The sequence below is a fragment of the Edaphobacter sp. HDX4 genome, from assembly GCF_036877565.1.
GTDB lineage: Bacteria > Acidobacteriota > Terriglobia > Terriglobales > Acidobacteriaceae > Edaphobacter.
This window is the reverse complement of sequence record NZ_JAEDXW010000017.1, coordinates 1-57,671: the sequence shown is the minus strand read 5'-3', so window position 1 is coordinate 57,671 and position 57,671 is coordinate 1. Positions and strand designations below refer to the sequence as shown.

The window sequence follows — 57,671 nt, the reverse complement described above, 5'->3', positions numbered from 1 at the left end:
CTTCAATCTACTCATAACTCAGCCATCACCTCGCGCAGCGAATCGTGCCAATCAATCATCTTCCAGCCAAAGGTCTTCGCTAGGCGATCGCAACTCAGCCGCGAATTCAGGGGGCGTCTTGCGGGTGTGGGGTACTCGGCAGTCGTGATCGCGTCTACCTCCGCGAGCCGAGCCTCAGGGTGTCGCTCGCGCAATCTGTTGATCGCTTCCACTGCGAAGCCATGCCACGTCGTCTCTCCTGCACCTGCGGCATGATAGATTCCTTGCCGACTGGCAAGAGCTTCGGCCAACTCTCCGGGCCTCGCTGAGCTCTCGATCTGTCGGATCACCTCGCTGGTCATCCGCGCGAGATCCCGGCTCCATGTAGGAGCTCCGTTCTGATCGGCAACAACACGCAGCCTCTCCCGTTCTCGAGCAGCCTTAAGGATGGTTTTCAGGAAGTTCTTCCCTGTTGCGCCATAGACCCAACTGGTCCGAAAGATAAGACAGGCAGCACCGCTCCTTTGTAATGCTCCCTCCCCAGCGAGCTTGCTTGCGCCATAGACACTCACCGGCCCTGTCTCATCTTCCTCGCGAAATGGGGCCGATCCTGTACCTGCGAAGACATAATCGGTTGAGAAGTGAATTACGCCCGCCGCAATTCTGTAAGCCTCTTCGCCGATCGCACCTACCGCCTCTGCATTAATGGCATAAGCCAACTCGGGTTCACTTTCAGCCTTATCCACCGCTGTGTAAGCAGCCGGATTGACAATCCATCTTGGCCGGATCGACTGGATAGTTTTCCGAACGGAGGTGACATCCGCAAGATTCATCTCGCTCCTTGTGGGAGCGATCACCTCTCCATACGACTTCAGAACCTGGGCAAGCTCACCTCCCACCTGCCCAGTCACACCTGTCAGAAGAATCGGTCCGCTCATCCCCAGAGCACCGGCTCTTCAAGCAGCCTCACAAGATACTGCCCGTAGCTGCTCTTCCCCATCCTGCTAGCTAGATCGCGAAGCTGATCCTCTTGGATGTATCCCAGCCGATACGCAATCTCTTCCAGACAGGCGACCTTCAGACCCTGCCGCTTCTCGATGGTCTGAATGAATGAGGAAGCCTCGATCAGTGAGTCGTGCGTTCCCGTATCCAGCCACGCAATTCCTCGTCCCAGAACCTCAGTCCGAAGCTGGCCCCGCTCCAGATACCAGCGGTTTACATCGGTGATCTCCAACTCTCCGCGCGGAGACGGCTTAAGTCCCTCCGCAACTCCGACAACCTGCGCGTCATAGAAATAGATCCCGGTGACGGCATAACGCGACTTGGGCTTTGCAGGCTTCTCCTCGATGGACACTGCCTTCCGGTCCGCGTCGAACTCCACCACGCCATAGCGCTCCGGGTCCAGTACCGGATAGGCGAATACGGTCGCGCCCTCGCGATTGCTCGCAGCCACGCGAAGTGTCTTCACCATGTCATGGCCATAGAAGATGTTGTCACCCAGGGCGAGACAGCACGGTGAGCCGTTGAGGAATTTCTTACCTATCAGGAAAGCCTGTGCCAAGCCGTCCGGAGATGGCTGCACCGCGTACTCCAGCCGAATCCCCCACTGTTCTCCCGATCCCAGCAACTGCTCAAATCGGGGAGTGTCCTGTGGCGTGGAGATAATCAGGATCTCGCGGATCCCCGCCAGCAGAAGCACCGACAAGGGATAGTAGATCATCGGCTTGTCGTAGACCGGCAGTAGCTGTTTGCTGACCGCCTGGGTAACCGGATGCAGGCGGGTGCCTGATCCTCCGGCAAGGATGATTCCCTTCATCGAGAACTCCCTGTTGCGCCCGCAGTCGTTTCACGCGAGCCATAGTTTTGCTCGACCCAGTGCTGATAGGCTCCACTCGTTACGCTCTCAACCCAGCCGGCATGTGACAAATACCACTCGACGGTCTTATGCAGCCCGGTCTCAAAGCTCTCCTGCGCACGCCAGCCCAATTCGCCCTCGAGCTTCCTGGCATCGATAGCATAGCGCCGATCATGGCCGGGGCGATCCTCCACATAAGTAATCAGCTGTGCATGCGGACGGAACTGGGATTGTGGGAGCAGTTCGTCAAGCAAGGCACATAGAGTCGTTACGACCTCGAGATTGCTGCGTTGGTTGCCGCCGCCAACATTATAGGTTTCGCCAATGCGGCCATTCTCAAGAACCGTTATCAACGCCCTGCAATGGTCTACGACGTAGAGCCAGTCACGCACTTGCTGACCATCGCCATAGACCGGCAACGGCTTACCCTGCCGCGCGTTCGCGATCATCAAAGGAATCAACTTTTCGGGAAACTGGTACGGACCGTAGTTGTTCGAGCAGTTTGTAACGATCGCCGGCAGCTTGTACGTATGCACCCACGCGCGAACCAGATGATCGCTTGCGGCCTTTGAAGCGGCATAGGGAGAGTTTGGCGCATAAGGGGTACCCTCGTGGAACGCCGGATCCTCTGGTGCGAGAGTGCCGTACACCTCGTCCGTGGAGACATGCAGGAAGCGGAAATCTGCACGCCCGGCCACATCCAGGGATTCCATGTATGCCTTTGCAGCACGCAGAAGGGTAAAGGTACCGTCGATGTTCGTCTTTAGAAACGCCTCCGGACCCAGAATCGAGCGATCGACATGGCTCTCGGCCGCGAAGTGGACTACGGCACGTGGTTTGAAGCGGTCCAGTAACTGCTTAACCAACTCCCGATCGCAGATATCACCACGAACGAAACTGTAATCCGGATGCTCTTCGACAGCGGCTAGATTTTCCGGGTTTCCCGCATAAGTCAGCTTGTCGAGATTTACGACCGGGCCTCTGCCTTCTGCAAGCCACTCCAGTATGAAATTGGAGCCGATAAACCCTGCGCCTCCAGTCACAAGAATGGGCTTGGGGTTGCACTCGGCAACTCCGTTCAGACTCTGGTTTGCGTCCATGCTCTTCTGAAGACTCCTCCCCTAACCGGGTGGTACCTAACCGGATATCTTTCCGAAACCGGGCCATTACCTCACATCAGGGTACAGCACGGGCCTTTTCGTCTTCCACTCGGAGGCAACGGCGGACAGAATCCTGCTCTCCTATTTGGAAGCGAAAGGATTTGATCATGGCTACGAACACCCAACCCGCAGGAAAACCCGTGGATACGCGTTCCGCGAATACTCAGAAGCATGGGGTAGAACCTTCTGGCCCTCGCGGCGATAACCCGGCAACCGCAGGGCCCGGGCCGACCGGCGTCCGTTCCAACACGCCTGAGAACGCCGGAGGTCACATCAACCCGTCGCCCGAAGACAGCAACGCTACACCCGGAACCTCGCCTGAGAAATAGATCGTAACGCCGTCTTCAGTCCGGCAATCTCCTCGAAGAGTCGCATAATTGGTCTCCGTGTCAGGGTTCCTTCGAGTAGCAATCGAAACAAGAAGGAGCCGTCCTCAGACGGCTCCTTCCATGCTTCTGTAGTCGTCAGCGCAGACGATATCTAACAGCTATGCTCGTGAACGAGATGCGGATAAGGATGGGCAAGCGCATTCATCTTGCCATCCGGCATCTTTTCCACCTCCAGCAACGCAGTCTGGAAGCTCTGCATGTCACTGGGACTGCCCACCGTAACACGCGGCCAGTTCGGCATGATGGGCCAGGTGCGGCCAATCATCACAGACTGATGCGCAAGCGCATTGATAACCGGCCCACCCGGACGCTTCACATCGAGCATGAAGTGGTTGGTTTGCGATGGAGTAAACGAGTAGCTATTCTTCGCCATCCAGTCGAAGGTGCGGTTCCGCGTGTCCGCCATAGCCTGCTTCCGTAATGGGATCAACTGCTTATCTCCGAGCTGTGCCTTGGCACACTGGATCGCAGTCGTCGCCATCGAATTGACCCCGAAGTGATGCAGCTTCTCTGCCAGATCTGGCCGCGCTGAAGCATATCCGAACCGCAGTCCGCCCATGGAATAGATCTTCGAGAACGTACGGGAGACGATCAGGTCTTTGTCCTTTGCCACTAGATCGATAACCGACTCTGCATCAGAAAAATGAATATAAGCCTCGTCTACAAGTACGACCGATCCCGCCGGTTTATTGGCAAGCAGCCACTCAATATCCGATCGTTTGACCGGAGTTCCCGTGGGATTGTTCGGGTTGCAGACATAGAACAGCCCGGCGTTGGGGTCGGCCGCCACCATGGCCTTCATGTCGTAGCTGTAGTCCGGCTTCAGGGGAACCTTATGGACCTGGGCTCCATTGGAGGCCGCGACTCGCCACGTCTGTTCGAAAGTCGGGTCTGCTGTAACGAGAGACTTCGTAGGCGAGGTAAATGCCAGCGCAGAAAAGTTGAGGATCTCCGTCGACCCGGCATAGAGCGTCACATAATCCGGCTTGAGATCATGGTAAGCGGCAACCTGCTCACCAAACTTCTTCGTCTCGCCCATGTAATAGCGATTCCCATTCATGGCCATCTGGTGCATCACTGCGACAGCCGCTGGCGTTGGCCCGGCTGGATATTCGTTAATGTTGAGCAGCGCGACATTGGCCGGTGTGTCGATGTAGCCAACGGCGGGAACTCCCCCCGCGGCGGCGGCAAATGCCGGCCGCGCAAGCGATGGAAGCAGGGAAGAGGCAACCGGCAAGGCTGCGCTGATACGGAGAAAATTGCGGCGGTTCAGGCGTGGCATCATCTCGTACTCCTTTGCGGGTAAAGGACTGCGGATACAAACGAGGCTGCGCGCAGGCCACTGCACGCACCGTGAGAATGGAAACTTGTCTGGAGGGCCCCGGAAGAGGTCGAGTCATCACGGACTCAGACCGAAGCGGCGGGATGCCGCTATTGTGCCCCGACGCGAATGAAATGTCTACACCGGTCTCGCGCACCCACTGCGTGCGCGAATACCCCCGCTATGCGAAACTGAAAAGACCGAGCTTTGGTGTGCCCAGCCTCCGCTTCAGCACAACCATATAGAGCGGGCCTGTAGCTCAACGGTTAGAGCAGGGGACTCATAATCCCTTGGTTGGGGGTTCAAATCCCTCCGGGCCCACCAGTACTCGAAACCCCTCCAGATACGAAAACGTATTACGTCGAAAGCGGGTACGCGTATGCTTGCCAGCCAAAACTGGGCATCAGGTATCTCAGGCAGTAGCGCTTACTTATGGAACGAACAGCTGCGCGAGAGTTCCGCCGTCTCAAAGATTTGGTCCTGTGGGGCGCCGGCACCTCAGCTTACTTCCAACGCATCGCCTTCAGTAGGTCTGCCGAGGGCTCCCACTCACCGATCGCAGGGTAGAGCAGCATCGCCTTGCGTAGATCGCGTGGCGAGCCACTGATGGCAGCCTCGATCGCCACGCGTTCATAAGCCTTCACCGCCAGCACTAGGCCGCGTACAACCTCGGGCAGAGGGCCTACGGGCAAAGGTTCAATCTCTCCCGCCTGGATGCGGCATGCGGTCTCGATCACATCATCTGCGGCGATCTCCGGGATCGTCGAACCGTTGCGCACGTTGACGATGACGCAATTGGCTTCGCTGTCGCACAGCGCGTTCATTACATCGAGCGCGATACGGTGATAGCCGCTCGCGGCGCGGAAAGGGTCTTCCGCAATAATCTCCTGCTCAAAGGCCGACTGGCCTTCACCTTCGAGCTTCATATAGGAACCAGAGCGCAGGTTGAGATAGTCGATATAGGTCTGCAGCGCGCCGGCCTCGTCGTCGCGCGCGAACTGCTCCATCAGACGCTCTGCCAGGTCTTCGTTCATCTGGGCGATCTGCTCACCGCGCGTGGTTCCCTGTTTACGCTGATTCTCAAGCGCACGATGTCGCGAGTAGTAGAAGAAAAGGTACTCCGTAGGAATCAGCCCTAGAGCCCGAATAAGATCGTGCTCGAAGAGCGGCGCGGAGTAGAGCTGCGAGAGAATGGAATCGTCATTGAGCACACGTTCCGTTACATCTTCGCCACGAAGAACAATCCTCCGCACCCATCCCAGATGGTTCAGCCCTACATACTCGCATTCAACTTCTGCGGCTGTTGCTCCAAGCGCAGACTGGATGCGATGCAGCATCTCCGTGGGCGTGTCGCAGATGCCGACCACGCGGACGTTCGAGTTGTGCATCACGGCCTGCGTGATAAGACCGGCAGGATTTGTGAAGTTGATGATCCGCGCGCTTGGTGCGATGCGCTCCACCATGCGCGCCTGCTCAATCGCAACCGGAATCGTTCGCTGTCCCATTGCGATTCCCCCGGGACCGGTCGTCTCCTGCCCGGGATAACCGCAGCGGATGGAGGCGCACTCGTCCTGCGCACGCGTCGCGATACCTCCGACGCGAACACTGTTAAGCACGAAGGTCGCGCCGTCGACAGCTTCCTCCGGCGTGTTTGCCACAACCACGCGAAGCGAGCCGCCATCGCGGCGCACAACCTCGCGGCCCAGCCGGGCGATCATCCCCACACGCTCGCAGTCAACGTCGTACAGCACAAGCTCTTCGGCATCGAGCCGCTTGGCCGACTCGTTGATTCCAAAGACAACCAGCGGAGTGCGTACGCCTCCTCCGCCGAGAAACGCAATCTTACGCGACATAGTTCTCCTCACATACCGTCGCGGCCTCGGCGCGTGTCGGCAACGCCTGCAGAGCGCCGGCGGCACGTGTCGAGAGAGCGCCGCAGACGCATCCATGCTCGATGCACTGCTTTGGCGAGAGGCCTGAAAGTACGGCATCGATGAATCCGGCGTCGAAGGCATCGCCCGCACCGGTCGTATCCACAGTATCCACATCGGGTGGAGCAGCCTTGTACTCGACGCCGCCCGAAAGCATGATCGCCCCCGCCGAACCAAGCTTCACCAGTGCGTGACGCACGCCAAGTGAGCGGCAAAGGTCAAGATAACGCTGCGGCGTTCCAGCCATAATGACAGCCTCTTTTTCATTCGGCATCGCGTAGTCAATCGCTCGCACGATCTCAAGACTACGCGCATCTTCAAGCCACTTCACGTGGTGGCCAACATCGATCGAGATCGTAGCGTCCCTGCGCTTCAGTACAGGAAGGATTGTGTCGCCATCCTCGGCCGCAAGCGGCATCGCCAGATGCACGTGCTTCGCCAGGGCTGCGATATCCAGCAACGAGTCGTTGCTGCGCAGCAATCCAGATAGCTGCCGGTTTGCGCCGCGATACGTGAAGAACGAGCGGTCTTTCGTGGTCGAGATGCTGACCGTCACGCCGCTACGTTCCCTCGTGCGCGTCAGGTTCGCGGCCGAAACGCCGAAGGTCGCGAGCCGCGCCTCGATCATCGGAAACTGGTCTTCGCCCACCACTCCGATCAACTGCACACTTCTTCCCAGCCTAGCCAATGCGCATGCCGTGGTCACGGCTCCGCCGCCCAGTTCCCACGCATACTGATCGGTGAAGATCTCTTCACCCGGCCCGGGCCAGTCTGCAAATCCGCTGAAGACATGGTCGAGATAAATCTCGCCGATCACTGTCACGTCATACATCATGCCTGCCTGAAAGGCCACTCCCTCTGCTTGACTGCGGTGATGAGATAAAAACCAACGCCGGCCGTGGCAAGAACGAGACCGGCAGCGACGTGCTTCGCTTCGCTTGTAACGATAATGAAGATCCATCCCGCGAGCGCCGCCAGAGCCGGCAACGGGAAGAACGGCATGCGGAAGACACCGGGTGGCGAGCTGCGACGCAACAGAATGACCGCAATGCACTGGCCGATCGTCTGCAGTAGCGTCTGGATAATAATCAGCGCGGAGATAAGGTCGGCCAGCGAGAAAACACACATCAACGCCGAGGCGATGCCCATGTACAGCAGCGACACCGTGGGAAAGTGCTGCGTCGGGTGCACACGCGCAAAGATCTTCGGAAAACGCCCATCAACGGCCGCGGCGTAAGGGATACGCGAGTAACCCAGAAGAATCGCATACGCTGATCCCCAGCTCGCAATCAGGATCAGAACCGAGACGGCCTTCGCGGCAAATGGCCCAAGCGCCAGCCGCATGAAGTCGGCGACGATGGCCTTCGAGTTCATGGCCTCGCGCCACGGCAACAGTCCCAAGATTGCGAGGTTCATCGCCAGGTACAGTGAGGCCACGATCACGATCGACAGCAGCACGGCCCGCGGAACGTTGCGTTCCGGGTTCTTGATCTCACCGCCGATCAGGCAGACGTTGTTGTACCCGCCATAGTCATACGTCGCGATCAAAATCGCCGAGCCGAGACCCACCCAGAAGCCATGCGAGAGTTGAAAAGCATGCGGCGGCAGATCGAATGCAATTGAGGGATGGAAGTGCGTTGCGCCGGTGACGATAATCCATCCGCAGGTCGCGACCACGGCAACCATCACAATGATGGAGAGCGTGCTGATCGACTGGATGGAGCGGTAGAGCACTGCGAGATTGACCAAACACAAGGCAACAGCGATCAGCTTCATCTGCACAGGCGTGAACGGATGGAAGACGCTGGAGTACTCCGCGAATCCCACCGCTCCCGAAGCGATCGAGATCGGGCCGATCAACAAAGCCTGCCAGAGGAAGAGAAAAGAGAAGAGACGTCCCGCACCGTTTGGCCCATAGGCCTCGAGCAGATAGCGGTACGACCCTCCCGAGTCCGGCATACGCGAGCCAAGCTCCGCCCACACCAGGCCATCACACAGCGCCAGCCCTGCGCCAAGTATCCAGCCAAGCATCGCCTGCGGTCCTCCCATGGCCGCGATGGCTAGCGGAATGGTGAGAAACGGCCCTACTCCAACCATGTTCAGCAGGTTGGTGGAGATCGCTCCCCACAGACCCATTCCACGGTCCAGATGCCCGGCTTGTACTGCTTGGTTTGCCATAAAGCTCAGCTAGCGGATCTCGGGGTTCTTGGGGAGGCTCAACATATTGGCGAAGAGCCGGAATGCTCCGGGCACTCCAAGTGGAAGCTGACGATAAAAAGCATACGCATTGTAGATATACACACCCTTGCCATACCGCGCGTAAACAAGGCCGCCCTTCTGCTCCGGCTGTCCGCTGTCGTGCGTCTCCAGTAGAGGCGTGTACTTGGCATCCCATGACTGCAGAAACTTTGAGCCACGCTCTTCGACCCACCCTTTGAAGTCGTCCTCGGTGATCTTGTTCGGCCAGTTGAAGACCGGGTTCGAAGCATCGAGAATCTTCACCGCAGACGCTTCGTCCGTGACCTCTTCGGGATCGCCGCTCATCACATACGGATACGGTCCGTAGTTGTGGTCGTACTCCGGCGTGTTGTATTGCACGATCACCACGCCGCCATTCTCCACATACTGCATGAGACGCGCGTTGTTCGCGATCAGATCGGGCCGCACGGCATACGCACGCACACCCAGAACGACGGCGTCGTACTTCTTCAGATCGCTGCTTGCGAGGTCCTGCGCCGACAGGTAGCTGACGTGTACGCCGATCTGTTCAAGCGCCGCAGGAACATCGTCGCCGCTGCCTTCAACATAAGCGATCGATTCGCCGGGAGCCATCTTCACATCGGTGCCCACCGTCGTATAACGCGCCGGCGAGTAGAGGAAGTAAGGACGCAGGCCGATGTAGCCGGTCGTCACATAACCCTCCTTGTATTCCTTGCCATCGAGCGATGCCACCGCCGTCACCGTATACTGCTTGCCCTTCTCGACCTTCGGCGTCACCGTAAACGACACCGTCTGGTCCTCTCCGCTCTGCGTAAACTTTACCGGGATCGACTTTGGCTCCGCGCTCCAGCCCGTAGGCAACGCAAGACTCACAGAGGGTGACGCGGCTCCGCTGGTGTTGTTGTGGACGCGCACGCTCACACTGGTCGACTTGCTCTCCAGCGGCACCACACCGGCAGCAGGCGAGAGCGCAACCGACAGCGCCGGACCTACCGGCATCGGATAACGCAGCAGCCCAGGTCCGTTGACCTTACTCACCACCTGCACCACGCTCGCCAGCTGTACCGATGCACCTTCGTAGGTGAGGTCGGCGACTGCCTCCAGCGGATACGGACTGAATGGCTTGTTCTTCGGAGCACCGGGAGCGACCTCGTAGAAGGCATCCTGCAATCCCTCACGCGTGAAATATGGTCGAGTGAACGGCTCGTCCGCAGGCACTCTCACCGAATACACAAGATCGACCGCCTCTTGCCCCTCGAGCTGTGCGGGAACCTTGGCCGCAGTCACGCTCCAGTCCTTGCCCGACGTTCCCTTGATCGCAAGCGTCTTGATCGCAAGCGAGGGCACCGCCGGCTCGTAGAGATGCACCTTCACCGGAAACGCAAGCCCCGGCGTCGCCATCTGGAACGTCGGCTGCGCTCCGCGAAACATCGCCATCATCGGATCGTCTTTTCCTGCGGGCGTTACATCTGCATTCAACGAGAGCTGCAGCGACGCGACGAGCGCATCGTTGAACTGCCGGTCCTTCACATGCAGCTCATGCAGCACGTTGTACTTCGCCTCTGCACCCAGACTGCTCTTCTCCACTTCGGCGATCAACGCCTCGGTCCGCAGCTTGCCCTTTGCGAGATGCGGCGCGATCGCTTCAGGCTTGTCCGCGGAAAACTCCGCCATTGCCTTCTCGATGTAGCCGTTAATCTCGTTCAACCCCGCCGCTAGCGTCGCCGGGGCCTTGCCCTCGGCGAGCTCCGCGATGCTTGTAAGCGATGTATCGATGCCGTCGAAGAATCCGTCTTCTTTCTCCTTCGGCGTAAGACGCGTACCGAAGCGGTGATAGTCGCTATTCATCTGCGCGCCTGCAAGCGGCACGCTCGGGCCGCCGTTCTGCGATCTCTGGAAGCCAAGCCCTTCGCGCGAGATCTGCGAGTAGGTCTGCCCCATCACCGTATCGAACGAGCCCGAAGGGATACTCACGGTCACCGAGGGCTTGCCCTCCTCCCACTTGCCGGTGATGTGGTTCGTCACCCCCACAGGTCCCCACGTGTGATTCGCATAGTCATACATTCCCTTCGCGGACGTGCGAAAGAACGGTGCCCGGCCGTAGGTCTTCATCGGCGACCACGGCAGCAGGCCTTCTTTGATCTGCTCCGGAAACATCTTCGGATCGCCCGCAGCCGTGAACACCTCCTGCGTCATCAAGCCTGCCGTCGCATGTTGACCGTGTCCGTCCGTCGGTCCACCCACAAACACCGAGCAGACGATCAGTGGCCGCACCGTGCGAACCACGCGCACAGCCTGCTCAAGAACGCGATCATGCCCCCATTGGCCGAGCGCTTCCTTGAGCGACTTCGAAAAGCCGTAATCCGCCATCGACGTGAAGTACTGTGCATCCAGCCCGTAGTAGCGCCCCGCCTGCAGCAGCTCTTCGCTGCGAACCAGGCCCAGCGCGTCCCAGAAATCCGGCGACATCACGTTTGCTCCACCTTCGCCGCGGTCCAGTGTCAGCAAACTCACGCGAGCGCCGAGGCCCCGGCTCTCATACGCCAGCATCGCGCCGTCCTCGTCATCAGGATGCGCGACAATCATCAGCACGCTGGCGCGGGTATGCAGCCGCTTCAATGCCTGCCACGTCGCTGCTGCTCCCATGTCCGGCGGAATCGGCCGCGCATCCACGCTGGGCTTCAAGTCTGCCGCCGTCATTTGCGTTGCAAAGAATAGCGTTGGAATAAGCGCAGCGCAGGTCAGACTTCTTAGAAGATTCATGCAGACCTTTCCTGTCAGGTTAGGTGTCGCCCATACATCAGGACACTCAGAAGTAAAACTTCGCCGCCATCTGGATCTGGCGAGCGTTGTTCACCACGCTGCCGATCTTGCCAAAGGTTCCTGGCGTTGCGATGCTTGCCGATGGGTTAGCTAGGTTGGGATGGTTGAAGGCGTTGAAGAACTCAAACCGGAACTCCAGCTTGCGCACTTCCGTGAACTCAAACTGTTTGAAGAAGCTCAGGTCTTCGTTATGACGGCCGGGACCAGCGTAGGCGCGCGGACGGCAGGAGCCGAAGGTTCCGTTCACCGGCTGCGAGAACGCCGTGGGCACAATGTAGCGTCCATTCGACGCCTGTGTCGTGATTGAATTCCGATCGCTCGTCGCTCCCGCGAATGCGTCGCTGTTGCAGTTGGCATACATCGCATGGTTGCCGCCGGTCTGCGTCAAGTCGTTCGCCGTCACGCTGAACGGGTTGCCGGACTCGACCGTGACGATGGCATTCAACTGCCAGCCGCCAATCAGCTTCGATGCGGTCGAGTCGCTATTGAGCACCATGCCGCCTCGTCCAATTGGCAGCCTGTACTGTCCGCTGGCGACAAAGCGATGACGCTGATCGAACGGGGAGTTTGAATACTCGTGTGAGTAGTCATAAGCGTTCTGCGGCGTTGAGCCGGCCGTGAGGTTATCGGCATAGTCGGAGAAGTTGTGGGCATAGGTGTAGCTGAGCTGATATGCCAGTCCGTGGCTCATGGACTTCCGCAGGCTCGTCACCAGCCCGTTATAGTTGGTGTTTCCGTCGTTGGTTGCATACTCCAGAAACGCATGTGTGCCGCCGGAGTTCAGGTTCGCATACGGAAAGTTCACAACCGGAGTCGTCCCGTTGAACCCGGTGATCAGGCCCTGGTTGGCGTTCCTCAGACGGTTCATCTTGTGCCCGAAGTTGCCCACCCACACCGTCTCCAGAACCGTCGTCGGCGTGATCTGGAATTGCGGTCCCACGCTCATCTGCTGCACATAACTGGCGCGCTGGTTCGGGTCCTGCCAGTTCGTCTTCTGGATAGAAAGCGGAGGTGTCGAGTTCGCATAGGCCGCTCCCGGAAAGCCGTTCTGCAGGAAGAAGACCGGCGTGCTGGTCGCGGTCGTACGCGCGTCGTTGACCGCCTTCAGAAACGGCTGGTTCTGGCCAAGCTGCGACTCCGAACCGATACGGTTCACGTACTGATAGAAGACGCCGTAGCCTCCGCGTATCACCATGCGGTCCGTCGCCTGGTAGCTGAAGCCGACCCGCGGCGCAAAGTTGTTCTTGTCCGGATGCACCAGCGAGCGCTGATACCAGTCCCCCGCACTCGCCACCGTAAGCGAGCCGCCATTGGCGGTGTTGAAGTTTGCCAGCGCGTTGGTACGGTTCAGCGTCGGCGAGTACAACTCATACCGCAGGCCGTAGTTCACGGTCAGCTGCTTGCCCAGCCGCCACGTATCCTGCGCGTAGAACGAGTTGCCGAAGATGTAGTTGTGCACCACGATCGCGCTGTTGTACAGCGTCTGGTTCACATTGCCCAACAGGAAGTCCGCGAACCCAAATCCATTCGTATTGGTGAAGATTCCCGAGAAGCCCATGTACCCTTGTGGCGCCGCCAGATCAAGAAAGTTGACCGTGTTGCTGTGGTACTCGTAGCCAACCGTCAGGCTGTGCGTTCCGACCAGCTTGGTGAAGTTGTCCAGAAACTGCCAGACCTGCGCCGCCTGCAATTGAGGGCGGTAGAGGTCTACACCGATGCGACGGAAGCCTCCGGAGATATTCACCGGGGGTAGTCCGGCCGCATACGGCGACGCCGGAACTCCCGTCAGGCCAACGTCGCCCGCCGCAGACTCGCCAAGCGTTACGCCGATCGGATTCGAATGCGCGCTGTCGCGGCTCCATCCAAAGCGAAACTGGTTGACTGCAGTCGACGACAGCACCGTGGTCAGGCCAAACGCCAGCCCCTGGTTGCGTATGTTGTAATCCGTTGCAAAGCCGCCGTTGCCTATGGTGAAGTTCGAGGTCCAGGGCGGATCCTGCCGATGCTGATTGAGGAAACTGTAACGACCGAAGATGGTGTTCTTCTCGCTCACTTTGTTATCAACTCTTACATCAAACGAGTTGTTTTGCTGCGGAAGCTGATACGGAAAGACGTAGTTGTTTGAGCCATCCCAGTTGCCCTTCGCCGACTGGATATTATTAGGATCCGGCAGCAGCGCCGCGATCTTCGCCGCAACCGGGTCGATGCAGCTCGGCTTGACGATCTTGTTGACGATGCAGCCCGACTGGTTTGCCAGCAGGGCCACGGGATTATAGCTCGTGACCTCCGATAGATTGCCGCTCCTCATCGCTGCCGAAGGCACAACCGAGTTCACTGTAGTCTGCTGCGTACTGCGCAGCCCCTGGTAGTCGCTGAAGAAGAAGAGCTTGTCATGCAGGATTGGTCCGCCGACCGTTCCGCCAAACTGGTTCTGACTGAAGTTGCCCTTGGGCAACTTTGGCGTCACATGGTTGTTCGCCCAACTGTTGGCGTCGAAGACGCTGTTACGCGCATACTCCCACGCGCTGCCGTGGAACTGGTTGGTGCCGCTCTTGGTCGAGGCGTTCACAACCGCGCCGGCCGAGGTTCCCCACTCCGTCGAGTAGGTGCGCGTCTGCAGGCGGAACTCCTGGATCGCGTCCGGGGGAGGCTGCACGTTCTGCACCGAACCCTCCTGCAGGTTCGTCGAGCCGGAGTTGTTGTCCACGCCATCCAGCGCAAAGTAATTCTGCGTCTCGAGATTTCCGTTTGAGCTGAATCGGTCAGGAGCGTTGTTCGCAACCGAGGGGTTTTTGAAGATGCCCGGCTCCAGCAGTGCGAGGTCCGCGTAGCGACGTGCATTCAAAGGGAGATCGTTGATCTGCGTCGTCCCGATGACGTTGCCTACATCGGCCGACTGCGTCTGCAACGCGACCGCAGCGGTATTGACCTCGATCGTGTCTGTCGTTCCGGCCCGCATCTCAAAGTCCACCTGCGCGCGCGTTTTGACGTGAACGTCGACGGAAGGATTCTTGCTGCTGCCGAACCCTTTTGCTGACGCTTCGACAGAGTAGGTTCCCGGGATGAGCGCAAGCGCCTGGTACGTGCCGTCCTGGTTAGTTGTGAGCTTCGTTGTTACACCGGTAGCGATATTGCGGATCGTCACCGTGGCGCCAGGCACGACCGCACCGCTTGCATCGCGCAGCGTTCCGGTGATGGATCCGTTATCGAACTGGGCGTATGCAATCCCGCAGGAGAGAAGCACCATCAGTGCCACAACAATCCGCACATACGGAAGAATGCCAAAGATCTTCTTCTCGAAAGAGGGTGGAACAACAGCGACGTGATCAACCATCTGCCTGCCTCCTGAACATTCCGCCTTCCGCATCTTTCGCCCGAAGGGACCGGCGCACCGGGAGATCTGCGCCAAACATGAAAGATATCGGTATCGTTATCGGTAACGTGTAAGAGGAAAACTATTCCTGGAGTGCGCGAGTGTCAAGATTTAATTAAATATTCATCTCGTGCCAGTTAACTTTTCGTACGCCGTTTCGAAGCTGAGGACTTCATCGTCGCCAGATAATGGCGATACTCCTTCGGTCCAGGAAGCCCCTGGGAACCGGGCTGCGAGGCCCGCAGACTGCCGCAGATATTGCCCGCAATCAGGCATCCCGCCCAGTCTGCACCATGCAGAAACGCATGCAGAAAGCCCCCGTCAAACGCATCTCCCGCACCCGTCGCATCGACGATGGCAATCGGCAGGGCAGCTTCGCGATACAGCTTGCCTTCGGCCATCAGCATCGCTCCACGCTTGCCAAGCTTTACCACCGGCACACGAACCCAGTCCTGCAGCTTCTCGATCGCGCGCATCGCATCGCTGGCGCCGGTGATGGCCTTCGCCTCGTGCTCATTGGGAAAGATGAACTCGCAGTGACGCACAATCGAGTGAAGTTGCGCGGGCGAAAGATCCGGGTTCCATCCAAAGTCCGCGGAAACAGTAATGCCGTCCTCGCGAAGCTCCTTCATCACCGGAATCCAGCGCCGCGGATGCCGTAATGCACAGGCAAAGTGAACGTGCCGCGCGCGATGCAGCTTGTCCAGCACAGGCTTATGCGTCAGCAGATCTTCCAGATGCTGGTTGATAGGCTCATGCGTCACCATCATGCGATTTGACTGGTGCGCGATCGAAACCGTCAGTGCCGTCGCCTGGTCGCGCCGGACCTCGCAGGCCGTCGCGTCCAGACCTTCGTTGAGGATCTCATTCCAGGTCGGCAGCACGCTCGCATCCGCTCCCACGCGTGTGATAATCCCCGTCTCGCTGCCCAGCCGGCTAGCCGCAATTGCCGCCGTCGCAAGTCCACCTCCCGGAGCAATCAGAAAGCTGTCCGTCTTTACCTCTTCGCCAAACCGCGGCTGGTTTCTAAGCCCATAAAAGATCATGTCGGAGAAGAACTCTCCGAAGACCACCAGGTCGAACTGTCTCTTGCTGGCCCGCTTTGTCTTTGCCATTCCTAGCTCCTGCCTGTGGTCAAATGATTCAGCTTGCGCGCGTTGACTCGCGCTGCACTACCCGGGGAGAGAGCGTCGCGCTGCGCTGCGAGGTCTCTCCCTTCTCCTCAATTCGCTTCAGCGCCATACGCGCCACCCGGCGCCCAAGTTCTTCTCGCGCAAGGTCTACGCTGGTCAGCGACACCTGCGTCTCGCAGACTTCGATGACATTGCCGCAACCAATCACCTGCAGGGTGCGTGGGATCTCCATCCGGCCAGACAGCGCGGCGTCCCGCGCTCCCGCGGCCAGCAGATCCGTATAAGCCACCACGCCATCCGGCCGCATCTTGCCGGCCTGCAGACGCTTCATCGCTGCAAAGCCGCTGCGATACTCCGCCTCGCTTGACTGTGTTTCGGCGATCCACTCCTGCCGCACCGTGACTCCTGCATTGCGTAGCGCCTCCAGAAATCCAGCGAAGCGCTTGTCAGCGACCGCCGTTCTTGGCCCGCGCAGGTACGCGATGCGTTTACATCGCCGTTCCAGCAGGTGTTCTGCGGCAAGCTGTCCAACCTCCGCTTCGCGCAGCCCAACGCTCAATCCGGCAAAACGCGGAGGAGTTGATCCCGCATAGATCACCGGAACCGTCGTCGTCTTTAAGACCTGCGGCGCGTCGGAGGCGTCGCTCCTCGGGCACACGATGAGTGCGTCCACCTGTCGCGAAAGATGCAGCTCCGCCTCCCGTTCTTCCAACTCCGCGTCGCCATCTACCGAAGAGATCACCAGACTGTAGCTGGCCGGCCGAAAGACCTCGTTCATGCCGCGAACCATCTGCGCGATCGCCGGATCGGCGAGCGTAGGAACCACCATGCCCACGCTGTAGGTCTGCCCCGTCCGCAATCCCCGTGCAGAGATGTTGGGCCGGTAGTTCAGCTCCTTCATGCGCTTCAGAACGCGCGCCTTGGTCTCCGCGCTCACATCCGTCTGTCCGCGCAGAACCTTCGAAATCGTCATCTTGGAGAGGTTCAGGTCATCCGCAATGTCCTGAAGACGAATTGCCATTGTGCCTTACCGATGCCGTCGCTGATACCTCGGGCTCGCGCCTCTCCGGGGGAACTTCCCCAACCAGTGCAGATTGTTGAATTTATAAACGATCGGAGCCGTCACCTCAAACCAAAGACAGCGCCTCAGCTCTCTCTGGGTTTGCACCTGCCCTCTTACTTGGCCTCGAAACATCTTTTCTTCGTTCTCACTGGTTTGCCCTACTCAGGATGACGATGGCTGCGACTAGTATCCCAATCCCTGAAAGCATCCAGCCCATCGCCCTGCGCGGAACACCCTTCCACTCACCCAGCAGCAGACCCACAATGTTCGCTACCAGTAGGCCCGTCGCCAGGCTCAGTGGCCAACCAATCGAGGCTCCGAGCGATCCCAGCTTCGGCGTTGCCAGACCATAGACGAAGATGCTCCCGCCCCACAAGGCCGCCATAAGCAATCCCAATCCATACAGTCGTGCGCCGCCGGGCTGCAGGAACTTCCGCCCACTGACATTTTTCAGGAGAAGGAAGACGCAGAATCCCAGGTTCGAGATCGCACCTCCACCCAGCATCAGCACCCAGATCAGGTTTGTACTCGCAAACTCGCTCAGACCCTGCACCTGGCCAAACCTTGCGATCGGTTGTGCCAGGGCAAATCCGATATTGAAGACAGCCGACAGCAGCCCTGAGCCGATCACCAGTAGAAACGCCGCCGCCAACGGCCTGGCCTCTCCCACCAGGTCTCCTCGTTGATCGCTCTTACCGCCAGCAGCGCGTTCCCGCAGCAGACCAGCCCTCCCACACAAGGCAATTCCGCAGATCTCGACCGCGATGCCGGCAAGCACAACGTGTCCAGCTCTCTCGTGAATCTTGTTCGGCGTCAGCAACAACATCGGAATCAGCGATCCGAATGCTGAGCTGATCGCAAGAACAAACGTATTGGCCAGCGCAATCCCGATCGCACTTACGCTCTGCCCGAACATAATTGCGCCGAAGCCCCACGCAAAACCCGTTCCCACCGCGATCGCTTCAGCGCGCCCCGGCGCCTCCAGCAGCAGAGACCAGCTTCCCGGCGCACTCACTGCCACCACTACAGCCGGCAGAAGAAGACACGCGCCAACGATAAATACGCTCCAGACGTTCTCCCATGACCAGCGCCCGAGGAAGCGCATCGGAAGCGTAAACAGCCCGTTCATCACTCCCGACAGAACCGCCAGCAGCGCTCCTGCAACCAGCACGTCATGCATGCAATTCCTCTATATCTCCCTTGGTGCCGCAGCTGGAATCCTCCAACTGCTCAATCAGAATTTCGCGGGAACCCAGCTACGCCAGTAGACTATACAGCCATACGGCTCACGGCCGACTACCATCTGTCAGACTTCCCCTCAGGAACACCGCCACATGAACTCAATCTTGACGTCTCTGCGATACAAGCTCATCGTCTCCTGCCAGGCCGCACCCGGCGACCCCATGGAAGACACTGAAACGCTGCGTCGCGTCGCCCGGTCCGCCGTCATGGGAGGGGCCAGTGGAATCCGTCTCAACAGCCCTGAAGATGTTCGCGCCGTTCGCTTCGACACCTCGCTGCCCATCATTGCGATTCAGAAGAGCTATGCCGGAGGTGAGCTCCGCATCACGCCCGATTTCGCCTCTGCCCAGGCGCTCGCCGATGCCGGAGCCAGCATCATCGCGCTCGACTGCACCGATAGGGTGCACCCTTATGGAGAGCCCTGGCGCGATATCGTTCGCCGTATTCACGAGGAGCTCGGTCTGCTCGTCATGGCCGATATCGCTACCTTGCGAGACGGCGTGCTTGCGGCCGAGGGCGGAGCGGACATCGTCGCTCCTACCCTTCACGGCTACACCGAAGAGACAAAGGGCACCTTCGGCTTCCATCCCGAGTTGGTCACCGCACTTGCGCGTGAGACCGGCAAACCGATCATCGCCGAAGGCAACGTCTCTACCCCGCAACTCGCCCGCATCGCTCTTGAAGCTGGTGCATGGTGTGTGGTCGTAGGCTCTGCCATCACCCGCCCCGGCAGCATCACCGCTGGTTTCGTCGAGGCCATCAGGTCCTTCGCCGGTCCCGCACCCGCGCCACCTCATCACGTCGTCGGCATCGATATCGGTGGAACGGCCATCAAGTCCGGGATAGTCGGCATGGATGGCACCGTGCGCCTGCCGCAAGAGGTTCCCACCCGCGCCTCGGAGGGCCGCGACAGCATCGCCAGAGGCCTGACGGTCGCACTCCAGAACACACTCGATGCCGCAACACAGGCTGGAGTCGAACTTGCAGGAATCGGCGTTGCCAGCGCAGGCGCAATCGATTCCGGTAACGGCAGCGTCTTTGCGGCAACAGAAAATCTGCCCGGCTGGGTTGGCTTCGACATTCGGCAGCACCTTCGCTCGATCAGCCAACTCCCTGTCTACGTCGAGAATGACGCGCAGTCTGCGGCCCTCGCAGAGCTACGCTTCGGAACCGCCCGTGGCCTCTCGAACTTCGTTGCCCTGACCATCGGCACCGGCATCGGTGGAGGGATCGTCATCGATGGCCGCCTCGTCCGTGGCACTCACGGATTCGCCGGAACCCTCGGGCATCAGACCATCCGTTTCGATGGCAGACCCTGCAACTGCGGTCGCCGCGGTTGTCTTGAAGCCTACGTCTCGACCGCTGCGCTCATCGAAGAGTATCGGCAGCTCGAGCCTTCCGCATCCGCGGATCAACCCGCCGACCTCGTCCGCACCATCGCCGATCGCTCCATCGCTGGCGACTCCAATGCGCGACACGCCTACAGCCAGCTCGCGATGTATCTCGCCGAAGGCGTTGCCAACATCTGCAACCTGCTCGACCCAGAGGCTATCGTCCTCTCCGGCGGTCTCATCAAAGGCCAGCCCGCGTTCCTTCAGGAAGTGCAGCAACACGCCCAGTCCCTCCTGCACTCCGGAGCCAGGCGACCACCTCGCCTCATCCACGCTGCTGCCGGACGCTACGCAGGCGTACAGGGAGCAGCAGCAACCGTCTTCGATCAGCTCACCACTACAAAAAGTTAGAGGGCCGCCAAAGGCCCTCTAGTTTTTCTGCGTCATTCCCTCCGATCCGTCATCCTGAACGCAGTGAAGGATCCCTGTATTCCGCCCGGAGCACCATAGACGCTACAGGCAAATGCAGGGCTCCTTCGCGCCGCTCAAAATAACGACCTCTTAACCCTCTACAACTGAGCGAGGGACTGCTCGGGACTACTTCGAGATTCCCTTCGCCATAAGCGCCTTGATGAAGACTCCTCCCACGACCGACCGCGCCTGGAAGCCTATCCGCTTTCCGCTGATCGTGTCGTACCAGTCCGTCGTCGGCACCCGCGAAGGCGTCTCGTCCGCCCATACGACTAGCCGGTGTATCAGGTCCTGGTACTGTTCCGGAGTGCTCGCCAGGCTCGCCGTCCAGACCTGCCAGTCCAGCTTGGTTATCGTCTTGCGATCGTCCAGCGGCAGACCGTACTTTTCCATATGCTTGCTATAGAAGGCCCACTCGGTCTGCATCACGCGCTTCGGAAACAGGTGCAGCCCAAGCAGATCGTCCCAGACCAGGTTGTACTTTTGGCTCCACGTTCCGGGCTGGTCGAACGCCAGTTTGTAGTGATCGCCGTCGAGCGCCATCTTCTCCCACTGCGCAGGCATCGTCTTTACCGCCGCAGCATACTTATCGGCGAGCTTCGTATCGCCCACACCGCGAGCAATCTCTACAAACGCACCCAAAGCCTCGATTGCTTTGATCGAAAGGTTGGTGTTGTGCGCGAGGTGACCGGCGAAGTCATCGGTACTTAGCTGGTTCTCCGGATCCATACCTTTCTCCTGCAGGTACTCGGCCCACTGGGTCAGCTGCGGCATAAAGCGCTTTGCGAAGTCCCAGTTCCCTTCGCTGCGTTCCATCGCGGCGACCATGATGATCAGGTTTCCACTCTCCTCAACCGGCATCTGGTCTTCTTCGTTCTCTTCGCCTCCACCGTAGACCTGCCCATTGGCCATCGGATACGTTCCAAGATCATGCGGCGCAAAAGGAAACCGCCATCGTGGCAGAGCCGTGTAACGCATCAAGGGCTCCAGCTGTGCCTCCAGCAGCTTGGGATTGAAGAGCAGAAAAAACGGAGACGATGGGTACGTCACATCGACCGTATCAATGCAGCCATTGCTGTCATTCTCCTTCGAGAAGAACATCGGTGTGCCATCGATATCCGCAACAAGCTTGTGGGCTGCGATCGTCTGCCGAAACAGCAGCGACGTCAGGTACTTGTAATCCGCTCCGCCAGCCTTCTCCATCGCGGCCATGGTCTCTTCATCGAACTTTGCTCCCCGAGCCTCGATCTGCGCATACTCCTTCTCGGCGGTTGCGAGCAGCGTACCCTCGCTCATCCCATTGCGCTGCCAGTAGGGCCGCAGCTTCCGCCCGAGATACTCAATCGCGTATGTCTGCGTATACGCAACCTCGACGTGACGCTCGACAGGCGTGCTTCCAACCGTGCCCAGCGACAGCTTTGCCGACAGGTGTGCTGCACCGCCTCGTCGCGCGGGCAGCGGCATCGAAGAGTCATCGGCCTCCGGAAGATCTCCCGACGCCACAAACTTCGGTATCCCATCCTTCGCCATCGAGGTCGCCGCCTTCGCGGCATCCGGAATCGCCAGATGGAAGTAGCCCCAGTCGATGCGTACCCGATCACCCGACTGATGCAGCGCCTGCTGATCCCGCGTGCCTACGTTGAGTACCGTCAGCCCCTCCGCGCGCGTGCGAGCCCATGTGACTGGTTGGCTCGGCTGATCGACTGCAATCAGAGGATCCACATCCAGCAGCAGGTCTGCCTGGTGCTCTTTTCCGTCGACCGATCGCGCGCTCCAGCTCACATACGTCACAGGACGCGACATCACGTCGAGCTCTTTCGGCAGCAGCGGACTGAAGAAGGTCACCACCAGTTCCATACCCGCTGCTCTGAAGTGATACTTCGTATGCAGCGGACTCAGCTCGACCGAGGTCTGCTCCATCGCCTCTACCGCCGGCATGCCGAAGTATCGCGGCATCGACCCCATCCACCGATACGTCTTGCCATCGATCCGCATCAGTCCGACCATCGGCTGGGCCACCTCGGTCCAGTGCTTCACCGGAACATCGGTCAGCTTGTCTCCCATCGACCACAGGCTGAAGAAAGGATCATGTGTGATCAACGGTACTGCCGGTGGGCGGTGTTGTTGCCCGGCAGCAGAAACACACATCGCCGCCAGTGCAGCACAGGCTACTAATCTCATTCGCATCAATTCACATCCTCGGCAAAGATAAGGTTGGTCTACCAGGCAGTATGCCGCACCGGCAGTGGATCGGTCGTCTCAATCATGCGCCCCACAAGGGTATGCATCATCATCTCCTGGGCGTCCCGTGCATGCGGATCACCCCACAGGTTGTTGAACTCTCCCGGATCCTTCTCCATATCATAAAGCTCACCTGTTCTCGGCTTGTCGCAGTAGTTCAGCTTCCAGTTCTTCGTTCGAACGCTCGTCAGCATCGGAGGAATCTCATACGTCGCATTCGCGTCGAAGTACTCCATGTACACAGAGTCGCGATGCTCCGTCGTCGGTCCCGTCAACAAGGGCATCAGCGACCGTCCCTGTACTCCCGCTGAGACCGGAATCCCGGCAGCCTCCAGCAGCGTCGGCGCCAGGTCCACCAGCTCGACCAGCGCATCCACCTTCAGCCCCTTCTTAAATCTTCCCGGCCATCGAATCATCAGCGGCACACGCGACAGACAATCGTAAAAATACGGACCCTTCAGGTACATTCCATGGTCACCCAGCATCTCTCCGTGGTCGCTCATGAAGATCACGATGGTGTTGTCTGCCTGTCCGCTCTCTTCAAGAGCCAGCATCATGTGTCCCATCTCTGTGTCGACTTGCTCGATCATCGCGTAGTACGCCGCAATCACCTCCTGGTGAACCTCAGGCGAGGTCTTCGCAAACGAGATGTCCTTCCCTCCATACGCGCCGTTATGGTCGACCGTCTGGAAGATCGGCTTGTTCTTCAGCTCCCCTTCGCGATAAGCGGGCTTCGGCATCTTCTTCGGGTCATAGTGGCTCAGATACTCCTCCGTCGGGAAGAACGGATGATGCGGCTGAAAGATGTTCACCGACATCAGCCACGGATTGAACTCCTTCTGCTGGCGCATAAACTGGATCGCCATATCCGCGCACCACGCCGTCTGCGAGTACTTCGGATCGATCGGCATCCCCCAAACTGGCCCGCCCGGAGCCTTCGGAATCTTTACACCCTGCCGGTCCAGCCACACGTACCACTCGTTCTTCAGCGGCCAGTTGTCGCTGATGTCGTGGCTCCACTTGAAGACTTCATAACCATCATCGATGCGCTCTTCCACTCTTCCACCCAGGCAGGGTGAAAGATGCAGCTTGCCCGCCAGGCCGCACGTGTATTCGTAATCCGCAAGCGTTCTCGTAACCAGCCGTTCCGTGGGACGGATCCTCTGCCCGTTCGCGCGCAGCGCTGTCACGTGCGGATAACGCCCCGTCAGAAAGCTCGCTCGCGAAGGCGAGCAGATCGGCGTCTGGCAGAACGCATTCGTAAAGGTCACCGACTCCGCCATGAACTTCTCAAGGTTCGGCGTCTTGATGACGGAGTTGCTCAATCCCGAGATCGTGTCGAACCGCTGCTGGTCTGTACAAACCCACAGAATGTTAGGCATGCGCTCGCCGTTCTTCTTCCGCGGGGCAGCCGGAAAACTCTCGTGCGGAGCCGGCTTCTCCCCTCCTGCCCGGCTCTCAACCTCCTGCGCCATCGCGCTTCCCGCTGAAATTGCTCCCGCAGAGAGCAGTGCTCCCTTAATCACATCGCGGCGATTCATCCCCATGGCTCTCCTCTGACCCAAACATCGAGCTCAACACACCTGCGTTAGAAACGCACTCCACTCGCCCGTGCCAAAGGCGCAGCCCGCCCAACCACGACACCACAGCTCCATAGCCGTTTTCAGCCACGGCAAAGTGTCATCCTCAGCGAAGCGACAAAGCCGCGCAGTCGAAGGATCTGCGGTTCGCACATACAGCTGGGCACGATTCGCTTCAGCGCAGGTATCGGCAACAAACCCAACGATGCTAAGGAATTACAGCAACGGCGGTCAAACCTCCACCCCGCAGGTGACCACCCGGCCCATCCCTTCAACTCACGCTCTGGGTAGCCCTCCCGGATGCGTGCATCCTGTCATGACGCCTTCTCAGCACGTACCCTGTGCCTTGAAGAACACACGTAGCAGAGATGCACAGAGCCACCGTGACCACGAAGCCTGTCTTCTGCTTCTCCATCACCTGATAACCCACCGCATGAGCGGCTGATAGTGCAAAGCAGACGTAGTTCGTCCGCTGCAGCTGCTTCCAGCCCGGAGTTCCCAGCCGCCGCAGCGACCAGTCGTTCGAAGTCACAAACAGCAGAAGCAGGATCAGGACACCGATTAGCCCTGTGAAATTGTTGAAGCCGAAGAGATCGTGCCGCAGCCCGTGCGGCCCCCTCGCATGGCTGTCATACACGTAGTAGAGCCACGGCCTTCCTCGCAGATGGACATTCTGCCCCACTACGACATGGAGGACGGTTAGACTCCCCGCCCATATCCCCACATCGCGACGCCAGTCATCGGATACCAGCACCCGCCGACCCATCATCAGGTTCCAGGGTCCGATTAGAAGCGTCAGCGACAGCAGCAGCAGCGCCGGATAAGCCGTTGCGAAGCTGGCCCTCGTCAGAACGTCTTTATAGGGCCTCGTGACGTACAGCACCGCCACGCTCATGACGGATGCAAGGAATAAGTGAAGATGATGCGTAACGATGCGGTTACGTGTTCGCCGTGTCCACCCACTCATCGAAGCCAGCCCGTCCGTCCTCGCCCTTCGTCATAACCGATCTAGGAATCTGAGTGAACCGTCGTCACTGGTACTGCAGCTCATGCGGCGCAGGATACGTCAGCGTGCCGTCCTTCTTCTCGTACCACATAAACAGCTTCTGATCTCCATTTACCCGCACGGCCACGATAATCCCGGTTCCAAACGTTCCCGACCCATCCGTCTTTGAGATGTCGACATGATGCGACTTGATCGGTCCCACCGGACTCGCCGTCGTCCAGTCCTCCGTAAATCGCTTGAGGGTATAGTCGTACTTCTGCGGATGCTGCTTCCAATCAGGATCGTTCATCCACAGCGCATAGGCCTTGTCATAATCCTTGGCCTCCAGCGCATTGAAAAACTTGTCGACCTTGTGCTCCGCCGGAAGATTCGTATAGAACCAGCCGTGCCCCATCAGGTACCCCAGCACGCCGATCGCTGCAGCCAGTAAAACCAGTGCAATCCCACCGTAGATCAGTACCGCTCTCCTTCGTTCACGGCCCGCATCGAACGTCGGCGCATTCAGCAGAGTCATCCGTCCCCCTTACTTCTTCACTCGCCTATATTAGACGTCCGCGCAGGGTCGAAATGTTCCCGCCTCCATTCACTTTGGATCTTTGCTCTCTGTTCTCGCGGCCTCCTGCCATTACGCGCTCATCGCCGAACCCATCTTCGCCACCGGCTGAGCCGTCAAAGGCTCCAGCGGCAGAATCCGCAACGAATCCAGCAGCGCCGGCTGGTGCCTTCCCACAAAGGCATTCCGCTGCGTCAGCAGAATCTCAAGAAACTCCTGTTTCCGCACCTTCAGCTTGTCGATCGTCCAGTTCGTCGCACCTTCTGGAAGCTGTTCCGCCTCCGCATCAGCGCTTCGAGCCGCCGCCAGTAGCTGATCCATCACCTCAAACAAAACGGCATTACTCGCCTGCATGATCGAGCGGACTGTCTGCTTGTGCTCCTCCATCCCCTCAAGCCCCGGGGTCATCTTCTCCATAATCGCAATCTCGTTCGCAACCCAGTTCAGCTGCGGCGAGAGCGCCTCAAATCCATGGATCCATCCCCACACATCCACCAGGCTCGCCGGCGACCGGTACAGCGCATTCACCCTCGGCTCCAAAAAGTCGTACTCCGGCTTGCACACATCTCCCTTCAGCCTTCCCGCCTTCTCCAGCTCATCCTTGATTGGCGTGCCATCGTAGGGCAGCATCCGGCAGAACACCGCCGCCGCACATCCATCCGCCAGAATCGTTCGCAGGAAATTCAGGTTCTGCTGTACCGAATCCAGCGTGCTTCCCGGATCGAACATCATGAATCCGAACTCGAACAGCAATCCCGCCTGTTCTCCCTGTCCCTCCTTGTCAAGGCGCCTCGTCCCCTCTCGTCACTTTTCGCCGTCCGGACTCAGCATCCCCGTGCGAACTCGCCCGGGACGCACTATGCTGGATCGCATGGCCCTCCCCGCCACAGCTCCCTTAGTCTCCAGGCTGCCCGCACGCCTCTGGATCGACACCCAGGCCTGGGCCATTCGCCGTCTCCACTTCCTGCACCGCTCTCGTGTCGCCCATCACCTCGAGACGGGCTCGCTCGGAGAGCGCGAGGCTCTCTTCCATCTGCGCCGCAACGGCTACATCGTCGTAGCTCGGCGTTGGAAGTCGGCAAAGGTGCCCGGCGACCTCGACCTCATCGCCTGGCACGGCTCTGTGCTCTGCTTCATCGAAGTCAAAACCCGCAGCCGCCGCGACGCCTTCGCTGCCGAGCTCGCAGTCGACTCCCACAAGCAGACGATCCTCCGCCGTCTCGCCCGCGTCTACCTCCATCGCCTTCCCCCGCCGGTTCGTCCCTCCTCAGCGCGCTTCGATGTCGTCTCCGTCTATCTCGCCTCCGACTCCGGCCGTCAACCTTCCACTCACCCCGACTTCGAACTCAATCAGGGAGCATTTGGATGGGAATAACCTACACACAGCCGACTGCGATCCACCTCCTCGACCCTGAGGAGCTGAGCCAGCGCCTCGCAGCTACCATTCGCTCCGCCGTCCCCTGGCTCGTCACTCTATCGAACGAAGACGCCGCCCGCCCCGAGCGCGAAGGAAAGTGGTCCGCCAAACAGGTCATCGGCCACCTCACCGACTCTGCCGTCAACAATCTCAGTCGCATCGTTCGCCTTGAGATCGCCTCCGAACGCATGCCGGGATACGCCCAGGAGGCATGGGTCAGACTGCAGCACTATCGCAGCCGCGAGTGGTCTGAAGTTCTCGGCCTCTGGTTCGCGCTCAACGAGCATCTGGTCTGGGTCATTCGCCACATCGACCGCGACAGTCTCGCGAACCAGGGCTCGGTCGCCGATTACACCGTCACCCTCGGCTTCCTCATCGAGGACTACATCGCCCATATGCAACACCACCTTCGCAACCTTCACTCCTGGGTTCACCCGGGAGAGTCCGTCCTCAGCGACCCGCCACCCAATCCACTGAAGTGATCCAGCAAAACACTAGCAACTCTCGCGTGCCTCCCGTGGAGCTCCTTCGTACACTCGACTCCACGCTCTCCGCAGTTGTCTCGCCGAACCGAACCCCGCCTTCTCCGCCACCTGCTCCATATCCATCTCGGTCTGGCTCAGCAGCTGGCGCGCCAGCGCCACGCGCAGATGATTTCTGTACTCCGTCACACTCATCCCCGCATACTCCTGGAACAATCGGGTAAGGTGACGGCTGCTCGCTCCTGCCACCCTCGCCAGTTCGCCCAGCTGCCATTGGTCCGCGGGGTTCTTTGTAATCACATCCTGCACCTTGTGTACCGCGGGATGCACATGGTTCCTCCCCTCCAGCCATGGTGAGATCTGTGGCTCCGCGCCGCTCCTCCGCAGATACACCACCAGATATCGCGCAATCGCCGCTGCCACCTGGTGGCCCACACGCTGACTCATGATGTGCAGCATCAGGTCGATCCCCGCCGTCACTCCCGCACTCGTCAAGCGGTTCCGGTCCTCCACAAACAACCGGTTCTCCACCACCCTCGCTCGCGGAGCCATCCTCGCCAGATCTTCGCAATCGAGATAATGCGTCGTGCACAGATAGTCGTCCAGCAATCCCGCCCGAGCCGCCAGCAACGCTCCCGCGCAGATCGAAACAACCGTATGCTCCGGCCGTACCACCCTCTTCAGCCAGGCCACGATCTCTGCGTCGCCCCGTATATCCCTTCGCGGCGCAGGCCATCCCTCGGGAGTCATCACATGCTCGACATCACCAAACAACACCACCATGGCATGGTCTGGCAGCTCCGCCGGCAGCCCTTCGATTCCTGTCAGCGCAATTCCGACCGATGTCATCACCGAGCTCAACGGCCCCACGTACCGAACCTCAAAGCGCACCGCTTCCTGGTAGAGATTCGCCAGCCGCAGCACCTCCATCGGTCCCGCCACATCCAGTAGAAGCGTCGGCTGCGTCAGTGCCGCAAAGACCTGCACCACCTCCCGCTCCTTCGCGCTCCCCTGTTCCTCAGTTCGTGTCGGCATCACAAGACTCCCTACGCCGCAACGGCCTGCTCCTCTGCCCGCGCCAGCGCCTCCTCCACCGTTACAACCGTCGCAAAGCGTCCATCGAGCACCAGCTCCGTCCTGGCTTTAATCTCATCGGCAGACCACACCCTGCCCTTCCTGTCCGTCATCTCCCACGTCAGCGTCGCCTCGGTGACATAATCCACCTCGTACCCCAGGTCCGACGCGTGCCGTGTCGTCGTCTCACAGCACTGCTCGGAACGTATGCCGCAGATGATCACTCTCCCGATCCCTCGCTGCACCAGCCACACATCCAGTCCGGAACCCACCAGCGCGCTGTGGCTCCGCTTCTCGAACTGCACATCTGCTTCGACCTTTACACCCTCCATCGTTCTCACATGCCCCGATGCTGCAGAGAAGACTCCCGTCGGTTCTACGTGAAAGATCTGCACCACCGGAACTCCCCGCTCTCTGGCTCCGTCAATCAGCGTCTGCACACGCTCCGCAAATCGCGACACCCCGGCTTCCTTCCAGTAGGGCCGGTGCCGGAACGACTCCTGAACATCCACCACCACCAGCGCTGTCTGTGTCTTGCTCATCAATAGCTCCTTTCCGGCCATTCCCTCACGCCGGTACGAACATCATCCTAGGCGCTTAAGCAAACACATAAAAGCACCATACGAGACGAAGACCGGACAGAAAAGGACATCTGATTATCCGCAGTCAAACCTCACGGACGTCGCACGCTCTGATACTCCAGAGAGCCACCTACTTTCATTTATGAAACTAAAATAATAAATAGTTAATATCCTAGACAGCGTTACGCCTAAATGACAGAATACTGTCATGGAAGAGCAGCAGCCCCTCAGCTTGCGTGACCGGCAGACAGCTGCGACCCGCGAGCAGATCCTGACCGTCGCCATGCAGCAGCTCGGCGAGGGACCCCGCGGAACCTTCTCGCATGAAAGCATCGCCGAGGCCGCGGGCATGGGAGCGCGCACCGTCTATCGCTACTTCCCCGACCGCGCCAGCCTCCTCCAGGCGCTCTGGCTCCGTCTGCGCGAGGCCACCAAGACCCGCTTCCCCGACTCCGAGGACGAGATCCTTACCATGACTCGCACTGTCTTTAGGGAGTTCGAGGCCAATCAACTCCTCGTCCGCGCCGTCATCACCTCTCCCGCCGGAACTGAAGTTCGCGAGCGCGGAGGCGCCGAAGGCCGCGCCGCATTTGCAAAGAGCCTGGCCAATGCACTCGAAGGCCTGTCGGAGAAGGAGCAAGCCCGCCTCGTCGCTGTCTTCGTATCCATCTACAGCGCTCCCTTCTGGCAGCTGCTGCGTGATCGCGGTCTGCTCTCCGGAACCGAGGCGGAAGAAGCCGTCGCCTGGACCCTCGAGACCCTCATCAAGGCAGCTAAAGAGATTCCTAGAACAGAGCAACACACAACACAAGAGAAAGTGAACCACCATGAATAAATCCGAGAAGATAGAACTCCTGGGCGTCGAGATGGAATGGATGCTCACCGATGCCGAAACCAACAACCAGTACTGCGTCCTCGTTGCCACCGTTCCTCCGGGCGTGATGATCCCACCCCATCGTCACCCCGACCAGGAGGCATTCTTTGTCCTCGAAGGCGCCCCGGAGTTCGCGATCGAGTCCCCATCTGGCCTCGACTGGTGCTTTGCCGTTCCCGGCGAGATGGTCAACATCCCGTCGATGAAGCTGCACGGCTTCCGCAATCCAACCACCTCTGACGTCCGCGTCCTCATCACCTGCACCCCCAACCTCGGGCGCTTCTTCGCGGATGCTGGACTTCCCTTCGACCGTGAGAGCCCCTACCGCCACAAGATCCCTTCGCCCGAGCAGATCCGACGGGTCGTGGAGATCAGCGCCCGGTACGGCCACCTCTACTCCGACGAGCAACCCGGAACCTGCAAGCGCGGAGCCGGCCAGTTCGCCGTCGAAAAGCTGCTGGCTTACCCCGGCACGTCGAACATCAACAAGGCGTATCTCTTCTAGTCGCAAATAGGTGCCGATCAGTTTGCTGCGGCTTTCTATAATAGAAGTAGGACAAACCAACGAGGCAGACCCCGCCATCCGGCCAGGTCTGCCTCGTTTTGTTAGCCAGAAGCTCTCCCGTAGGTCACCGGAACACGAAGTCCTCGACTAACATCTTTTGTTGGAAGACTTTGCGCAAAAGGTACGGGGAGTGGGTCTCTTAAATGGTCCATCCCGGGGAGGACCCGGGATGGAACCAGAACGGCAATCGTACGGCGAATCTACTTGGAATGGCCCGTATAGCTGATACGCCAGATCGAGTTCGACCCGTCGTCGGTCACCAGCAGCGAACCGTCCGTCGCCGTCGTAACCCCCACAGGACGACCCCAGACGTCTCCGCTCGGAAGAACGAAGCCGGTCATGAAGTCCTCGTACCCGCCGGTCGCGTGACCCGTCTGGTGCAGCGGAACCCGGATCACCTCGTACCCGACCCGGGCCGAGCGGTTCCACGATCCATGCTCGGCGGCGAAGATGTCGCCCGCATACTCTGACGGAAACTGCTTGCCGCTATAGAACGTGAATCCCAGCGAAGCGTTATGCGGGTTCAGCAGAACGTCCGGAACAATTGCCTTCTCCTTCAGCTCCGGATGCTTGCCCTCATGCCGCGGATCCTGATGGTCGCCCATGTACCACCACGGCCAGCCATAGAAGCCGCCCGGCTTCACGCTGGTGATGTAGTCCGGGACCAGGTTGTCGCCCAGTGCATCGCGCTCATTCACGGAGCACCACAACTGACCCGTCTTCGGATTCACCTCTTCGCCCACGCAGTTGCGGATCCCGTAGGCATACACCTTCATCCCGCTGCCATCCGGATTGAACTCCAGAACGTCGGCCCGGTTCTTCTCCTCCGGATGAGTATCCGGATCGTCGACGTTCGAACCCGAACCGACCGAGACGAACATCTTCTTGCCATCCAGCGAGAACCTGACATCGCGCGTCGTGTGACCGCGGCCGCCGGGAATATCGGCGATGTGCTGCGGTTCTGCACTCGCCTTCAGGTCGCCGTTCTTGTAAGGAAAGCGAACGACCGAGTCGAGATTACCGATATAAACCCACTGCGGATTCGGTCCCTGAGGATAGAACGCGATTCCGAACGGCTTGTTCAATCCGGTCGCGAACACGCTCGTCAACTCCGGCTTTCCATCAGGCGTAATGCCACGAAAGACGCGAACCTGTCCCTTCGCGGTCTCGGCCACAAAGTAATCGCCGTTCGGTGCCGTGCGAATCATGCGCGGATTCTCAAGCCCTTCCGCATATTGCTCCACCTTGAAGCCCGGCAGAACCTTCGGCCAGACACCCTCTGGCCGCGGAACCAGGTGCGCCGAATTTCCTGCCGACTCCGTCGCGTACGGCTTCGGAAGATCGGCCACGGTGATCTTGCGAACCTTGCCCGGCTCCTCGTATCGGAAGTCTGTAAATGGAGGCGTCGGTGCAGGAGCATCGAACTTTGCAGTGCTTTCGCCCTCGCTCTTCGCTACAGGAGTCAGAGCCTTGGCATCCGGCCCTCCCAGGTACTTGAGATAGCTCACCACCTGCCAGCGCTGCTCCTCGGGAAGCGAAGCCCAGGACGGCATGCCATTGGGCAGATCGCCCTTCGTGATGTACCAGAACACCTCGCCCGGCTTGGCCGACTGCGTCGGTCCGCTGGCCAGGGCCGGAACATTCCCCGCCCCCTTTGCCGTGGGTCCATGGCAGGCGGCGCATCTCTGCTGGTAGGTGGTTCCACCAGCCTCAACATCCGCATGCGTGGCATGTGGATTCTGGGCTGCAGCCGACGAGGCAGGAGCGTTATGGAAGTTCGCATCCTGAGCTGACAACGAGGTCGCCGCCCAGAAGACAGCGAGCGCTACTGCGGAGATGGATTTTCGTGAGTTCAAAGCTACCCTCTTTAGCTGAAGAATCTGTAAAGCTGCCCGACCTGGAGAACCGATCGAAACCTGTCTTAATGTCAGACCATTAAACCTTAGCATTTCCTGCGCCAGGATCCCTGTGATCCTTACTTTACCAATAAGACGATTCAACTGGCATTCGGGCCGATAAAACGATTAACTCTTCACAAAAATTCCTGTCGATACCCGGCAATGCGGCCTCTCCTTGATTCAAGACCAAGACCCTGCGATACTTAATCGTGCACACCACGCACAAACTTCCAATCAATTTCAAGAGGTCGCGGAAATGTCTGCCAAGTACATCTTCGTAACGGGCGGTGTTGTGTCTTCGTTAGGAAAAGGTCTCGCAGCGGCCTCGATTGGCTGCCTGCTCGAGGCGCGCGGACTCCGCGTCAACCTGATGAAGTTCGATCCTTATCTGAACGTCGATCCCGGAACCATGTCGCCGTTTCAGCATGGCGAGGTCTTCGTTACCGACGATGGGGCCGAAACCGATCTCGATCTGGGACACTACGAACGCTTCACCCACGCCCGTCTGACGCGCGATAACAACCTCACGACCGGGCGCATCTACGAGCAGATCATCACCAAGGAACGTCGCGGCGACTATCTCGGCAAAACCGTGCAGGTGATTCCTCACGTCACCAACGAGATCAAGAACGCGATGCGCAAGGTCGGCTCCGACTGCGACGTCGCCATCGTCGAGATCGGCGGAACCGTCGGCGACATCGAATCGCTTCCCTTTCTCGAAGCCATTCGCCAGATGCGCCAGGATCTCGGACGCGAGAACACGGTCTTCGTCCACGTCACGCTGATCCCCTGGATCGCCGCCGCGCAGGAGCTGAAGACCAAGCCCACGCAGCACTCCGTCAAGGAGATGCTCTCCATCGGAATCCAGCCCGACATCCTGCTCTGCCGCACTGAGCGCGCTGTCCCGCGCGAGATGCGCCAGAAGATCGCTCTCTTCTGCAACGTCGAAGAGGCCGCCGTAATCGCTGCCCGTGACGTCCCCAGCATCTACGAGGTTCCCCTGAACTTCGCGCAGGAGGGAGTCGACGCCCTCGCGCTCCGCTACCTCCGCATTGAGGCCCGCGAGCCGGACCTCTCGCGCTGGAAGGACATCGTCCACCGCGCCTACAACCCCAAAGACGAGGTCTCCATCGCCATCGTCGGCAAATATGTCGAGTACGAGGACTCCTATAAATCCCTCAAGGAAGCCCTGGTCCATGGCGCGCTTTCGCAGAACCTGAAGCTCCGCGTCACGTGGATTGAAGCGGAGGGCCTGGAGACCCGCGACGACGACGGCAAGACGACCCCGGCCTACCGCCAGCAGCTCGAAGGCTTCGACGGCATCCTCGTCCCCGGAGGATTCGGCAAGCGCGGCATCGAAGGCATGCTGAACGCCATCCGCTACGCCCGCGAGACTGGCACGCCTTACTTCGGAATCTGCCTCGGCATGCAGACCGCCTGCATCGAGTACGCCCGCAACGTCTGCGGGCTCAAGGAGGCCAACTCCGGCGAATTCGACCCCGCAACCCCGCACCGCATCATCTACAAGCTGCGCGAGCTGACCGGCGTCGAAGAGATGGGTGGAACCATGCGTCTCGGCGCCTGGCCATGCGTGCTCGAACCCGGCTCACTCGCCGCCAAGGCCTACGGAACCACTGAGATCTCAGAACGCCATCGTCATCGCTATGAGTTCAACCGCGAGTACGAGGCCGTCCTCACCGGAGCCGGTCTTCGACTGACCGGAACCACGCCCGACGCCACCTATGTCGAGATCGTGGAGATTCCCAGCCATCCGTTCTTCCTGGCCTGCCAGTTCCATCCGGAGTTCAAGTCCAAACCACTCGAGCCGCACCCTCTGTTCCGCGACTTCATCGCAGCCAGCTATCGCAACCGCACATCCCACGAGCAGACGGCCGTCGCGGTGGAAACGCCGATCACGGCTTAATCGCTGCAACACTCAAAATGGAAAGCCCGGCTGAGGCCGGGCTTTTGTCTTTTTGTGTTGGACCCGAGCGGAGGCAAGGTTCTGGTGGGGCGGAGACCAGGCAGAGCGCCCAGGGTCACTGCTCACGCTTAGCCCGTGCTCATGGAAACAACGGGCAGCCAGCGACCGCAACCATCGAACCTCTCCACCAAAGCAACGTCTATCAAGCAGTCGTGCCATTCAAAGCTGACACAAACAGCGTTTTTCCCATTTTGGGAAAAATAATTAAGTGGCACTTCTTTTCACACTGGATTTGGTCGAAATGCAGCCTTTCAGCTGCGATTCGATACAGATGGATTCCCTGTGGGGATCTGTAGCCCTTACTTAGGTAAGCCAGACCGGTGATTACCGCAAATTTTTGCATACTCCGCAGAAGCATCTTTCCCGTTGACCTCTCCGTAAGTCACGTAGCACCTTACAGATACTCCGAAGTATACGGACTCTGAAAGGGCCCTTTCGATGCGCAAAATTTTCGCTGTACTTGCACTTGTCCTTGGTTTGGTTGGCGCTCCTGCTGCAGCGCACGCCTCGTCGGTAACGTACGACCTCACCCTCGTAAACGTTCTCGGAAATGTCTCCGGTGGTACCGGATCCTTCACGATCGACGACACTCCTAACTTCCCGTTCGATGCGTTCTTCCAGAACGGACCTGCAGGCAGCGCGCTCACCGACCTTTCGCTGAGCCTCGGCGGCCATACCTTTACCCTTGCCGACTCCGACTCGCCGGCTTCGATCTTCTTCCTCCTTGGCGGCGTCAGCAGCATCAACTACGACGGCAGCCTCGGCAATGGCCTTCTCAAGATCACACTGGATTCCGGCGGTTTGGGATATGTCTTCCAGAACTTTCGCGGCGGACAGTTTTCCAGCGGCCTGATCCTGGCCTCACCCGCTATGGCGGCCACACCGGAGCCGTCCAGCCTGTTTCTTCTCAGCACCGGAGCTCTCGGTTTCGCCGCCTTCGGCGCACGCAAGTTTGTAGCCTAACAAATAACCCGCTACACCGTAGGGGATTCAGTTTTCGAATTCCCTACGGCTTTTTTTTGCGCGATATAGCTCTTCAGCAGCAGCATGAGCCAATCGAACGCCGGTGCGATACCATCCAAACCAGGATGACGTCTCAATACGCTTCGGGCCGGAGTTCCTCGGGCCTCTTCTTCGCCTTTATCTTCGCCTTGTTGCTGGGTGCTGCGGCCCTGGCCTTGTTTCTCCGTCACGCCACAACCGGAGTCATGTCCCGCATCGCAGACCGCATTGCGGGTCGCACGACGACCTACGACACGTCCGTTCCTGCTGTGGTTCAACGTATCCAGCGTCTAAGCCGCCTGGAGACCGTCGTCTATTCCCTGGATACGATCGTAGAGGGCTCGAAGTCGAGCACCGTGCTCCCCGATCTTCTTGCGGGAGATCGTATCCTCCTGGTGGTCCACGGGCAGGCGATCGCCGGAATCGACCTCTCTAAGTTGAAACCCGAAGACATCCGCATCACAGAAAACAACGGGGTGCGCGACATTCACGTCACCCTTCCGGCCTCGCAGCTCTTTGCGACCACGCTCGATAACCAGCACACCCGCGTCTATGCCCGCTCCACGGGAATCCTGGTGCCAGTCGACCAGAATCTTGAGTCTGAGACCCGGGTTCGTGCGGAGCAGCAGCTCCAGCAGACGGCCCTCTCCGACGGAATTCTTGACGCAGCCCGCAAGAATGCCCAGGCTACTGTGACCACGCTCCTGTACAGCCTTGGATTCCAGAAGGTGGATGTAACCTAACCTCAGCCGGAAGTAATCCACCGCGGCTCGGGCCGGCAGCCTGCCAGCGACCCGCAACCTGCGCTATCATCCTTGCATGAAGTCCGCTGGCATCGAGGATTCTGTGGCATCTGCCTTGAACGATCTACCCTTCCCCGAAGACGAGAAGGAGTCGGCTCTTATCAAGACGGTCGGCTGGATATCGGCCGGCCTCGGCGCTGTTGCGCTTGGTCTCTTTATCGGCCGCGAACTCCGCCTGCGGTATAAGTTCAATCGCCGCACCCCGTACGATTTTTACTCCCACTCGGGAGACGAGCAGGATATTGACTTCGGTTTGGGAGTTTAGATCGAAGGCCGAAGAAGCGAACTGAATCTATTTCCATCGACGGACCTCTAGCTGACTTGCACAACCAGACAGTTACCGCTTCGAGACGAGATCTTCTGCCGTAATTGCTCCATCCATTCTTCTAATGTAAGGAGACACCGGGCTTTCAAACCCTTTCGGGCGGGATGTGTTCGAAGAGTTTCGGTTAGACCCCAGGTGTTGCGCAGGTGACTCCCGTTGAGCTGGCAGCCTGAACGCAAACCTATCTTCCTGCTCCCCTTCTCCCTATCACGGGGTAGAAGCTTGGCCGTGCGTCTCGCGCTGGTGCTGTGTCTCTCTGCCTTCTTTTTTGAGGCGGGTCAGGCGCAGCAGTTCAGCTTTACCAACTATGGCCAGGATGAGGGCCTTCGTAATCTGGACGTCTTCGGCCTGGTCGAAGACGATTCGGGCATGCTTTGGCTGGCTACAGAAAACGGCCTGTTCCGCTACGACGGGTCGGAGTTTCAGCACTTTGGCCCCAAAGACGGCATCGGCGAACCTCTCGTCCTCGGACTCTATAAAGATGGCTCCGGAAGAATCTGGGTCGCGACCAATGACCATCTCTACGCCTTAAACGGAACCCGCTTCGTTCCCGCGCCGCTTGAAGCCTCGAACATGCGGTTCGGTGCAGGCCAGCTGATCGGATCCATCGATCCGGCCCACATCCTGTTTCTGGTCCGCGGCTCGCTGATGCTGCTGACTGAAAACCGGCAGCCGGGAGACAACACCCTCGGATGGACCGTGAAGCCGTTCTTCAGCGACGACAATATCAAAGCGAATCCCGCTCTGGGGAAGATTCAGAGCGTCCTCGCCCTGGCGGATGGCACTTCAAAGCCTGCCCTATGGTTCGGATGCGGCAACGCGATCTGCCGCCTTCGAGATCCGCTCAGGCCAGCCCAGGCGGCCCGCGTAGAGGTCTTTTCCGAGAGCCGAAACATTCCCGCGGATTCATGGACCTGTCTCTTCCTGGACCGTAGGGGAGAGGTCTGGGCACGGAGCCGAAGTCATATCCGCATCCTCGCTCCGGGACAGTCGGCGTTCCTCTCCAGAGATCTTCCCGTTAGAAACGGCGTGGGCGTATACAGCGGCTCCGGGATTCTCACGATGGCGGAGGACCCCCAGGGAGCGGTGCTGACCCAGACCAATCGCGGTCTGGCCCGTTGGGAAGGATCCTCCTGGCAACTCTTCGACTCCACGAATGGAATCGACTTCAAGGACGTCAGTTCCATCCTCTTCGATCGCTACGGCGTCCCATGGTTCTCGACGCGTGGCCATGGGCTGTTCCGGTGGAAGGGCTATCGCGACGTCGAGAACTGGACGATTGCCCAGGGACTGCATGATGACGTGGTCTGGTCCATATTCCGTGACAGCCGGCGTCGCCTCTGGATCGCGGACCAGTTCCAGATCAACCAGTTGAGTCCCAACAGCCGCAAGCTGGATACGCCGGAGCCCTTTCGTACGGCTCCCATTCTGCACGGCACCGGATTCGCAGAATCGCCAGATGGCTCCCTGTGGATCTTTGGCCTGGGAGGCGAGGTCTACCAGACCAACGCCTCAATGGACCACGTCCTCTTCCGCGCCAAGCTTCCCAGCCTTGCCCGGGTCTTCACCGATTCGGGTCATCGTATTTGGATTCTCTCTCGCAACGGCGTCTATGTGATCCGAGAGCCCGAGCAGCCTGTCATCGAGAAAGTCGCCGACCCCATGCTCTCGAGCGATGCCTTCGACGATGCTGCCGAGACTCCGAACCATGACCTCTGGTTCCTCTCCGATCATCAGCTGTATCGTCTGTCGCATCATTCCGGACACATCAGTCGGGTTGTGCTGGATCCCGTGCTGACGCGTGGCCAGATGCGCAACATCGCTGCCGCTCGAGACGGCAGCCTGTGGATCGGTGGCGGAATCCCGGCCCTGCTTCATCTCCACGTCCAAAAGGGCCACATAACCTCCTTGGAGTCGGTCACGGTTCCGGATCTCGCCTCCAACGATGTTCAGGTCGTCCGCTTCGACCGGCGAGGTTGGTTGTGGGTCGGTACAGATATGGGCGTCAACGTCTTTGATGGCAGGTTATGGAGACTGCTCACACGCAGGGACGGGCTCATCTCAAACGATATCGACGAAGGAGCCTTCCTGGCCGATGACGATGGCTCGGTCTGGGTCGGCGCCAATGGGGGCGTGATTCACCTGCTCCACCCCGAACATCTGTTATCGAAGACTCCGCTCGATGTGCGTCTCGTCTCCGCAACGCTGGGATCGAAGACGCTTTCTCTTGCGTCCACAAACCTGCTCCCCTGGCAGGACGCTCCGCTCAGGGTACGTTTCACCTCATTGAACTTTGCTCGGGAAGGCTCTATGCGTTTTCGTTATCGGCTCTCGGGGTTGGAGGTCGAATGGAACGAGACCGGCTCGAATCGCATCCGTTATCCCGCAGTCCCGCCAGGGGACTATCGGCTGGAGTTGCAGGCCATCGATCCCAATCAGCACGCACAATCTCCTGTCGTCTCCCTGCGGTTTACAGTGCGTCCTCCCTGGTGGCGTACGCGAGCGATGTATCTGTTGCTCGGCATAGCGTCATTCGGTGCCTCCATCCTGGTATGGCACTGGCGCGAGAACCGCCTCCTTCAACGGCAGCGAATCCTGCGAAAACTGGTGGCCCAGAGAACGAAGGAGCTGGAGGCAGAGAAAGCCGAGCTGGTTGCCACTCGCGAGGCGCTTCGACATCAGGCGACGCGCGACTCTCTCACCGGAATCTGGAATCGCTCCGCCATCGTTGAGATTCTTGCCCGCGAGATGGACCGCTCCCGTCGCACCGGAGCCACGCTCGCCGTCGTCCTCGCCGACATTGATCACTTCAAGCAGATCAACGACACGATGGGGCATCTTGCAGGAGATGCCATCCTTCGCGACGCCGCAAACCGCATGCTCCACCACATCCGTCCGTACGACTTCATCGGCCGCTACGGTGGAGAGGAGTTCCTGATCGTGATGCCCGCCCTGTCGCGGAAGGATGCTCCCGCACGCCTGAATAAGCTGCTGCAGTCGATCTCAGGCGAGGCATTCCTCTTTGAGGAGCAAGTCGTCAACGTGACCTCAAGCTTCGGAACCGCCTGGTACAGTCGAGACATGATGCACGTAGACGAGCTCATCCGCCGATCCGATGAAGCTCTCTACCGGGCCAAGGGCGACGGTCGCGATCGCGTGGTCTTCTATGAGGATCTGGACAGCGTGCCCGGAAACGTAGATCACTAAGGCTTACCGGCATGACCTACGGGCGTAGCCTCGAACTTCGTGACGGTACCTCGATCCGCATTCAGCTCGCAGGTGAAGTGAAAGTCGGTCCAGCTCCCGCCGCTTCGATACTGTCCCGATCCGGTGAGCCTTTCGTTGCTCTCTAACACCAGCGTCGACGGATCCGAAGTTCCGAGAAATACTCGATCCGTGCCGGGAGTCTTCTTCTTCCAGTATGCCGTTGCCGCAGGACGACAGAGAACCTCCGCGACCTTCTTCGAGTTCGACCAGGAGCGCGCCACATTACGATCCGCCTCGGAACGCAGCCCTTCAATCTTCTGGTCCACGATCCTTGCCTCGTCGGCTGAGAGCTCGGGTTCATGTTTCGGCCGTCGCGCGGCGAGCGGAGCGCTGATCGCAGCCAGCAGCGTCAAAACGAATGCACTCTTTCGAATGGTTCGAGCAGTCACGTTCTTTCTCTCCCGATCGTCAAAACTCATCAAATCATCACGCTCCGAAGTTCAGCTTCCATAGCGGAGACTACCATTCCGTCTCGCCGGAGGCGATCTCAACGATTCATTTACGATAGTCATCGATGATGAAACCAGTCTTTCTTTTTCCCGGCCAGGGTTCGCAGGTCGTCGGCATGGGACGCGATCTCTACGACAACTTCCCTTCCGCTCGATCTATCTTCGAAGAAGCTGACGATGCTCTCGGATTCGCTCTGTCGAAACTGATCTTTGAGGGTCCTGAAGATCAGCTCAAGCTCACCGAACACACCCAGCCAGCCATCCTTACCGTCTCGACCGCCATTACGCTGCTGCTATCAGAGCGGGGCATCGTCGCTGCGCTTGCCGCTGGCCACTCACTGGGAGAATACTCCGCGCATGTTGCCGCCGGAACTCTCAACTTCTCCGACGCCGTTCGTACCGTTCGTCTCCGCGGACGCTACATGCAGGAGGCCGTGCCTGAGGGGGAGGGAGCCATGGCGGCCATTCTCGGACTTCCCGCAGACCGCATCGCGGAGCTCTGCGCCCAGGCCTCCGACGAGAACACTGCACCACCTCCCGCCCCTGTCAATCCGGACGCGCCCAATCCCGAAGCCGCCGCCGCGAGGAACGCCGGAGCACCCTCCGCCGCTGCCGCCACCGATCCTGAAGCGACCCGCGCGGAGATGTCGCGTTCCATCGTTTCTCCGGCCAACCTCAACTCGCCCGACCAGACTGTCATCTCCGGCGCCGCCGCGGCGGTCAAGCGTGCCGCCGATCTGTGCAAAGAGGCCGGGGCCAAACGCGCCGTCATGCTCCACGTGAGCGCCCCCTTCCATTGCGCCCTGATGCAGCCGGCGCAGGACCGTCTGGCAATCGATCTCGAGGGCCTGGTCTTCAACGATCCCTCCTTCCCTGTCGCAGCCAACGTCGATGCGCGCCTCATCACCCGTGGAACCGACGCGCGCGACTGCCTCATCCGCCAGGTCACAGGAGCGGTGCGCTGGGTCGACTGTATCCATCTTCTCGCTGCTCAGGAAATCACACATTTCATCGAAGTCGGTCCGGGTAAGGTGCTCACCGGGCTCAACCGCCAGATCCTCGGGAGAGACTCCACGATCCCCTCACTCAACGTTGAGGACTCTGCCTCACTCGAAAAGACCATCGCCGTACTTGATCGATAGCCTCTGCACTCGCTGAACATGCTCATTCCTTCGCTTCGCTCCGCCTGCGGCTTTCTGTTGCTCCTGGCCGTCGCAGGCGTGCATGCGGAGGTGGCGGCGCCGGTGTCCACCTACAAGGTCGTCGCGAGATACCCGCACTCGACCGCGAGCTATACCGAAGGATTTTTCTATCGCGACGGACTCTTCTACGAGGGCACAGGCATGAAGGGCAGATCTGCCATCATGGCGATTCGTCCCGAAACCGGCCAGCCCGTTCAGACACTCTCACTGCCGCCCCAGTACTTCGGCGAGGGCATTGTGGACTGGGGACCGAACATCTACGAGTGGACCTGGCAGTCTCACCTCTGCTTCGTCTACGATCGCTTCAGCCTCCGCCCCGTTCGGCAGTTCAACTACACCGGTGAGGGCTGGGGAATGACCCGCACCCAAAAGGAAATCGTCACCAGCGATGGGACCGCCACGCTGCGCTTTCGCGATCCCGAGACCTTCAGGGAACTCCGCCACATCGTCGTTCGCGATGGCTCCCGACCTGTCCAGCAGCTGAATGAGCTGGAATACATCAAGGGCGAGATCTATGCGAACGTGTGGCACTCCGACCGCATTGCACGCATCTCGCCGCAGGATGGACGCGTCCTTGGATGGATCGATCTGACCGGCATCCTGGCCGACGATCAGAAGGTTGACTCTGAATCTGTTCTGAACGGGATTGCCTATGACGCCGCCCATGACCGGCTGTTTGTAACCGGAAAACAGTGGCCCTACGTCTTCGAAATCAAAGTTGTGAAACGCTCACCCATGGTCCTCATGCCGGTGCAGCGCTAAGCTGGCAAAGAAAGCGAGAAAACAAATGAAACCCGGCGATCTTGTAGAAGACTTCACCCTCGAGAACCAGGACGGGAAAGAGGTCTCCCTCTCCGACTTCAAAGACTCACCCGTCGTCCTCTTCTTCTATCCCCGAGCCGACACACCCGGCTGCACCATTGAATCCTGCGGCTTCCGCGATGCCTTCGAGAAGTTCCAGAAAGAGGGCATCGTTGTCCTCGGAATCTCGCGCGACAGCGTCAAGGCGCAGAAGAAGTTCAAGGACAAATACAACCTTCCCTACGACCTTCTCGCCGATCCCGACATGGTTCTCATCAATCGCTACGACCTCATCAAGCCGAAGAACATGTACGGCAAGCTCGTGAAAGGCGTAAAGCGAACGACCTACCTGATCGGTCCGGATCGAGGCAGAGGCCAGCGCCTCATCCACATCTTCGAGGAGGTCAAACCCGAAGGTCATGCGGAAGAGGTGCTGGCGCTCCTCAAAGAGCAGGGTCTCTAGTATTCCAGGTCATCGAGCGAGGTTCCCCATCCCAGGTCGCGCTCCGAAGTGATCTGCCACTTGCCGTTGGTTCGCGTCATCTCAAGAACGGACGGCACAAACCACTCTGAGGCGAGCCTGCCGTTCTCCTCTACCTTGAAGTGTTTGATCAGGCGGATTCTGGCGGGTTTGTTACCGGAGCGGGTGACCTTGACCTGTTCCATCTTCACCGACCAGCCACCTTTGCGCTTGTCGATCGAGGCCTGCTTATCAGCCTTCACCTGGTCTCTGCTGACGTTGTGCCGAAGGAAGTAGCGTTCGACCGGGTCTGCATAGAAGGCCGCCTGGGTTGCGGCATCGGTTGCATTCGTCGCCGACTCCCAGTCCTGAATCACCACCGCCGGGTCTGAATCTTCCCCGGGAATCTTCGCAACCGCCTGCGGTACCTCTGTCGGCGCTGGGGCTTCGGGTGCCGCTGCCGGTGCCGCCCCCGCCGGTGCCGGTCCATCCGCCATCGGTGTCTGGCCTGGTATGTGGCTCGGGAGATACAGCCACGCCGCGGGAGCCAGCACCAGAACGATTACCGCCGCCGCCCACGCACTCCACCGCAGGCGCCGAGACTTCTTCTCCTGCTCCTGTTCGAAGGCTCCATCTTCAGCCAGCAACCCACTCGGCTTCCATCCGGAAGGCTCCACCGGAGTGCTTGTCTTCTGACTTGGCCCGGACGGGGCCTCGATCCGGCGTTCTACTCCGCCATCACCAGGCCGCGCTGAAACAACCTTCGCTGCCGGGGCAGGCATCTCCCGCTTCTGTGGCGGAGCGATCTTCTGCACTTCGATCTTCTTCCGATCGCTCTTTACGAGGCTGTCCGCACTCGCGCCATTCGCCGCAGCGCGCGCCGCAACAGTTGATGCTGCCAGAGTTGTATCCGGTTCGGGAGCACGACCGACCAGCTTCGGCTCCGCCGCTGCACCCTCCACCGGTAGAGCAGCATTCTCCGCTTCCTTCGAAGGCGACCCGTCCGAGCTACCGCTCGCCGTCTCCTTAGGACTGTCTTTCGTCTCCACCGGTGCCGAACCAGTCTCGAGCTCGGTCGCCTCTACAGGCTTAGTCACCACCGCCTCATGCACCTCCGGTGCAGGCTCGATCTCTCCCACCGTCGCGTCTGGTTCCGATACCGGCTCTGACGTCGTGGGGGCAGAATCCGGCTCAGCCAGTGTCGCTGGCTCAGAATTCAGAACATCAGCTCGAGGCTCCTCCGGGCTCTGAGCGCCCGCAGCGACGCTCTCAGCCACCGCAGCAGGGCTCGCCGGGATTTCCGGGAGTTCCACCGCAACAGCTTCCGGCGCTTCGCTAATCCCCACTAGCATGGCGACCTCGGCAGGCGATCCCGCCGCCAGGTTCTCCGGCGTTTCCGCCTCAGCTCCGACCGTTTCCGCAATCGGTGCAGCGACCGGTTCCATCACAGGCTCCGCGATTGCCGCGGTCTCTTCCTCCCGCTCAGGTGCCTGCGCCGCCTCCGGCACTGAAGCTGTCTTCTCTTCCACAGCGCCCAGCCAGGAATCGACCCCTAGCTGACCCCGCATCTCCTCAAAGATCCGCTCCAGCTTGGCCTGTACCACGGCGTCCTGCGATGAAGCACCCAGAAACGCCGACGCCTGAAACCTCACATCCGCATGCAGGATCGTCACTCCATCCTGTGCATCGACATGGATCACCGTGGTATCGCGGCGGTTAACGGCGCGGGGAGAAGGCCCAAGCCCAGAAAATCTTATCTGCGTTCCTTCACGGACAATCTCGTTTGATACGGACCGAAGGCAGCCCTCCAGCACCCCCAAAACCCTCTCCGGATCCTGCTTCGGCATCCGCTTCGTCGTTTGAAATCGCAAAAGGCCCTCTTCACCAAGACAAAATGTGCTGCCAGATCGCAGCAGTAAGAAAATTCACAAGCGATTTATTCCGTTGAGTATCGCCGCCATAGCCACGATAGAGAAGGACGCCTCCCGGAATCAACCCACTTTCAGGGGAGACGCGCGGACCAGCCTGGCAGACCAGTTGCTCAGTCCGAAAGCGCGCTCCTGCTTTCACGATTCTCAAGGCCCTCCGGCGGACCCCTCCCTGAGGCGTCGGAGCAGGCCCGGGGGGAGCCACCCCTGAGGACTAAAAGTATGACAGCATAGAACGATGACTGATGGCGACAGTCGAAGCACCACACGCGCGGGGGACGCCTTCCGCTCGCGCAACTTCCGCCTCTACCAGAGCGCTCGGCTCATGGCGATCATCGGGGCAGAAGCTCAGTCGGTTGCGGTCGCCTGGCAGGTCTACCAGATCACGCACTCCGCTCTCGACCTCGGCCTCACCGGGCTCGCCCTCTTCCTTCCCGGTCTGATCTTCATGCTCGCCGCCGGCCACGCAGCCGACCGCTACGACCGGCGCCGAATCATCCTGCTCTGCTACGCACTTCAGGCCATCTGTACCGGCGCGCTGCTCTGGCTCTCGCTAAGCCCCTGGGCTCTCGCCGGACATCGCATCTGGCCTATCTACGCCGTCCTCGTCGGCATCGGCATGGGCCGGGCGTTCAGCGGACCCGCCTCCAGCGCTCTGCTCCCCAGCCTGGTCCCGAAAGATCACTTCGTCAACGCCGTCACCTGGGGAGCCTCCATCTACCAGATCGCCAATATGTCCGGCCCCGCCGTCGGTGGCATCCTCTTTACTCTGCCCCTGTTTGGCGCTCTGCTCCCCCTGCACGGAGCCCCCATCGTCTACGTCCTTACCCTCACCATGCTCCTCGGCTTCATCATCCTCGTCAGCATGATTCGGCCCGAACCCATCGAGAGAAAAACTGGCGCCTTCAGCACCCGCACCATGCTCGCCGGACTGGAATACGTCTGGCGCACCAAGCTTCTGCTCGGCTCCATCTCGCTCGACCTCTTCGCCGTCATGCTCGGCGGTGCCGTCGCCCTTCTGCCGATCTTCGCTACCGAGATCCTCCACGCCGGTCCGCGCGGCCTCGGCCTCCTTCGAGCCATGCCCAGCGTAGGAGCTCTCATCGTCTCGCTTCTGCTCGTCCTGCGTCCCATCAAGCGACGCGCCGGCGTCACCATGCTCATCTGCGTTGCCATCTATGGAGTCGCCACCATCGTCTTCGGCCTCTCCCGCAACCTCTGGCTCAGCCTTGCAGCCCTTGTCGTCACCGGAGCCAGCGACATGGTCTCCGTCGTCGTCCGCTCCAGCATGCTTCAGCTCGCCACTCCACCCGAGATGCGAGGCCGCGTCAGCGCCGTCAACTGGCTCTTCGTCGGTGCCTCCAACGAGTTCGGCGAGTTCGAAAGCGGCCTCACCGCCAGCTGGTGGGGAGCCGTTCCCGCCGTCATCTTCGGCGGCATCGCCTCCGTCGTCGTCACCCTCTCCGCCTCTGCACTCTTCCCCAAGCTCCGCCGCGCCGACGCCCTCACCGCCGAATCCCTCATGGAAGTCAATCAGGAACTCAGCGCCGCCGAGGCCATCGACTAGGACATTCTCGACAGCAGAGGCCTGCGAGGCGCCCGGCCCTTCACAACGTGAAAGCGAGACAATCAGCAATTCGCGGAGCCGCTGTTCGGCCCGACATTCGTCTAATTCTTCCCCGTCAGTCGGCACGCAGAGCGATCGAAGGCTCGACGCTGCCGGCTCGGCTGGCAGGCAGACCGCTGGCTGCAAGGGCAACCACGGACACACCGACAATCGCGAAGAGATAGCTGCCAATATCCAATGACTTCACCCCGTAAAGAGAGCTCTCCAACCCTTTCGACGCAGCCATCGCAATGGGTATCCCAGCGACGACGCCAACTGCCGTAAGCAACAAGCTCCCACGCAGAACCATCCACACGATCTGTGCCCGCTGTGCGCCGAGTGCCATCCGCACTCCAATCTCGGCGCGGCGCTTGTTCACCCGATAAGACAGCGTTCCGTAGAGTCCCGTCGCAATCAGAACAACCGCCAGAACTCCGAAGCATCCCGCCAGTCTTGCAAACATCACCTGCTGCGAGATCGACTGCTCAAAGACTTCGCTCTGCGCCATGGGATCGAGCAACGGCATATCCGGATCGATTTGCTGCATGAACTTGCGCACCGTGGGAAGCATCTTCATGGGATCACCGTTTACCCGCATTTCAACGTCGAGTTGATTTTCAAGACCTCCCTGCGTGAAGACACTCCAACGCATGGGCATTGCCTCCTCCGTGATCCCGGTGTACTTGTGATCTTTCACCACGCCAATGATCAATCGCGGACGCAGCCCCTTGCTACTCGACATAACGTGCCCGATTGCATTTGACGTACCCAGATACTTCTTCGCGAAGGTCTCGTTGATAATGACCACCTCGGGCGCAGAGGCGGAGTCGGCATCGGAGAAGTCTCTCCCCTCGAGTACGGGCACTCCCATGGTGCGGAAGTAGTCCGCGCCGACGGTGTTCTGTCTGAATTGCGCCTGCTCGATCTCTATGCCATTCGGCTTATGGCCGTCGATCAGAAAACCGCTGTTGTTGCTCGACCAGCCGGACCCCGGCCGATCGGAGACCAGGGAGACGGACTCGACGCCGGGTATCGTACGCAGCCTCTGCTGCAGGTTGACAAAGAAGGCGATACTTTCTTCCTTCGACTTCACGTGTTGAGGATGAACACCAAATACAAGCAGGCCCTTCGGCTGCTGTCCCAGGGGAATATTCATCAGATTTCGCAGAGTTCCCAGCAACAGCGCAGCTCCCACGAGCAGCACAACGCATATGGCCACCTGGGTTACGATCACAGCGTTTCCGGCGCGTACCTTCTGCGCCGTTGTCTGCGAAGCGGTGGCAGAGTTGCGAAGTGCCATCTCCGGCCCTGAGGACAGTGCAGCCCGCAGCGGCGCCAGGCCAAAGACTAGTGCCAATACGAGCAGGATGCTCAGCGTGAACCACAGCACGACCGAGTCTGGTTGAAGGTTCGAGTCAATCTGCGCCCATGCGCCAAGAGCCCGTGTTGCGCTCAGCGCGAAGACCCAAGCCACTATTCCACCAAGCGCTACAAGAAGAAGACTCTCCGTCAGTAGCTGTCTCGCGATCTGTCTGCGACTTGCGCCTAACGCCAGGCGAATGCTGAACTCTCTCTGCCGGTTGGCGTTGCGCGCCATCAGGAGCATCACGACGTTGCACATTGCGATCACGAGTACGAGACCGACCATCGCCATCAATGTCTTAAGGGATCGCGAGAAGGAGTCATCCTGTCGGTCGAACTGCTTCGCCTCCCAAAAAGAAAGCTGAGGAATCTTCTCTCCTGCGCGTCTCTGCGCGATTCCGAGATAGGCGGCCCGCTGGAAGACACCCTGCGCCTTCGCCAATGCCTGATCGCGGCTTACTCCCTCCGGGATGCGGGCCATCAGGAGCATGCACCAGAACCGCGGCATCGTGAGATAGGTGCCGTCCTCTGCCGGATTTCCCCAGGCATTGAATTCAGGATGACTCTGCAGCGGAATCCAGAAGTCCAGAGGGAGACGGCCTTCGGTTCCTTCGAACCCCTTCGCGGCAACACCAACAATGGTGAAGGGGTGCGATTTGATGGAGAACGTCTTCCCGATCACGTCCGGGTTGCGGGCATAGTGCGTCGCCCAGAAGTTCTCGCTGATCACTACAGTGGCAGCATGTTCGTCTTCGTCTTTCTGGGTAAATCCGCGCCCCAGCACGACACCAACCCCCAGGCCACTAAAGTAATTGCCGCTCACCATGTCTCCGGCGGCCTCTTCTGGACTCGTACCAACGCGTACAGGTGCTTTCCCGCTTGTGGACATGGGAATAAACCCGATGACCTCCTGAAGGCCACTGTGCTCACGCAGTTCACGATAGGTCGCATACGAAAAGGAGGTATTGAAATTACCCGAGTTAGAAGCACCGGCAGGCAGGACGCTCGTGTGCACATAAAAAACTCTCGATGCGTCATGCAGAGGCAACATCTTCATCAACACGGCATGCATCACGCTGAACACGGCTGTGTTTGCTCCCACACCCAGGGCGAGGGTAAGTACACAGACAATCGTGAATACAGGCGTCTTTACAAGCTGGCGCACGCCATATCTCAGATCGCGGGCAAGGTTGGAGAAGAGCATGGTGGTCCTTGCTTCCTTCCTCTTCTCAGCCAGCAGCGTCACATTTCCAAACTGGCGCCGCGCTGCACGCTTTGCCGCTACAGCGCCCATTCCCTGATGCTCGTATTGTTCGGCGAGCATCTCCAGATGAGCTTCGACCTCTTCGTTAAATGCCTTGTTATCGGGTGACTGAGTGAAAAATGCCTTGAGCTTTGCCAGGAAGATGAGCATTCGATCTGTCATGGCTACGCCTTCGCCTCAAGCGCGAGGACCCGGCTGATCACGGCGGAGATCCGTTCCCAGTTCTCCGTCTCCACGGCCAGCTGCTTCAGGCCGCGCTTTGTGATGCTGTAGAACCGTGCGCGCCGGTTATTCTCCGACAAACCCCACTCACTTGCGATCCAGCTCTTTTGCTGCAGACGCAGGAGCGACGTGTACACCGTTCCTTCGTTCAGAGTGAGCACATCTTCACTCAACTGTTCGATGCGGCGTGCAATGCCGAAGCCGTGCAGAGGGCCCAATGCATGCAACGTCTTCAGCACCATCAGATCCAGCGTTCCCTGTAATACTTCCGATCTATCGGCGGCCATGGCAAGCTCCTATGGACATCCAAAGAAGTAGTAGCATCTTACCTTTGGAATGTCCATAGGAGTGTTTTTACGTGCAGAATCTCAAAAAGTTCAATCGTTATGGATGCCGTGCAGCAGCGCGTTAATCATCCACCTCATCGAACGCTGTGGCCGGTCTGATCGACTCCCGCCGTTGCGTCCGGACGCTCGCTCACGACCTTGCGTTGACGCGCACTCTCTTCTGACGCCGAGTGGTTCGTAATACCCTGCTCCTCGCTCTCGGGAGTCCGCGTATCTGTGCCCCCATCGGCTGCCGCCGGGAAAGACTCCGTGTTCCGAGATCCGCTACGCCCTGCGTTTGCGTTGAAAGCACGCGTCCCCCCGGTCTGCGCACCGTCCATGTTTTCGTAGGGTGAGGCATCCTGCCCCTGTCCACTATCTGCTGCCGCCTGGTTCGTCTCCAGATCAGCCTGGGCCGGATCTGCATTCTGTTGTGTCTCTGTATGTGGTGTTGTCTGTGTTGCCATAGAACCTCCTGCTTGATGCACTGAAGAACGTGTATTTAGCCGCGATGCTGTTTTCCGACCCGCTGCACCACCATCGGTGGCTCGCGAAGTGCGCCGGGGTGGGAACCTTGCCGCAGGTTGCCTTCCGGCTTGGTGTGCTCTGCGCCGCCAGCTTTCAGGTGGGCCGCCGCCGAATGCGGATGTCCTCCATCTTCAGCAGGCGGAACAGAATCCGAAGCTTGCTCCGGATGCTGTCTCTCGAGCGTATGGGCGTCCTCTTCGTGCATTGCTGCTTCGAGGGCATCTCCGTGCTTCTTGGCGGACTCTCGCTCCGGCTCCGCATGTGATCTGCTCATCGTCTTCCTCCTTGGCAGACTTCGATGCGCTCCAGCAGACTGCTGTTGCCGCCCAAACCTCAGTCAGGACCGTCAACTCTCCTCGCACATGCGCCACGCTCCACCAGGCTTTCCAGCAAACCGGAAAGCTGTTGATTCTGATCACCGAGACACTCAGGAATGAAAGCATCGATCGCAAAATCTCCAGGATCGAGTCTCAGCCAGCCGTCTGGATATCGCGCCCATGCCGCGGGCTTTGTGAGCAGGGTCATCCTCACGGGAGCATCGAGATTATTGCTTCTTGCACCCGGGAACGACGTGTACGCAGGGCTTGGCGAGACAGTCAGCTTCTAGTCACCAGCGCCTTCGTTGACGAGAAGCCACTCTTACCCGCGCCATGCAGAATTGCGAATGACGCTGCAGAAATTTACACGCTGAAAATTTGCGTCCTTGTCTGCAAGAACATCCGCCTTTACATTGCCGAACGTAGTCTCAGGCTTATGCTTGATCCCGTCATAGAAGGCTTGAATGATGTCTTCCTTGAAGTCCTTCGTACGCGGAAACGCAGCCGTGATAGCGGCCCGTTCCTCATCGGAAAACTGCTCATACGCGATTCCCAGCACGTCCATCTCTACTCCGTTTGTCAGTAACGCAACGATGGGATGCATGTACTGTGGGATACCAGGAGTGGTGTGCAGCGCAATTGCCGTCCAGACTGCATCGATCTCTGCATCGGCGATCTTATGCTGCAACAGAAAGTTGCGTGCTGCATTGGCTCCATCCACTTCAAAGCGGTCATGAGCGCTGCTGTACGCCGGCGTCAACCCCATATCGTGGAACATGGCACCCGCATAAAGAAGCTCAGGATCGAAGGCCAGTCCTCTTCGCCTGCCGGTCGCTGCAGCAAAGAGATACACGCGGCTCGAATGGTTGAAGAGCAACTCCGATTCCGTATCGCGAACCAGCTCTGTAATCTCCTGGGCAAGCCTGCTGTCCGGAATCGCGATTCCGCTTGCGTTATCGACTGCATTGTCTGCTGCCTTGGTCATGACACATCTCCTTGGAAGAACCTGTAACCTCAAGGTAGATCGCGTTGCCTGAGGCCGCCATGACAGGAATACATCAATTTCGGACATCTCCCGTCCTGCAGCAGATATCATTGCGATGCAGCCCTTCCAGTCGAATCTCGCGAATGACCTCTGAGGAAGATCGGCACGCCTCTTCGACGATTCCCTAAAATAGTGGCATGCGACGAATGGTGATCAGCGGCCCGCCCCCGGTTCAGATCCTTGACGTGACAGGTCCGCTCGAAGTCTTCTCAAGCTGCGCGGACTATCACGTCGTGATTGCATCCCCCGGAGGAACAGACCAGCTCAAGACCAGCCACGGCGTTGCGTTAGCTGGCGCCGTACCACTCTCGCAGATCGAAGGACCGATCGATACGCTCGTCATCGCCGGCGGTCCAGGTGCTGAGAGCGGCAACTATGACGCTGAATATCTCCGGTGGATCGCAGATGCCGCCACAAGATCCCGTCGCGTCGCTTCCATCTGTACGGGTGCATTTCTTCTCGCCGCCGCAGGGCTCCTCGATGGCAAACGAGCGGTCACACACTGGAAGCACTGCGACCGGCTTGCGCGAGAGTTTCCAAAGGTGAAAGTTCATGCCGATCCCATCTTTCTGCGCGACGGCTCTGTTTACACCTCGGCGGGTATCACCTCCGGGATCGATCTCTGCCTCGCGCTGGTTGAGGAGGATCATGGTCACCAGGCCGCTCTCGGGATCGCCCGGCAACTCGTCATGTTTCTGGTCCGTCCTGGAGGTCAGGCGCAGTACAGTCATATGCTCTCGCGACAGGCCATCACGTCAGAACCCCTGCGCGAGCTGCAGGTATACATGCTGGAGAATCTGAAGAGCAACCTCTCCGTAGAAGCCCTCGCCGAACGGGTCGGCATGAGCCCCCGTCACTTTTCTCGTGTCTGTCTGCGCGAGATGAACATGAATCCAGGTCAATTCGTTGACCGCATGCGTGTGGAAGCCGCACAACAGATGATCGACAGTTCCTCTCTCGGCCTCAAGGAAATCGCCGACCAGTGCGGCTTCGCGTCAGCCGACACGATGCGTCGCGCATTTCAACGCACAATCGGAATTACCGCAGCGGAGTATACGCAGAGGTTCAAGCGCGGCATGTAGACATCGAAGGGAAGACGCTGCTCCGCATCTCTTTGGCTCGCTTCTTACAAATATTTGTAAGGAAGTCATGAATCCGAGGACTACCAGAACAGAGGGGTGGTCACTGGATGATTGAGATTCAAGATCTGCAGAAACACTTCGGCTCGCACGCGGCGGTCAGTGGTGTCTCCTTCATTGCGCGTGACGGCGAGATCACCGGCATCCTGGGAGCGAATGGCGCCGGAAAGACTACCGTCTTACGTATCGTCGCGGGTGTCCTCCGGCCATCCGCCGGCGATGCACAAATAGATGGAAGGTCTGTGCGAACGAACCCGCTCGCCGCGCAGATACACTTAGGCTCCCTGCTTGATCACACAGGGATTTACTCGCGCCTTACACCCCGAGAAAACCTGAGGTACTTCGCCAGGCTTCGGCAGGTTTCTTCGGTCATTACCGAGCGAAGAGTAGACGATACGCTCGAACTCCTCGGCCTCACGCGTCTTGCCGACACACCCACCGCTGGCTTCTCGCAGGGAGAACGCATGAAAGTAGCCCTTGGACGCGTACTTGTCCACCGTCCACCGAATCTCCTGCTGGATGAACCCACCAATGCGCTCGACATCGTGAGCATTCGCAATCTGAGAACCCTCTTGGAGAAAATGCGCGAAGAGGGCTGCTGCATCCTCTTTTCCAGCCATGTTCTCGAAGAGATACAAGCCTTATGCGATCGCGTGGTGATCTTGTGCTCTGGAAGAGTAGTCGCCCAAGGAACGATCCCGGAGGTCTGCAATCAAACAAATTCCTGCAATCTGGAAGAAGCCTTCCTCCACGCCACGTCTGCGGAGGTCCAGTTCTGATGGAGAGCCCGGTTTCGATCATCGCAGGCAAGGAGATCAGGGACGCCTTCAGAGATCGCCGCTCTCTTGCCTCCTCACTCCTCTACACCCTGATGGGCCCGATGATCGTCGGCCTTCTGACGTTCACGCGGTCAACCTCAGCCAACGCCGCAGAAGCCGGAACGCTCCTCGCCATGTCCTCTCTCTTCCTGCTTCTATCCACCTTCACGGGAGGAATGAACATCGCGATGGACACTCTGGCAGGCGAGCGGGAACGGAGGTCGTTGGTGCCCCTCGTTATGAATCCCCTGAGTCAGTTACAACTGATCGCCGGCAAATGGATCTCCATCGCTGCATTCTCCCTGCTCGCGCTTCTACTCAGTCTTATTGGCTTCGCCATCGTGATCGGTCTTGTTCTTCCCACTCGTTTCGCGGAGCTTGCTCGATTGCCTCTCGTCGCCTCCCTTCTTCTCGCGATGTTGCCTCTGGCAATGCTGGCTGCTGCTGCCGAGCTCGCAATCTCAACCATCTGCCGGTCCGTCAAGGAGGCGCATACCTGGCTTGCTTTTCTGATCTTTGTTCCCATGGGACTCGGAATGTTCGTCGCCTTCCACCCCAGCACCTCTGGCGAATGGGCCTATGCTGTGCCCGTTCTCGGGCAACAGGTACTTCTCTCCCATCTGGTTGCCGGAAAAGCACCTCCGCTCTCGCATACATTGGTCTTGTGCGCGGTAACCGTCGTAAGCATGCTGAGTCTGCTACGTATCACAAGCCGGATCCTTCACCGGGATGAAGTGCTCTATGGCAATTGAGCCCATAACCTCAGACGTCCGGAGCGAGACTTCTTCTGAATCTCGCGAAGCACTCTACGAGCGTGTTCTCACCGGGAATGCTCCTGCCATACGCCGCCTCGCTGCCAGCTATACAACCACTGCGAGCGACCGAGACGATCTATTCCAGGAGATCGCCATTGCGTTCTGGCAGGCGCTTCCCGCCTTTCGCGGCGACTCGTCGTTGCGAACTTATCTCTTTCGGATTGCACATAACCGTTCCCTGGCGATGCTCTCGCGCAAGCGCTTGCCGCTGGACCCGGTCGACGACGGGCTCGATGCACCTGACACACGGCCAGGTCCTGAGGAACAGCTTTTGGAGCGGCAGAAGCACAATCAGTTGATGGCGATGATACGTCGCCTCCCTATCCCATACCGGCAGGTGATAACGCTCGCCTTCGAAGGTATGGACTATGCGGAGATCGCAGACGTCCTTGGAATCGAAATCGGAAATGTAGGCGCCCGGCTCACTCGAGCTCGAGGGCTTCTTCGCACCCTTATGAAAGAGAAGAAAGGATGAGTCGTGAGATGAGGAACGACTACCAGCGCGAATTCGAAAGTTTGCAGCATTCCTGGAAGGCCAATGAGGAGGAATCCAGCCTCTCGGAGCTCCAATCCAGAGTACGAAAAGAGGTAACCTCACGCAGGAGCACCTCCAAGCCCGCCCGCTTCTTCGTCGTGGCGTTTCTATGGACGACCGGGCTGCTGCTGATGGCTACCTATCGTCAATACTTGCATGGGAATCTTGGGTTCCTGGCACTCGCCATGGGTCTCCTCGTTTTAGCAGCATGGCTCGGCACCTCTTCGTCGGGTTCGGCTCCCCTCGCTGCGAAACCTCAGGAGTACATCAGGCTAAGGGCGGAAAACAAAACACGAGAGCTCCGAAGGACACGCATCGCGCAGTTCATCGTGGTGTTGGTACTTGCGATCCTGCTCGGGGCCACCTGGTTCAGCCGTAAAGCAGATTTGCATATCGCTTCCTGGCAAGACGAGTTACTGCCGGCGGGAGTGCTGCTGATTGCGTTGGCTACGTCCGCAATACTGATCATCGTCAGAGGGTCGAGAAGGAAAGAGCTGGCCTATCTTCGCGAGCTGAACAATCAATTCGAATCTCTCGATCACCAGTCCCTGCCCTCCCATTCCCCAGACCTTCACGACCCGAGCCAGGAGTGAGAAAGATACAGTCCTGCAGCCCGGACCTATGCAACTGCATCAGCGATTCCCAGTTGGCGACGAAAGTTTCCTTAGCAGCAATCAGTTTCGATCCTCATGCGCCGGCTTCCACCAGCTTCCTGCAGACCACGAGGGCTTTGCGGCCCTGTGATATGCTTGCGCTGTTCCAAGCCAACCCTGGGCCCTGGCAGTCTGCAATTAACTGCGTACATGGTGGTGTGTCACATGAGGGAAGCAAACAGAGTTGCCGGAACGACCGCGAGATTGTTCCTTATCACCGGGCTGGTGCTCGGCGCATGCACGATGGCGCTGGCTCAAAATGACCGGGGCGGCAGGCAGGAAGACCATCACGGATATCAAGACAACGATGATCACCGCGGAGATCGCGACAACGACGATCACGGCAGAGATCAAAACAGGAGTGATCACGGCGCAAGAGAAAAGGTTCTCTATATCTGGGCGCAGGATCAGGCAAAAATTGCTCCGGATTTCCTTGCAGTCGTCGATTTTGATGAGCAGTCACCCAGATATGGAAAGGTCATTAATGTTGTGCCCCTTCCGCCTCCCGGCAACATCGGCAACGAACCGCACCACTGCCACTTGAATTCGAACAAGACCATCCTGGGATGCGGGGGGCTGCTCAGCCTGTTGAAAGGGCAGAACGGAATCTTCTTCTTCGATGTCAGCGATGCGAAGAAACCGCGATTCATGTTTTCGACCAAAGCCGTGGAATCGAGCATGACCGATGACTTTCTTCCGATTGAAAACGGCGGCTTTCTGATCACACAGATGGGCTCGGCTGACGGCATGGCTCCCGGCCGCGTCGCAGAGTTCGACGGCCGCATGCATTTCATCGCGGACCACTTCGGCACTGTATCGCTATTCGAGGAATGGCCCACCACGCCGCCGCTGGACGGGTTCAACCCCCACGGCATCTCCGCGCGTCCGGATATGAACCTGATGATGACCTCGGATTTCATTCTGCCCAGCAGCACGCTGATGCCTTCGATGGGCCCCGTTCTGCGGGGTTCCGTGCGCATCTGGAACTACCGGGAACGCAGGATCACCAGGACCGTAGATCTGTTTGCGCCGGACGGAACTCCCGCACAGGGCACGATGGACGTAAAGCTGCTCCCGAAAGATCGGCATGGTTACGGGTACACCTCGGGCATGTTCGACGGCCACATCTACCTCATCGATCCCGAACGGGACGCGGGAACTGTCGCCTTCGATCTCTCCACCGTGAAGCCTCACGTAGACACGCCGGTACCCGGCGGAATGGGTCAGATTATGGCGACACCCCAATGCGGCGACCGGTTGATCGTGGGTACGTTCATGGCCGGGCAGATCGTCATGCTGGACACCACCGACCGCTTCCACCTGGAGCAGGTTTCGGTCGTCAACCTTGGCGCCAACGCTGGACCGCACAATCTGGTACTGAACGCTGATGACAGTCGCCTCGTGGTGACAGACTACTTCCTCAATGAGGATGACAAAGGCATCATTCACTTCGAAGGCGACCATAAAGTTCACGTCCTCAAAGTCACCCATGACAGACTCACCGAGGACAAGCGGTTCAACCTTGACTTCAACACCGCCTTCAAAACCGGCCCGGCGCGTCCTCACGGTATCGCGATGAAATAGCGTGAACATGGTCCCGACACTGCCGCGACCGCCGTTCACGTCCGAATCACTCACCCCTATGTTCGATACCTGACACATCCGGTTCGTTCGAACCTGTTTTATGTCGAATCTCGGCTTCTGATTGCGACGACAACATCGACCTGGATGGCGGTCCAGAGGATGTCAACCTTTGTTCCCGTATAACTCATTTGCTACCAATAGTTTACAACTGCCGATCTACCCCCCTCCCGATCGCTAGAATAGAGACAGATACAAAGAGCCTGGTTTGCTCTTCGTTGTCGATTTCTCAACGCACCCGATAAATAGCTTGTTTTCAATATCTTGCACGTAACACCCTTTGTTTTGTTGACTTTTGGGATGGAGTCCGGACCTAAGTCTATTGGATGGAAGATTTTGCACGAAAACAGGGCGGTGGGGTACCCGGCTCTTGAACCAGATTCACCAATCGTTTAGGGTCATCTGCAAACCCGAAACAGGCCTGGAGGCAAGTTGGAAAACGGAAAGAAGGCCGCCATTGGCGGAACCCTGCTTTTTCTCATCGTCATCGGTGTACGCGTGGGAATGATCTACCGGGAGCGCAATGCTCCGGCAAAGCCGGTCGCCGCACCCGCCCGCGAAAAGATCGCCGATGACGATCTCGTCTTCCTCAAGAAGAAGCGTCAATCCTCCATGGC

At 59.1% G+C, this 57,671-nt stretch carries 50 protein-coding genes, 1 tRNA gene and 1 pseudogene (1 of these 52 running past the window's edge); 24 read left to right on the top strand and 28 right to left on the bottom strand.

Annotated elements, in window-relative coordinates; all coding sequences use genetic code 11:
• The 4 genes in view from JAO29_RS16115 to rfbB are tightly spaced (each overlapping or abutting the next) and all read right to left on the bottom strand, a layout consistent with a single transcriptional unit that may run on beyond the window.
• A protein-coding gene (locus tag JAO29_RS16115) for a VOC family protein (RefSeq protein WP_334269274.1) crosses the window boundary here: on the bottom strand, positions 1-15 show its 5' portion. Its footprint begins 423 nt before the window's first position; only the first 15 of its 438 coding nucleotides appear in the window; it begins with the start codon at positions 13-15; its stop codon lies off the left edge, out of view.
• Positions 12-917 carry a dTDP-4-dehydrorhamnose reductase gene (rfbD, locus tag JAO29_RS16110; protein WP_334269273.1) on the bottom strand — a complete coding sequence of 302 codons (906 nt, stop codon included), beginning with the start codon at positions 915-917 and terminating at the stop codon, positions 12-14. The genes JAO29_RS16115 and rfbD overlap by 4 nt, the downstream gene beginning before the upstream one ends.
• Complete coding sequence (rfbA, locus tag JAO29_RS16105; protein WP_334269272.1) at positions 914-1,795, bottom strand: glucose-1-phosphate thymidylyltransferase RfbA; 882 nt, start codon at positions 1,793-1,795, stop codon at positions 914-916. The genes rfbD and rfbA overlap by 4 nt, the downstream gene beginning before the upstream one ends.
• A complete protein-coding gene (gene rfbB, locus JAO29_RS16100) occupies positions 1,792-2,934 on the bottom strand; it encodes a dTDP-glucose 4,6-dehydratase (RefSeq protein WP_334269271.1) in 1,143 nt (380 codons plus the stop codon). Before rfbB ends, rfbA begins: the two co-directional genes overlap by 4 nt.
• 167 nt (positions 2,935-3,101) lie before the next feature.
• Here rfbB and JAO29_RS16095 point away from each other — a divergent pair, with 167 nt between their 5' ends.
• A complete protein-coding gene (locus JAO29_RS16095) occupies positions 3,102-3,323 on the top strand; it encodes a hypothetical protein (protein ID WP_334269270.1) in 222 nt (73 codons plus the stop codon).
• Positions 3,324-3,474: 151 nt separating this feature from the next.
• Here JAO29_RS16095 and JAO29_RS16090 read toward each other — a convergent pair whose 3' ends face one another.
• Complete coding sequence (locus JAO29_RS16090) at positions 3,475-4,668, bottom strand: pyridoxal phosphate-dependent aminotransferase (RefSeq protein WP_334269269.1); 1,194 nt, start codon at positions 4,666-4,668, stop codon at positions 3,475-3,477.
• A 284-nt stretch (positions 4,669-4,952) separates the two neighbouring features.
• On the opposite strand from JAO29_RS16090, the gene JAO29_RS16085 reads away from it, so the two are divergent.
• Positions 4,953-5,028: transfer RNA gene (locus JAO29_RS16085), tRNA-Ile, on the top strand.
• Positions 5,029-5,207: 179 nt separating this feature from the next.
• On the opposite strand, the gene JAO29_RS16080 is transcribed toward JAO29_RS16085, so the two are convergent.
• The 8 genes from JAO29_RS16080 to JAO29_RS16045 all read right to left on the bottom strand — a co-directional run bounded on the left by JAO29_RS16080 (position 5,208) and on the right by JAO29_RS16045 (position 18,427).
• Entirely contained in the window at positions 5,208-6,557 is a 1,350-nt protein-coding gene (locus tag JAO29_RS16080; protein ID WP_334269268.1) for a family 4 glycosyl hydrolase, read from the bottom strand.
• The gene (locus JAO29_RS16075; RefSeq protein ID WP_334269267.1) at positions 6,547-7,488 is read right to left on the bottom strand and encodes a carbohydrate kinase family protein; all 942 of its coding nucleotides are present in this window, start codon (positions 7,486-7,488) and stop codon (positions 6,547-6,549) included. The genes JAO29_RS16080 and JAO29_RS16075 overlap by 11 nt, the downstream gene beginning before the upstream one ends.
• Entirely contained in the window at positions 7,467-8,813 is a 1,347-nt protein-coding gene (locus JAO29_RS16070; RefSeq protein WP_334269266.1) for an APC family permease, read from the bottom strand. Before JAO29_RS16070 ends, JAO29_RS16075 begins: the two co-directional genes overlap by 22 nt.
• Before the next feature lie 9 nt (positions 8,814-8,822).
• The gene (locus JAO29_RS16065) at positions 8,823-11,618 is read right to left on the bottom strand and encodes a PIG-L family deacetylase (RefSeq protein WP_334269265.1); all 2,796 of its coding nucleotides are present in this window, start codon (positions 11,616-11,618) and stop codon (positions 8,823-8,825) included.
• 46 nt (positions 11,619-11,664) lie between these two features.
• Positions 11,665-15,012, bottom strand: coding sequence for a TonB-dependent receptor domain-containing protein (locus tag JAO29_RS16060; RefSeq protein WP_334269264.1), 3,348 nt, complete (start codon positions 15,010-15,012; stop codon positions 11,665-11,667).
• A gap of 176 nt (positions 15,013-15,188) precedes the next feature.
• Positions 15,189-16,166, bottom strand: coding sequence for a carbohydrate kinase family protein (locus tag JAO29_RS16055; RefSeq protein ID WP_334269263.1), 978 nt, complete (start codon positions 16,164-16,166; stop codon positions 15,189-15,191).
• A 28-nt stretch (positions 16,167-16,194) separates the two neighbouring features.
• On the bottom strand, positions 16,195-17,205 hold the full coding sequence (locus JAO29_RS16050; RefSeq protein WP_334269262.1) for a LacI family DNA-binding transcriptional regulator: 1,011 nt from the start codon (positions 17,203-17,205) through the stop codon (positions 16,195-16,197).
• 187 nt (positions 17,206-17,392) lie between these two features.
• Positions 17,393-18,427: an L-rhamnose/proton symporter RhaT gene (locus JAO29_RS16045; RefSeq protein WP_334269261.1), complete on the bottom strand. Its 1,035-nt coding sequence runs from the start codon at positions 18,425-18,427 to the stop codon at positions 17,393-17,395.
• Between the two features lie 154 nt (positions 18,428-18,581).
• On the opposite strand from JAO29_RS16045, the gene JAO29_RS16040 reads away from it, so the two are divergent.
• Positions 18,582-20,231, top strand: coding sequence for a putative N-acetylmannosamine-6-phosphate 2-epimerase (locus JAO29_RS16040; protein WP_334269260.1), 1,650 nt, complete (start codon positions 18,582-18,584; stop codon positions 20,229-20,231).
• 186 nt (positions 20,232-20,417) lie between these two features.
• Here JAO29_RS16040 and JAO29_RS16035 read toward each other — a convergent pair whose 3' ends face one another.
• The 5 genes from JAO29_RS16035 to JAO29_RS16015 all read right to left on the bottom strand — a co-directional run bounded on the left by JAO29_RS16035 (position 20,418) and on the right by JAO29_RS16015 (position 26,424).
• Positions 20,418-22,472, bottom strand: coding sequence for a glutaminase family protein (locus tag JAO29_RS16035; RefSeq protein WP_334269259.1), 2,055 nt, complete (start codon positions 22,470-22,472; stop codon positions 20,418-20,420).
• A 38-nt stretch (positions 22,473-22,510) separates the two neighbouring features.
• On the bottom strand, positions 22,511-24,073 hold the full coding sequence (locus JAO29_RS16030) for a sulfatase family protein (RefSeq protein ID WP_334269258.1): 1,563 nt from the start codon (positions 24,071-24,073) through the stop codon (positions 22,511-22,513).
• A 310-nt stretch (positions 24,074-24,383) separates the two neighbouring features.
• On the bottom strand, positions 24,384-25,007 hold the full coding sequence (locus JAO29_RS16025; RefSeq protein WP_334269257.1) for a ferric reductase-like transmembrane domain-containing protein: 624 nt from the start codon (positions 25,005-25,007) through the stop codon (positions 24,384-24,386).
• A 136-nt stretch (positions 25,008-25,143) separates the two neighbouring features.
• The gene (locus JAO29_RS16020) at positions 25,144-25,632 is read right to left on the bottom strand and encodes a hypothetical protein (RefSeq protein WP_334269256.1); all 489 of its coding nucleotides are present in this window, start codon (positions 25,630-25,632) and stop codon (positions 25,144-25,146) included.
• 111 nt (positions 25,633-25,743) lie between these two features.
• On the bottom strand, positions 25,744-26,424 hold the full coding sequence (locus tag JAO29_RS16015; protein ID WP_334269255.1) for a hypothetical protein: 681 nt from the start codon (positions 26,422-26,424) through the stop codon (positions 25,744-25,746).
• Positions 26,425-26,530: 106 nt separating this feature from the next.
• Here JAO29_RS16015 and JAO29_RS16010 point away from each other — a divergent pair, with 106 nt between their 5' ends.
• Positions 26,531-27,046 (top strand): YraN family protein, encoded by a 516-nt coding sequence (locus tag JAO29_RS16010; protein ID WP_334269254.1) that lies wholly within the window; start codon positions 26,531-26,533, stop codon positions 27,044-27,046.
• Entirely contained in the window at positions 27,037-27,570 is a 534-nt protein-coding gene (locus JAO29_RS16005) for a DinB family protein (protein ID WP_334269253.1), read from the top strand. The genes JAO29_RS16010 and JAO29_RS16005 overlap by 10 nt, the downstream gene beginning before the upstream one ends.
• 12 nt (positions 27,571-27,582) lie before the next feature.
• On the opposite strand, the gene JAO29_RS16000 is transcribed toward JAO29_RS16005, so the two are convergent.
• Positions 27,583-28,605, bottom strand: coding sequence for a GlxA family transcriptional regulator (locus JAO29_RS16000; protein WP_334269252.1), 1,023 nt, complete (start codon positions 28,603-28,605; stop codon positions 27,583-27,585).
• Between the two features lie 11 nt (positions 28,606-28,616).
• A complete protein-coding gene (locus tag JAO29_RS15995; RefSeq protein ID WP_334269251.1) occupies positions 28,617-29,186 on the bottom strand; it encodes an isochorismatase family protein in 570 nt (189 codons plus the stop codon).
• Between the two features lie 247 nt (positions 29,187-29,433).
• Between JAO29_RS15995 and JAO29_RS15990 the strand changes: the two genes are divergently transcribed.
• The gene (locus JAO29_RS15990) at positions 29,434-30,060 is read left to right on the top strand and encodes a TetR/AcrR family transcriptional regulator (protein WP_334269250.1); all 627 of its coding nucleotides are present in this window, start codon (positions 29,434-29,436) and stop codon (positions 30,058-30,060) included.
• The gene (locus JAO29_RS15985) at positions 30,053-30,604 is read left to right on the top strand and encodes a cupin domain-containing protein (RefSeq protein ID WP_334269249.1); all 552 of its coding nucleotides are present in this window, start codon (positions 30,053-30,055) and stop codon (positions 30,602-30,604) included. Before JAO29_RS15990 ends, JAO29_RS15985 begins: the two co-directional genes overlap by 8 nt.
• Before the next feature lie 260 nt (positions 30,605-30,864).
• Here the strand turns inward: JAO29_RS15985 and JAO29_RS15980 are convergent, their stop codons facing one another.
• A complete protein-coding gene (locus JAO29_RS15980) occupies positions 30,865-32,520 on the bottom strand; it encodes a PQQ-dependent sugar dehydrogenase (protein ID WP_334269248.1) in 1,656 nt (551 codons plus the stop codon).
• A 298-nt stretch (positions 32,521-32,818) separates the two neighbouring features.
• On the opposite strand from JAO29_RS15980, the gene JAO29_RS15975 reads away from it, so the two are divergent.
• The 5 genes from JAO29_RS15975 to JAO29_RS15955 all read left to right on the top strand — a co-directional run bounded on the left by JAO29_RS15975 (position 32,819) and on the right by JAO29_RS15955 (position 39,883).
• Positions 32,819-34,486, top strand: coding sequence for a CTP synthase (locus tag JAO29_RS15975; RefSeq protein ID WP_334269247.1), 1,668 nt, complete (start codon positions 32,819-32,821; stop codon positions 34,484-34,486).
• Between the two features lie 498 nt (positions 34,487-34,984).
• Positions 34,985-35,509: a PEP-CTERM sorting domain-containing protein gene (locus JAO29_RS15970; protein WP_334269246.1), complete on the top strand. Its 525-nt coding sequence runs from the start codon at positions 34,985-34,987 to the stop codon at positions 35,507-35,509.
• A 125-nt stretch (positions 35,510-35,634) separates the two neighbouring features.
• Positions 35,635-36,291: a DUF4230 domain-containing protein gene (locus JAO29_RS15965; protein ID WP_334269245.1), complete on the top strand. Its 657-nt coding sequence runs from the start codon at positions 35,635-35,637 to the stop codon at positions 36,289-36,291.
• Positions 36,292-36,394: 103 nt separating this feature from the next.
• Complete coding sequence (locus JAO29_RS15960) at positions 36,395-36,616, top strand: hypothetical protein (RefSeq protein ID WP_334269244.1); 222 nt, start codon at positions 36,395-36,397, stop codon at positions 36,614-36,616.
• A gap of 288 nt (positions 36,617-36,904) precedes the next feature.
• Positions 36,905-39,883 (top strand): ligand-binding sensor domain-containing diguanylate cyclase, encoded by a 2,979-nt coding sequence (locus JAO29_RS15955; protein ID WP_334269243.1) that lies wholly within the window; start codon positions 36,905-36,907, stop codon positions 39,881-39,883.
• Here JAO29_RS15955 and JAO29_RS15950 read toward each other — a convergent pair.
• On the bottom strand, positions 39,880-40,362 hold the full coding sequence (locus JAO29_RS15950) for a hypothetical protein (RefSeq protein WP_334269242.1): 483 nt from the start codon (positions 40,360-40,362) through the stop codon (positions 39,880-39,882). The two genes, JAO29_RS15955 and JAO29_RS15950, sit on opposite strands and share 4 nt — an antisense overlap.
• A gap of 95 nt (positions 40,363-40,457) precedes the next feature.
• Here JAO29_RS15950 and JAO29_RS15945 point away from each other — a divergent pair, with 95 nt between their 5' ends.
• Genes JAO29_RS15945 through JAO29_RS15935 form a run of 3 tightly spaced genes read left to right on the top strand, consistent with a single transcriptional unit; the run spans position 40,458 to position 42,858 of the window.
• On the top strand, positions 40,458-41,534 hold the full coding sequence (locus JAO29_RS15945) for an ACP S-malonyltransferase (protein ID WP_334269241.1): 1,077 nt from the start codon (positions 40,458-40,460) through the stop codon (positions 41,532-41,534).
• A gap of 18 nt (positions 41,535-41,552) precedes the next feature.
• Positions 41,553-42,356: a glutaminyl-peptide cyclotransferase gene (locus JAO29_RS15940; RefSeq protein ID WP_334269240.1), complete on the top strand. Its 804-nt coding sequence runs from the start codon at positions 41,553-41,555 to the stop codon at positions 42,354-42,356.
• A gap of 25 nt (positions 42,357-42,381) precedes the next feature.
• Entirely contained in the window at positions 42,382-42,858 is a 477-nt protein-coding gene (locus JAO29_RS15935; protein WP_334269239.1) for a peroxiredoxin, read from the top strand.
• Here JAO29_RS15935 and JAO29_RS15930 read toward each other — a convergent pair.
• Entirely contained in the window at positions 42,855-44,726 is a 1,872-nt protein-coding gene (locus tag JAO29_RS15930) for a nuclear transport factor 2 family protein (RefSeq protein ID WP_334269238.1), read from the bottom strand. The genes JAO29_RS15935 and JAO29_RS15930 overlap by 4 nt on opposite strands.
• 295 nt (positions 44,727-45,021) lie before the next feature.
• Between JAO29_RS15930 and JAO29_RS15925 the strand changes: the two genes are divergently transcribed.
• A complete protein-coding gene (locus JAO29_RS15925; protein WP_334269237.1) occupies positions 45,022-46,350 on the top strand; it encodes an MFS transporter in 1,329 nt (442 codons plus the stop codon).
• Positions 46,351-46,465: 115 nt separating this feature from the next.
• Here JAO29_RS15925 and JAO29_RS15920 read toward each other — a convergent pair whose 3' ends face one another.
• From JAO29_RS15920 to JAO29_RS15905, 4 genes are all read right to left on the bottom strand, one after another.
• Positions 46,466-49,177, bottom strand: a complete 2,712-nt coding sequence (locus JAO29_RS15920; RefSeq protein ID WP_334269236.1) for an ABC transporter permease — start codon at positions 49,175-49,177, stop codon at positions 46,466-46,468.
• A 2-nt stretch (positions 49,178-49,179) separates the two neighbouring features.
• On the bottom strand, positions 49,180-49,524 hold the full coding sequence (locus tag JAO29_RS15915) for a PadR family transcriptional regulator (RefSeq protein ID WP_334269235.1): 345 nt from the start codon (positions 49,522-49,524) through the stop codon (positions 49,180-49,182).
• 134 nt (positions 49,525-49,658) lie between these two features.
• Positions 49,659-50,030 (bottom strand): hypothetical protein, encoded by a 372-nt coding sequence (locus JAO29_RS15910; protein ID WP_334269234.1) that lies wholly within the window; start codon positions 50,028-50,030, stop codon positions 49,659-49,661.
• Between the two features lie 35 nt (positions 50,031-50,065).
• Positions 50,066-50,365, bottom strand: coding sequence for a hypothetical protein (locus JAO29_RS15905; protein WP_334269233.1), 300 nt, complete (start codon positions 50,363-50,365; stop codon positions 50,066-50,068).
• Between the two features lie 159 nt (positions 50,366-50,524).
• On the opposite strand from JAO29_RS15905, the gene JAO29_RS15900 reads away from it, so the two are divergent.
• Positions 50,525-50,698 carry a hypothetical protein gene (locus JAO29_RS15900; RefSeq protein ID WP_334269232.1) on the top strand — a complete coding sequence of 58 codons (174 nt, stop codon included), beginning with the start codon at positions 50,525-50,527 and terminating at the stop codon, positions 50,696-50,698.
• A gap of 32 nt (positions 50,699-50,730) precedes the next feature.
• On the opposite strand, the gene JAO29_RS15895 is transcribed toward JAO29_RS15900, so the two are convergent.
• Positions 50,731-51,393, bottom strand: a complete 663-nt coding sequence (locus tag JAO29_RS15895; protein ID WP_334269231.1) for an HD domain-containing protein — start codon at positions 51,391-51,393, stop codon at positions 50,731-50,733.
• A gap of 197 nt (positions 51,394-51,590) precedes the next feature.
• Here JAO29_RS15895 and JAO29_RS15890 point away from each other — a divergent pair, with 197 nt between their 5' ends.
• The 7 genes and pseudogenes from JAO29_RS15890 to JAO29_RS15860 all read left to right on the top strand — a co-directional run.
• Positions 51,591-52,535 carry a GlxA family transcriptional regulator gene (locus JAO29_RS15890; protein WP_334269230.1) on the top strand — a complete coding sequence of 315 codons (945 nt, stop codon included), beginning with the start codon at positions 51,591-51,593 and terminating at the stop codon, positions 52,533-52,535.
• 107 nt (positions 52,536-52,642) lie between these two features.
• The gene (locus JAO29_RS15885) at positions 52,643-53,371 is read left to right on the top strand and encodes an ABC transporter ATP-binding protein (RefSeq protein WP_334269229.1); all 729 of its coding nucleotides are present in this window, start codon (positions 52,643-52,645) and stop codon (positions 53,369-53,371) included.
• Positions 53,371-54,162: an ABC transporter permease subunit gene (locus tag JAO29_RS15880; protein WP_334269228.1), complete on the top strand. Its 792-nt coding sequence runs from the start codon at positions 53,371-53,373 to the stop codon at positions 54,160-54,162. The genes JAO29_RS15885 and JAO29_RS15880 overlap by 1 nt, the downstream gene beginning before the upstream one ends.
• Complete coding sequence (locus JAO29_RS15875; RefSeq protein ID WP_334269227.1) at positions 54,152-54,700, top strand: RNA polymerase sigma factor; 549 nt, start codon at positions 54,152-54,154, stop codon at positions 54,698-54,700. Before JAO29_RS15880 ends, JAO29_RS15875 begins: the two co-directional genes overlap by 11 nt.
• Positions 54,697-55,353, top strand: a complete 657-nt coding sequence (locus JAO29_RS15870; RefSeq protein ID WP_334269226.1) for a hypothetical protein — start codon at positions 54,697-54,699, stop codon at positions 55,351-55,353. Before JAO29_RS15875 ends, JAO29_RS15870 begins: the two co-directional genes overlap by 4 nt.
• Before the next feature lie 225 nt (positions 55,354-55,578).
• On the top strand, positions 55,579-56,997 hold the full coding sequence (locus JAO29_RS15865; protein ID WP_334269225.1) for a selenium-binding protein SBP56-related protein: 1,419 nt from the start codon (positions 55,579-55,581) through the stop codon (positions 56,995-56,997).
• 489 nt (positions 56,998-57,486) lie between these two features.
• Positions 57,487-57,671, top strand: a pseudogene (locus tag JAO29_RS15860) (hypothetical protein); the annotation flags it as partial.

Bases quoted from the DNA above. Each gene is read 5' to 3' on its own strand.
- JAO29_RS15870 (WP_334269226.1), top strand. From the start codon at position 54,697: ATGAGTCGTGAGATGAGGAACGACTACCAGCGCGAATTCGAAAGTTTG.
- JAO29_RS15900 (WP_334269232.1), top strand. From the start codon at position 50,525: ATGAAAGCATCGATCGCAAAATCTCCAGGATCGAGTCTCAGCCAGCCG.
- JAO29_RS16065 (WP_334269265.1), bottom strand. From the start codon at position 11,618: ATGAATCTTCTAAGAAGTCTGACCTGCGCTGCGCTTATTCCAACGCTA.
- JAO29_RS16025 (WP_334269257.1), bottom strand. From the start codon at position 25,007: ATGAGCGTGGCGGTGCTGTACGTCACGAGGCCCTATAAAGACGTTCTG.
- JAO29_RS15945 (WP_334269241.1), top strand. From the start codon at position 40,458: ATGATGAAACCAGTCTTTCTTTTTCCCGGCCAGGGTTCGCAGGTCGTC.
- JAO29_RS16010 (WP_334269254.1), top strand. From the start codon at position 26,531: ATGCTGGATCGCATGGCCCTCCCCGCCACAGCTCCCTTAGTCTCCAGG.
- JAO29_RS15985 (WP_334269249.1), top strand. From the start codon at position 30,053: ATGAATAAATCCGAGAAGATAGAACTCCTGGGCGTCGAGATGGAATGG.
- JAO29_RS16000 (WP_334269252.1), bottom strand. From the start codon at position 28,605: ATGCCGACACGAACTGAGGAACAGGGGAGCGCGAAGGAGCGGGAGGTG.
- JAO29_RS15880 (WP_334269228.1), top strand. From the start codon at position 53,371: ATGGAGAGCCCGGTTTCGATCATCGCAGGCAAGGAGATCAGGGACGCC.
- JAO29_RS15875 (WP_334269227.1), top strand. From the start codon at position 54,152: ATGGCAATTGAGCCCATAACCTCAGACGTCCGGAGCGAGACTTCTTCT.
- JAO29_RS15975 (WP_334269247.1), top strand. From the start codon at position 32,819: ATGTCTGCCAAGTACATCTTCGTAACGGGCGGTGTTGTGTCTTCGTTA.
- JAO29_RS16035 (WP_334269259.1), bottom strand. From the start codon at position 22,472: ATGAGATTAGTAGCCTGTGCTGCACTGGCGGCGATGTGTGTTTCTGCT.
- JAO29_RS16050 (WP_334269262.1), bottom strand. From the start codon at position 17,205: ATGGCAATTCGTCTTCAGGACATTGCGGATGACCTGAACCTCTCCAAG.
- JAO29_RS16090 (WP_334269269.1), bottom strand. From the start codon at position 4,668: ATGATGCCACGCCTGAACCGCCGCAATTTTCTCCGTATCAGCGCAGCC.
- JAO29_RS15865 (WP_334269225.1), top strand. From the start codon at position 55,579: ATGAGGGAAGCAAACAGAGTTGCCGGAACGACCGCGAGATTGTTCCTT.
- JAO29_RS16095 (WP_334269270.1), top strand. From the start codon at position 3,102: ATGGCTACGAACACCCAACCCGCAGGAAAACCCGTGGATACGCGTTCC.
- JAO29_RS15935 (WP_334269239.1), top strand. From the start codon at position 42,382: ATGAAACCCGGCGATCTTGTAGAAGACTTCACCCTCGAGAACCAGGAC.
- JAO29_RS16005 (WP_334269253.1), top strand. From the start codon at position 27,037: ATGGGAATAACCTACACACAGCCGACTGCGATCCACCTCCTCGACCCT.
- JAO29_RS16070 (WP_334269266.1), bottom strand. From the start codon at position 8,813: ATGGCAAACCAAGCAGTACAAGCCGGGCATCTGGACCGTGGAATGGGT.
- JAO29_RS16060 (WP_334269264.1), bottom strand. From the start codon at position 15,012: ATGGTTGATCACGTCGCTGTTGTTCCACCCTCTTTCGAGAAGAAGATC.
- JAO29_RS16020 (WP_334269256.1), bottom strand. From the start codon at position 25,632: ATGACTCTGCTGAATGCGCCGACGTTCGATGCGGGCCGTGAACGAAGG.
- JAO29_RS16040 (WP_334269260.1), top strand. From the start codon at position 18,582: ATGAACTCAATCTTGACGTCTCTGCGATACAAGCTCATCGTCTCCTGC.
- JAO29_RS16080 (WP_334269268.1), bottom strand. From the start codon at position 6,557: ATGTCGCGTAAGATTGCGTTTCTCGGCGGAGGAGGCGTACGCACTCCG.
- JAO29_RS15910 (WP_334269234.1), bottom strand. From the start codon at position 50,030: ATGGCAACACAGACAACACCACATACAGAGACACAACAGAATGCAGAT.
- JAO29_RS15905 (WP_334269233.1), bottom strand. From the start codon at position 50,365: ATGAGCAGATCACATGCGGAGCCGGAGCGAGAGTCCGCCAAGAAGCAC.
- JAO29_RS15970 (WP_334269246.1), top strand. From the start codon at position 34,985: ATGCGCAAAATTTTCGCTGTACTTGCACTTGTCCTTGGTTTGGTTGGC.
- JAO29_RS15990 (WP_334269250.1), top strand. From the start codon at position 29,434: ATGGAAGAGCAGCAGCCCCTCAGCTTGCGTGACCGGCAGACAGCTGCG.
- JAO29_RS15890 (WP_334269230.1), top strand. From the start codon at position 51,591: ATGCGACGAATGGTGATCAGCGGCCCGCCCCCGGTTCAGATCCTTGAC.
- JAO29_RS15965 (WP_334269245.1), top strand. From the start codon at position 35,635: ATGACGTCTCAATACGCTTCGGGCCGGAGTTCCTCGGGCCTCTTCTTC.
- JAO29_RS15920 (WP_334269236.1), bottom strand. From the start codon at position 49,177: ATGACAGATCGAATGCTCATCTTCCTGGCAAAGCTCAAGGCATTTTTC.
- rfbB (WP_334269271.1), bottom strand. From the start codon at position 2,934: ATGGACGCAAACCAGAGTCTGAACGGAGTTGCCGAGTGCAACCCCAAG.
- JAO29_RS15885 (WP_334269229.1), top strand. From the start codon at position 52,643: ATGATTGAGATTCAAGATCTGCAGAAACACTTCGGCTCGCACGCGGCG.
- JAO29_RS16030 (WP_334269258.1), bottom strand. From the start codon at position 24,073: ATGAATCGCCGCGATGTGATTAAGGGAGCACTGCTCTCTGCGGGAGCA.
- rfbA (WP_334269272.1), bottom strand. From the start codon at position 1,795: ATGAAGGGAATCATCCTTGCCGGAGGATCAGGCACCCGCCTGCATCCG.
- JAO29_RS15895 (WP_334269231.1), bottom strand. From the start codon at position 51,393: ATGACCAAGGCAGCAGACAATGCAGTCGATAACGCAAGCGGAATCGCG.
- JAO29_RS15915 (WP_334269235.1), bottom strand. From the start codon at position 49,524: ATGGCCGCCGATAGATCGGAAGTATTACAGGGAACGCTGGATCTGATG.
- JAO29_RS16045 (WP_334269261.1), bottom strand. From the start codon at position 18,427: ATGCATGACGTGCTGGTTGCAGGAGCGCTGCTGGCGGTTCTGTCGGGA.
- JAO29_RS16055 (WP_334269263.1), bottom strand. From the start codon at position 16,166: ATGGCAAAGACAAAGCGGGCCAGCAAGAGACAGTTCGACCTGGTGGTC.
- JAO29_RS15940 (WP_334269240.1), top strand. From the start codon at position 41,553: ATGCTCATTCCTTCGCTTCGCTCCGCCTGCGGCTTTCTGTTGCTCCTG.
- rfbD (WP_334269273.1), bottom strand. From the start codon at position 917: ATGAGCGGACCGATTCTTCTGACAGGTGTGACTGGGCAGGTGGGAGGT.
- JAO29_RS15995 (WP_334269251.1), bottom strand. From the start codon at position 29,186: ATGAGCAAGACACAGACAGCGCTGGTGGTGGTGGATGTTCAGGAGTCG.
- JAO29_RS15950 (WP_334269242.1), bottom strand. From the start codon at position 40,362: ATGAGTTTTGACGATCGGGAGAGAAAGAACGTGACTGCTCGAACCATT.
- JAO29_RS15925 (WP_334269237.1), top strand. From the start codon at position 45,022: ATGACTGATGGCGACAGTCGAAGCACCACACGCGCGGGGGACGCCTTC.